The organism is Halorhodospira sp. 9622 (assembly GCF_022228025.1).
Taxonomy (GTDB): Bacteria; Pseudomonadota; Gammaproteobacteria; order Nitrococcales; family Halorhodospiraceae; genus Halorhodospira; species Halorhodospira halophila_A.
In genome coordinates, this window is the sequence record NZ_JAJNRE010000015.1 from 1 (window position 1) to 55,668 (window position 55,668).

Below are 55,668 nucleotides of genomic sequence, written 5' to 3' on the forward strand. Positions count from 1 at the left end.
CTCCTGCGGGTCGACCTCGCCCAGTTCCTTGAGCAGTGCCGGGTCGAGTTCCTCCAGCGCCTGCTCGACATCCCCCTCGCCCACCCCGGCTAAGGCGTCCATGACGGCCTGCAGCTTCTCGGAGAGCTCATCCAGGTCCGGCGCCACCCCCTCCAGCTCGGCCGGCAGTGCCTCGCCGTCCAGCGGCAAGGCCTCGCCGTCGAGCTTGCCGCCGAGGGCATCGAGCAGCCCCTTGAGGTCAGCCTCATCAAGGCCCGCCTCCTTGAGCGCGGGACTCGCCAGCAGCGCCTCAAGGAACCCGCCGGCCTCGCCCCCGCCGTTCAGGGCTGCGCCCTCCGGGCGCTTGCGCACCGAGGCGTCGAGGTCGAGCGTGGCGGGGTCGATCGGTGGCATGCGGCTTCCTCCAGCGATGGCGACGAACGCGTCCCCGGATCAGGTGCAAGATCCGAACCAGCACGGCGCCCCCGGGGCTACCCCCCCTGGCCGGGCAGATCCCCGCGCTGGATGGCCTGGTAGAGCATGCGCGCCACCTCGTCGGACTCCTGGCGCTCGCGCCGCTCGGCCGCCGCCTGCTCGGCCTCAGCGCGGCGCTCGACGACCTTCTCGATGGTGCGGTGCTCGCCCCAGCGGCGCAGCCACTCCTTGTGCAGCTGGGTGACGCGGCGCTGCTGCTGGGCGATCTGCTGGCGCTGCTGGACGATGGCCTCGTCGAGGCGCGTCAGGAAGGCGTTGAAATCGCGCAGGCGGGCCGCCTCGATGGCGTTGTCCTGGGTCAGCTGGCGGCGGTACTCCTGGCGCATCTCGAGGATCTCCTCCAGGCGCGCCTCGCCCTGGCGCAGCTCCCCCTCGGCCCGGGCCAGCTGGCTGGCGGCCTGCTCCTTGCGCTGGTCGGTCAGCCGCTCCACCGGGCGCAGTCGCTCGGCCCCCTTGCTCATCCGCTCACCTCACCGGTCAGTCGTCCCAGGGATGCCAGGGACTCGTCGAAATCCACCGCCTCGCTCACATCCTGCTGCAGGAAGGCGCGCAGCCGGGGCTGGTACTGAATGGCCTGGTCGACCAGCGGGTCCGAGCCGCGCTGGTAGGCGCCCACGCTGATCAGATCCTCGTTCTGGCGGTAGGCGGTATAAAGCTCCCGGAAGCGCTGCGCCGCCTTCTGGTGGGCGCCGTTGGTGATGGCCATCATGGCGCGGCTGATCGAGGCCTCGACGTCCACCGCCGGGTAGACGCCGGAGTCGGCCAGACTGCGCGAGAGCACCAGGTGGCCGTCGAGGATGGCCCGCGCCGAGTCGGCGATGGGCTCCTGCTGGTCGTCGCCCTCGACCAGCACGGTGTAGAAGGCGGTGATCGAGCCGCCCCCGTCGGCGCCGTTGCCGGCGCGCTCGACCAGCCGCGGCAGCAACCCGAAGACCGACGGCGGATAGCCCTTGGTGGTGGGCGGCTCGCCGATGGCCAGACCGATCTCCCGCTGCGCCTGGGCGTAGCGGGTCAGCGAGTCCATCAGCAGCAGGACGTTGTAGCCCTGGTCGCGGAAGTACTCGGCGATGCTGGTCGCGCGCATGGCGCCGTGGAGCCGGAAAAGCGGCGACGTGTCGGCCGGTGCGGCGACCACCACCGCCCGCGCCAGGCCGTGGCGGCCCAGGATCTCGGTGATGAACTCGCGCACCTCGCGCCCCCGCTCGCCGATCAGCCCCACCACCACGACATCGGCGGTGGTGTAGCGGGTCATCATGCCCAGCAGCACGCTCTTGCCCACCCCGGAGCCGGCGAACAGGCCCATGCGCTGGCCTCGGCCAACGGTGAACAGGGCATTGATCGAGCGCACCCCGACGTCCAGCGGCGCGGCGATGGGGGCGCGCTCGAGGGGGTTGATCGGCTCGGCCATGAGCGGTGTGCGCTCCCGGGCCTTAAGCGGACCGCCGCCGTCGATGGGCTGCCCGCCGCCGTCGATGACCCGGCCGAGCAGCTCCTCGCCCACCCGGGCCTGGGCGCCGCTGCCCCGGGGCACGACCCGGGCATTGGGCATGACGCCGCGCAGATCGCCGGTGGGCATGAGGTAGAGGCGGTCTCCGGCGAAACCCACCACCTCGGCCTCGACGCCGCCCTGGCCGTCCTCGATGGTGCAGCGCGCCCCGAGCGGCGCCCGACACCCCTCGGCCTCCAGGGTCAGGCCGACCATGCGCCGCAGCACGCCCTCCACCGGGGGGCGCACGGGCTCGATGTGCTCGACCCGGCGGCGCACGCGGGCGGTCCAGTCCTGGGCCAGACCAGCAACGGTGCTCATCGACCGCCCCCGTCATCGCCGGCCGGGGCCTCGGCACCCTCGCCACCGGCCTCACCCGCCGTATCGTCCTCCTCGGCGCCGGGGGCACGACCGCGATAGCTGCGCTGCACGGCCTCGCCCCCCTCGCCGGCGTGGGCGTCGCCGAGCAGCTGCTCGGCGACGGCGTCCAGGCGCCGCTCCACGGTGGCGTCCACCCGAGAGGTCTCGGTGGTGACGATGCACCCGCCAGGGGTGAGGTGGGCGTCGGCCACCACCGACCAGCCCTTGTCGCCGACCTCGGTGCCCAGCTGCTCGGTGATGAAGCCGTGCTCCTCCGGGTGGACCTGTATGGTCAGGCCGCGCTCCTGCGCCGGTAGCTCGCGCAGCGCCTGGCGCACTGCCGCCAGGGCGTGCTCCGGGTCGGTACGCAGCTCCTCCAGGGCCAGCCGCCGGGCCACGGAGAAGACCAGGTGCAGCAGCTCATCCTCGGCGTCCCGATCGAGCTGCTCCAGCGGCCGGCCCAGGGTATCGAGCAGGGCCCGCAGCCGGCGCACCAGCACCGCCCCGGCCCGCCGACCGTCGCTCTGCCCGGCCTGCAGGCCCTCGGGGTAGCCGGCGTGGAAGCCTTCGTGACGACCGGCCTCGTAGCCCTCCTGGTGGCCCTGGCGGCGAGCCGTGGCCCGGATCTCCTCGATCTCCTCGACCGTCGGCAGCGAGCGCCGTGCCTCGTCCTCCAGGCGCAGGCGCTCGGCCACTGCCTGGCGGCGGCGCTCGCGACGGCGGCGGCGCTTCTCGCGCTCGATACGCCGGGCCTGCTCCTGCTCGGCCTGGCGCTGACGGTCGATCTCGGGCTGGTCGAAGTCGGGCGTCTCCCACGCCTCGGCCGTCTCGGCGAACTCTCCAGGGATGATCCGCAGGCGTCGATCGCCACTGTCCATCCGCGCCCTCCCGGCTGCGACACGCCCCGGGGCTCAGCGGCACCGGGGGGTGGGGTTCAGACGTACTGGTCGGAGCTACTGACCAGGTTGATGGTGCCCTCGTCGGCCATGCGCTTGGCAACGGCGAGGACCTCCTTCTGTGCGGCCTCGACGTCGGACAGACGCGCCGGCCCCATGGCCTCCAGGTCCTCCTGGAGCATCTCGCCGGCACGGCGCGAGAGGTTGTTCATGAACTTGGCCTGCAGGTCCTCGCTGGCGCCCTTCAGGGCCAGGGTCAGCGAGCCGGTGTCGATCTCGCGCAGGACCTGTTGCATGGAGCGGTCGTCCATCTGCTTGAGGTCCTCGAAGACGAACATCAGCTCCTGGATGCGGTCGGCGAGCTCCTCGTCGAGCTCCTTGACGTTGTCCAGAATGGCGGTCTCGGTCTGCCCGTCCATGTTGTTGAGGATGTTCGCCGCCGACTGCAGGCCGCCGATGGTCGAGGACTTCAGGCGCTGCTGACCGGAGAACTGCTTCTCCATGATCTCGTCGAGCTCCTGCAGTGCGCGGGGCTGGATGCCCTCAAGGGTGGCCACGCGCATGACGATGTCGTGGCGAACGCGCTCGGGCATCTCGGCGAGCACCAACCCCGCCTGATCCGCCTCCAGGTAGGAGAGCACGATGGCGATGATCTGCGGGTGCTCGAGGCGGATCATCTCGGCGATGGTCCGCGGATCCAGCCACTTGAGCTGATCCAGCCCGCGGGTGGTGCCGCCCATGACGATGCGGTCGATGATCGAGCCGGCCTTCTCCTCGCCCAGGGCCTTGACCAGGGTGCTGCGGATGAAGTCCGTGGAGCCGATCCCCAGCGAGGTCTGCTCGGCGGCGGTCTGGATGAACTCGTCGAGGACCTCGTCGACCTGCTCGCGGCTGACGTTGCCGATCTGCGTCATGCCCAGGCCGAGCTTCTGTACCTCGCGCGGGCCGAGGTAGCGCATGATCTCGGCGGCAGCGTCCTCGCCGAGGGTGAGCATGAGGACCGCGGCGCGGTCGGTACCCTTCATCATCGCCATCAGCCCTTGCGCTTGTCGTCTTCATCGAGCCAGGCCTTGACGGCGTTGGCCGCCAGCTCCGGTTCGTTCTCGACGAGCTCGAGCACGGCCTGGAGCTTGGCCTCGTAGGGGCGCTCGCGCATGTCGCTGAGCTGCTCGCCGCTGATCCCCGCCAGGCGCATGGCGGCTTCGCTCTCCTGCCCACCGCCGGGACTCTCCAGGCTCTCGCCGGCCGGGCGCTCCAGCCCCTCGGTCTCGGCCCCGCCGCGCTCCTCGTCCATTTCGTCCTCGCCCCCGAGCATACGGTTGACGATCGGGCGGATGGCGACGATGTAGATCAACAATCCGATGGCAGCAAAGACCGCCAGCCGGATCAAGTCGCGCACCCACTCCTGCTCCCAGACCTCCTCGGGCGGATCCGGCGGCTCGACGATCTCGGCGAAGGGCACGGTGGCCACGCTCACGGCATCGCCGCGATCGGCGTCGAAGCCCACCGCATCCTGGACGAGATTCTCCAGGGTCTGGATTTCGTCGTCGGAGAGGGCCTCGCGGACCACCTCGCCGTCCTCGTTCTCGACGTAGCGGTGATCGACCAGAACCCCGACGGTCAGCCGATCGATCACGCCAATGGCCGGCTGCACCTCGCTCAGCGTCCGACCCACCTCCCAGTTGCGGGTCTCGTCAGAGCTGAACGGCGTGCCGCCCCCGCCCTCGGGCTCCTCCCCGTCGAGGGTCCCCGGGCCGGGCGGCTGATTGGTCAGCGCACCGGGGATGCCGATGGGCCACTGCCCGCCCCCGCCGCTGCGCTCACTCATCTGCTCGCTGCGGATGGCGCTGCGCTCCGGGTCGAAGAGCTCTTCGATCTGGCGGCGCTCGTCGAAGTTGAGCCGGGCGCTGACCTGGGCGCGGACGCGGTCCGGGCCGATGATCGGCTCGACCATGTCCTCGACGCGGCGCTGGATGCGTTCCTCGAGCCGGCGGGTGAGCTCGAACTGCTGCGCCGAACGGGTCGCCTCGGTGGGCTCATCCTCGGCGGTGAGCAGACGGCCGCGGTGGTCGACCACGCTGACATTGCCGTGCTCGAGATCGGAGACCGCGCTGGCCACCAGGTGGATGATCCCCTCCACCTGACGGTCGGGCAGCTGCCGGTCTTGGTCCAGCTCGAGGACCACCGACGCCTTGGCATCGCGGCGGTCGCGTACGAAGACCGACTCCTCGGGGTCGTCCAGGTGGACGCGAGCGCTGACCACGCCGCGCAGGGTCTCGATGGAGCGCGCCAGCTCCGTCTCCAGCGCGCGGTCGAAGCGGGCGTGCTCCATGAACTCGCTGACGCCGAACCCGGGGTCTTCCTCGAGCATCTCGTAGCCGAACCCGGTCCCGCGCGGCAGCCCCTCAGAGGCGAGGAAGATGCGCGCCCGGTGTACGGCGCCTTCCGCAACCTTGATATCCCCGGTGCGCTCGTCGAACTCGACGCGCACGCCCTGCTCCTCGAGGGCGTTGATGACCTCGGCGGCGTCGTCCGAGGAGAGGTCGGCGTAGAGCGTACGCAGCTCCGCGGGCTCCTGCGCCCAGAAGAAGATCGCCACGCCCAGCCCGGCCACCGCCAGCATCCCGGCGCCGAGACCGAGCTTGCGCAGCGGGTTGTCGCCGAGGACACGGGTCAGCTGCTCACGCCAGTCCTCAGGCACAAACCGGCCCACACCGGCAAAGCCACCCGCCTCGGCTCCGGCACCGCCCTGGCCGCCGCTGTCCAGCGGCGACGGCGGCGAGGAGCCGCTCGATTCGGTCATGGCCTGGCTATCCGCCATGGCGACCCCTCACGCGTTACACCTGCATGTTGGCGATTTCCTGGTAGGCCTCCAGGAGCTGGTTGCGGACCTCCTTCATAGCCTCGAAGGAGACATCGGCCTTCTGCACAGACATCATGACGTCGGTGAGCTGAACGTCCTCGCCATTCATGAACGCGTCGGTCATCCCCTTGGCGTCCACCTGCTGGTCATTGACCTGCTCCACCGCCTGGCGCAGGAGGTCCGAGAACTCCTCCACCGGCGGCGCGTCCTGCTCCGGCTGCTGCACCGGCTGCCCGCCGATGGCGCGCATCTCCGCGAGGGCCTGCTCGATACGAAAATCCGACATGGCGCGACCTCAGTTGCCGTAGGCGTAGAGCATCCCGGAGCGCTCGGGAATCTCGACGCCCTCCTGACGCATGCGCGCCAGCTTGTAGCGCAGGGTGCGGCTGCTGATCCCCAGCCGCGCCGCGGCCTCCTTGCGGTTGCCGCCGACCCGGTCGAGCGTCTCGAGGATACGGCGGTACTCGCGGCTCTTGAGATCCTCCTCGAGGGTCGCTGCCGCGCCCTGGCCGGCAGCGGCCTCCGGCCGCACCGCCGGGCCGGGGGTGCCCTCCGCCGCGGCGACCCCGGCGACCGGAGCGCTCGCGCCCGCCGACTCCCCGGTGCTCGGAGCGTCGGCACCAGCGCTGACGGTGACGGGCTCGAAACGGATCGCCTCGGCATCGATGGCGCTGCCCTCGGCGAGGATCAGCGCGCGCTGGACGACGTTCTCGAGCTCGCGGACATTGCCCGGCCATGGGTGCTGGATGAGCAGCCGTTCCGCCTCGGGGGTAAAGTCTGCGCCGCAGCCGCCGCCAAGCTGGGCGTACTTCTGGGCGAAGGAGCGAGCGAGCGGGATGATGTCCGCGGCGCGCTCGCGCAGGGGCGGCAGATGGATCGGGAAGACGTGCAGACGATAGAAGAGGTCCTCTCGGAAGCGCCCGTTGCGAACCGCCTCGCGCAGATCGCGGTTGCTGCTGGCGAGCACGCGGACGTCGAGCGGGATCGGCGTCTGCCCGCAGAGGCGCTCGATCTCCTTCTCCTGCAGGGCCCGGAGCAGCTTGGCCTGGAGCCCCGGCTCGATCTCCGAGACCTCGTCGAGCAGCAGCGTGCCGCCCTGCGCCTGCTCGAACTTGCCGGCGTGGGCCCGGTTGGCCCCGGTGAAAGCGCCCTTCTCGAAGCCGAAGAGCAGGGCCTCGAGCATGTTCTCGGGGATCGCCGCGCAGTTGACGGCGATGAAGGGGCCATCGGCACGGGGCGAGCGCTCGTGGATGTAGCGGGCGAAGATCTCCTTGCCGGTCCCGGACTCGCCGGTCAGCAGGACGGTGACGTCCTTGCCGGCGACCCGCTGGGCAAGCGCCATCAGCTGACGGCTGCTGCGATCCTCGGCCACCAGCTCGGGACCGGCGTCGGTGACCCGGGCCACGGCGGCAGCCAGCTCGCCGGCCGGGGCCTCCTCGGCGACGTAGTCCGCCGCCCCGTCGCGCATGGCGGCGACGGCGCCGCTGACCTCGGCGCGGGCGGAGATGACGATCACCGGCGGAGCCATAGGGTGCCGGGTAAGCACCCGCCAGTTGTCCCCGTCGCCGGCGTCCTCGAAGCAGACGACGGCAGTGATCCCGCCCTGCTCCAGAAGTTCGTGGGCGGAGCCGGTGTCTTCCGCCTCGGCGGTCACGAACCCGGCGTCGTCCAGGCGGCGCCGCTGCTCGCTGCGGCGGCCCGGCTCGCGGGCCACCACGAGCACGCGTTGCTGACCCATATGGATTGTCCCCCTCAGCGCAAATCCGCGCCGCGGTGGTACCCCGCGGCGGCCCCTTCTGAAGCAAGGGGCGTGCCAGGGGTGGGGTGGTGCGCTAAACGCCGGATTCCACGCGGCCGGCGAGGCGCTGCCGCCGCCGCGGGCGGCACCGGCAGTCAAAGTTCTGTCGACCGGCAAGGCCGGCAACCGCTTGCCGCTTGACGGTCGGTGCTTGCCGACCGGCGGCCCGAGTGTGCCGGCTCAGGCGGGGCGCTCGACGTCGAGCCGGCGCAGCTTCTCGACCAGCGTGGTACGACGCAGCCCGAGCAGCCGGGCAGCCCGACCGACGACCCCATTCGTGGCCTCCACCAGGGCCTGGCGGATCAGCTCCTGCTCCACCTCGGTCAGGTGGCCCTTGAGATCGATGCCCTCGGACCAGTCCACCGCCGGCAGCGGCACCCCGGCCTGTCCGTTGACGGGCTCCGGGGCGCCCGCAGGCGCGCCGCCATCCTCCAGCTCCTCGCGGGCCGCCTCCCGGATCTTCCGGGGCAAGTCTTCGACCCCCACATCGCCGTAGGGGCAAAGGATGGCCAGACGCTCGACCACGTTGGCCAGCTCACGCACGTTGCCCGGCCAGTGGTAGGCCGACAGGCAGGACATGGCTGCCGGGCTGACCCGCACCGAACCCCGCCCCTCGTCCTCGATGCGCCGGATGATCTCCTCGACGAGCACCGGGATATCCCCGGGGCGCTCGCGCAGGGCCGGGATCTCGATGGGGAAGACGTTGAGCCGGTAGAACAGATCCTCGCGGAAGCTGCCGTCCCGGATCCCCGTGTCGAGGTTGCGGTGGGTGGCGGCGATGACCCGAACGTCGGCGTGGATGGGCTTGTTGGAGCCGACCCGCTCGAACGTCCGCTCCTGGAGCACGCGCAGCAGCTTGACCTGCATGTGCATGCTCATGTCCCCGATCTCGTCGAGGAAGACCGTGCCGCCCTGGGCCATCTCGAAACGGCCCTGCCGGGCGCTGATGGCGCCGGTGAACGCGCCCTTCTCGTGCCCGAAGAGTTCGCTCTCGAGCAGGTCGGCGGGGATGGCCCCGCAGTTGATCGGCACAAAGGGTCTCGCCCGACGGGAGGAGCGCGCGTGGATGTTGCGCGCCACCACCTCCTTGCCGGTGCCCGACTCACCGAGGATCAGCACGCTGGCGTCGGTGTCGGCCACCTGCTCGATGAGGCTGGTAACCCGCTGCACACCGCGGCTCTCGCCGGCCAGACGCGGCGCCCGCCCGGCGGCACCGTGCTCGCGGTGGCGGACGTTGTGGCTCAGGGCCTGACGCAGGGCGGCGGTGAGCTGGCCCTGACGCAGCGGCAGATCGAGCACCCCGAGGACACCGTGCTGCGGATCACCGCCACGGCGCCGCGCATCGGCATCCGGCGCAATGAGAAAGACGGGCAGCTCGGGCCGGCTATCGACGAGCCGCTGCAGGCAGGCGCGCTCCTGTCCGTCGATGCCCACCAGCGCCGCGGCCAGCCCAGGGTGGCGGGTAGCGGCGCCGCCGGCATCGCCGGCCTCGGCGGGGATGGGTTCGTGTTCAAGGAATTGCAGCACCGTCTCGACACCCGACCGGCGCTCCGCGTCGCTGTCGACCACCAGGACCTGAACCAACGCTCCCCTCCGATGACGGATCGCCTGTCTGCGAGGGGGCGAGTTTACGCCGGGTTAACCAGGCCGTCAAAAAAACGACACAGGCGCCGGCAAGGTGTTTCCTAGCCGGAACAGCGCGAGTAGGCGTCGTGGACCTCGCGGTGGTGCTGCTCGTCGCGCGAGGCGGCGCCGAGGCGGTCGCGCTCGGCCTCCATCAGCGCCCGGACCGCGCGGTCGCACTCGAGCGATTGGGCCAGCGCGCGGCGGGCCAGGTCAGCGCCGGGGTGGTCCGGGTCTTCGGGCAACCCGCGGGCGTGCGCCTGGCGCAGTCCATTGCGCTCCATGACCCCGTCCCAGTCCCCGGCCTCTGCGCAACGGCGCATCTGCCGGGACAGCTCCAGCAGGCGTCGGGCCGAGGCGGCCACCGCCGCCCGCCCGTCGCCGCCTTTGGCGCTGCCGCCGCCCACGCGCCCCCCCCTACTCGCCGCGGGCGGCGGCCGCCTCGGCAGCGTCGCGGGTACGCACCTCCGGCGGGATGGCGTCCCAGGCGCTCTTGATCTCGCGCATCAGCGAGGCGACCTCATCAAGGTGCTGGACCTCGTTCTGGGCGTTCGCCTCCACCAGGCGGCGCTGCATGTAGGTGTAAAGCTCCTCGAGGTTGCCGGCGATCTCTGCACCACGCTCGTGGTCGAGCCCGGAACGCAGGCCGTCCAGGATGGAGATGGACTTGCTGATCAGTTCGCCCTTGAGGGCGATCTCTTGGCGCTCCATGGCGCCGCGGGCCTGGGCGACTCGGTCGAGGAACCCGTCCATGAGCAACTGCACCAACCGGTAAGGGTCGGCGTAGGCCGTGCTGGAGTAGGTCCCGACTTGTTGGTATTGGTTTATGCCGCGATGCATGCTCATATCCCGTTCCTACTCTTGGGGGTAGTTGGTTCACGCTCTATCCTTTTAGCGGCTGCTACCCATGATCCTTGAGGGCGGAACCTCCGTTCCGGAAGCTTCTGACCGCTTAATCCCGACTGTTCATGGCCGCCAGGCGCTGCTCGAGGAACTCCGAGGTCTGATTGAGTTCAGCGACCCGCGAGTCCATCCGCGAGAACTGGCTGCGCAGCTGCTCCTCGCGCCGCTCCATGCGCCGGTCGAGGCGCTCGCGATCGTCGGCGATACCGTCGAGGCGGCGCTCGACCCCCTCGGTGCGCATGTCGATCACGCTGTCGCGGCCGAGGGCGTTGTCGAGCACCCCCTCCAACCGCGACATCACCCCGCTTTCCGGGTCGGTCATCATGCGCGTGACCAGCTCCGAGTGCTCGCCAACCATCTGCTGCAGGCGCTCGCCATCGAGTTCCAGGGTGCCGTCCCGGTTGGTGCGCACACCGAGATCCCCCAACGATGAAATCGGCGCCCCGTCCAGGGCCTCCACTGGCTCGTTGAGGGACCGGCTCAGCTGCGAGAGGAGGTTGCGCAGGGTATGGTCCCCCTGCAGCGGGCCGGCCTTCTCGGTCTCGGGGTCGTAGTCCGAGAGCTGGTTGAGCTGCGCCCGGACCTGATTGAACGAGTCGACCAGACGCTGGATATTCTCTTCGGCCAGCCCGGTCTGCTGTTCGATGGAGACGCGACTGCGCCCCTCGTCCTTGAGGCTGATGGTGGCACCCTCGATGGCCCCCTCGATGCGGTTCTCGGAGCGGGTGACGCGCATACCGTCGATGGTCACCACGGCGTCGGTGGCCGGGCGGATCTCCTGAAAGGCACCGGCGGGCTCGCCGCTCTGGGGATCCGCCACGTTGTACTGCAGAGCAGAGAGATCGCCCTGATCCACCTCGGGATCCTGCTCGGCGCGGATCTGGGCAATGGCGTTGGCCTGGCCGGTCTGCTCGGTGGCCAGGGCCAGCCGCGGCCCGGCACCGTCATCAACCACCGAGGCGCGCACCCCTTCGGCCTGGGTGTTGATGGCGTCGCGGATACCGAGCAGGGTCGACGATTCCTCATCGATGGTGACCGCCTGCTCCGTGCCCTCGCCGTCGGTGATCACCAGACGGCCGGTGCCGATCGGATCAGCGCTGTCCTCAAACGCCCCGCTGGCGGTGGCGATGCGCTGGGTCCGCGCCAGCTGCTCCACCTCGACGTCGTACTGGCCGGGACGCGCCTCTTCACTGGCCGAAACCCCGGCCACGCTGCTATTGCTCGACTCCGCCTCAATGCCCGAATAGGCGCTGGGGTCGCCCAGCCCCTGCACGGCCTCCTGGAGCTCGCCAATGCTCCCGCGCATTTGCCCGATGGCCTCGAGCTTCTGCTGCAGTTCCTTCTCCCGCCGACCCAGGCGCTCCTCGGTCGGCGCCCGCTCGGCCTGGACCAGGTCCTGGACCATCTTGTTGGTGTCGATGCCGGAGCCGACGTCCATCTGGCTCGGCATGTTCGGCATCTGATCCAGCGGTGAGACCATATCGGGTCACCTTTCGAGGTATCGCTAGGGGGCCTGCTCGGTGGACCCTTCCGGCGGCGGATGCGTTCCGGCCACGCTCAGGCCTCCCCGTTGAAGAGCAGCCCCTGGACCTCGCGCATGCGCGCGGCGATGGCCAGCATCTCTTCCGGGGGGATCTGACGGACCACGTCGTCGGTGCCGCGGACGTAGACAGTGACCACCGTCTTGCCGGTGTTGTCGTCGACCCGGAACTCCAGGTCCCGGCCGACACGCTGCATGAATTGCTCCATGCGCTCCACCGCCCGGGCAAGCGCCTGGGGATCCTCCGCCTTGAAGTGATCCAGCGGCTCGAGCTCGGACAACGGCACGCGGGAGCGCTCTTCCGTCTCGGCGGCGGGGACCGGTGCTGCCGTGTCCTGCTCGGGGGCAAGGCGCCCCCCGTCCCCCTGCTCGGTTGGCCGCGACCAGTTGATGCTGCTGGTCACGGAACTCACCTTGTGCATTTCACTCATACAGCCTCCCGACCGGCCCTGCTACCAGGCCCCTGGGCCAGGTTCCGGAAGGCTCCCCGGAGGTCCCGGCCGTCGTTACTGCTGCAACAGCTGTGCCACTTGCTGCGGGATCTCGTTGGCCTGACCCAGCACCGAGGTCCCCGCCTGTTGCAGGATCTGCGTCCTTGTCATCTCGGCCGTCTCCTCGGCGAAGTCGGCATCCAGGATCCGCGAGCGGGATGCGCTCAGGTTCTCCGAGGAGATGTTCAGGTTGTTGATGGTGGCGTCAAACCGGCTCTGGATCGCGCCCAGATCGGCCCGGGTGTTGTTGATCTGCTGCAGGGCGAAGTCCACCGCCACGATGGTATCGGAAGCGGTCTCGCGGGTGCGCACATCAACCGGGTCGACCCCGCCGATGGTGTACGCCTCCGCCTGCAGGTCCTCGTAGTCGCCACCGTCCTGCCAGTTCTTCAGGCCGATCTGCCCCAGGGCTGTATCGTCGTCGCCATCCACCGGTTCGACCCGCAGCTCGCCGCCGATCTCGGTGGAGAGGGTAATGCCGCGCTCGACGATGAGCCCGGTGCTCTCCTCGTCGGCGCGATCCAGCCCCTGGCCGATCTCGATCCCGCCAACACCGATAGCACCTTCGGCGTCGTCCGAGAAGTACTCGAGCTCGAAGTCGCTGTTGGAGACGAAGGACCAGCCGTTCTCCCCGTTCTCCAACCGCACCCCGGTCTCCGAGGCCCGATCGTTAACCCGGGCGGCCAGTTCGCCGATGTCCGTGACGCTCTCGTCAAGCTCGATGGCGTGGTCGTTTATGCGCAGCTGACCGCGCTCGCCCCCGCTCAGGCCGCCAAACTGCACCTGCTGGGTCTCGGCCCGGTCGGCGCGCATGGCGGACACGCCGGTTTCGGCCTGGCGCTCGTTGATCTCGCGCGCCACGTCGTTGAGCCCGCGCGCATCGCCCAGGTCGATCTCGTGACCGTTGACCTGCAGCCCGCCCGGGAGCTCCACACCGGGACCACCGGCGGCCTGATGCACCGCCCGCCCCTCGGCCACATTGGCGCCCAGGTTCTCGGCGCGAACGTCCACGCCGCCGGCGTTGATGGTCTGGCCGCGGTTCGGCCCGACCTGGAAGACCAGCTCGCGCAGGGTGCCGTTGAGCACGTTCTGCTGGTTGAACTGGGTTGTCTCGGCAATCCGGCCGATCTCCTGCACGGCGGCCTGCACCTCGCGGTCGAGCGCGGCGCGATCCGACGGCGAGTTGGTGTCGTTCGCCGCCTGCACCGCCAGCTCGCGGACCCGCTGGAGCAGGTTGCTCATCTCTTCCATGGCGCCTTCCGCGGTCTGGGCGAACGAGATGCCGTCGTTCGCATTGCGGGCGGCCTGATCCATGCCGTTGATCTGGCCGGTGAAGCGCTCGCTGATCGCCAGCCCAGCCGCATCGTCCCGGGCGCTGTTGATGCGCAGCCCCGAGGAGAGCCGCTCCAGGGCCACCTCCTGATCGCCCCGGGAAGAATTCAAGTGCCGTTGCGCGTTCAGCGATGCAACGTTGGTGTTGATCACCTGTGCCATGACCCGTCTCCTCACGTCTGACGCCGTTACGGCGCCGTTTCGCTGACCCCAGCACGAGCGAACCTATCCGCTTGGGCTCGCGTCTCGCGCTCTTGCCCAAACGTATCGGCGCTCCCTGGCAAAGCTTTAACGGCTCCGTTGTCCACCAACGGTCACCGCCGGGGTCGGCCCGCGTGGGTTCAGGTCATGGCCGGGGTCTCACCTCCTTCTCTTTATCCGCGTCCGTTCACGGAAGAATCCCGAATCTGCTGCGGGTCATGGCACCGGTCTCGGGGTCAGCGAGCCGGTGGCGGAGCCCGGGGGGTCAGCCGGGCTCCGCCTCGGGTCTTACTGCAGCAGGGTTAGGACGTTCTGCGGGGCCTCGTTAGCCTGGGCCAGGACCGAGGTACCGGCCTGCTGCAGCACCTGGGCGCGGGTCATGGCGGCGGTCTCGGCCGCGAAGTCCGCATCCAGGATCCGGGAACGGGAAGCTTCCATGTTCTCGGAGACGTTCTGCAGGTTGCTGGTGGTGGCCTCGAAGCGGTTCTGCACCGCACCCAGGTCGGCCCGGGCGTCGTTGATCTGCCCCAGGGCGAAGTCCACCGTCCGGATGGCGTCATCGGCGTCGGTCCGGGTGGCCACGCTCAGCGCATCCGGCCCGCTGACCCGGTGACGGCTCATCTCCATGTCATCCTCACCCAGTCCGAGCGCATCACGGGCGTCCCCATCGCCACTGACATCCAGACGCGCGCCCAGGTCGGTGGAGAGCTGGATGCCGCGCTCGAAGCGCATCGCCGACTCACCATCCTCAAGGTCGAGACCCTCGAGCGGGCTATCGTCGCCCGGCTCGATGCGGAAATCCGACTCGGAGACGAAGCGGACCTCATTCTCACCGGCCATCTCGGCGCGCACACCGGTGTCGCCGGAGGCGGCGTTCACCTCGTCGACGAACTCGCCGACACCGGCCTCTTCACCAACGCTGATGGTGGTGCCGTTGATCTCCAGGCTGCCGCCACCTTCACTGAACTCGAACGCCTCGGTGGTGGCCCGGTCGGCGCGGAACGCCGTCACTCCGGTGGCTCGAGACTGCGCATTGATGGCGTCCATGGCGTCGGAGACGCTGCGCGAGCCACTGACGTCAACGTCGAGACCGTTGAGGGTGATCGAGCCTTCCAGGTCTAGATCGCTGTAGTTGCCATCCTCATCAAGGGCGCGCTGCACCGCCTGCCCCTGGGCAATCTCGGCACCGAGGTTGTGGCCGCGCACGTCCATACCACTGGTGTTGATGCTTTGGGCCCGGTTGGCGCCCACCTGGAAGACCAACTCGTCGAGCGACCCGTCCAGGATGTTCTGGTTGTTGAATTGGGTGTTGGCGGCGATCCGGTCGATCTCTTGCACCGCCTGCTGCACCTCGGCCTCCAGGGCCTGGCGATCCTCGGCGGTGTTGGTGTCGTTGGCCGACTGCACCGCCAGCTCACGAACCCGCTGCAGGAGGTTGCCCATCTCCTCCATGGCGCCCTCGGCGGTCTGGGCGTAGGAGATGCCGTCGTTGGCGTTGCGCTCCGCCTGGTTCATGCCGCCGATCTGCGAGGTGAAGCGCTCGCTGATCGCCAGGCCGGCGGCGTCGTCGGCGGCGGAGTTGATGCGCTGACCCGAGGAGAGCCGCTCCAGGGCCTGCTGCTGCTCGGCCTGGCTGCTGCTCAGATGCCGCTGACCGGTCAGGGACGCAATGTTGGTGTTGATGACCTGTGCCATTGCCTTTGCTCCTTATGCTCCGCTGTTTGGAAGGCCCCGGCGGCGAGCCATTGCCGCCTGCCGGTACCCAGTCTTTCGCCTTCACTTACCGTATCGGCGATCGGCGGCAAGGCTTTACCCCTTTGGCGGCAAAAATTTTCCATACGCGACAACCCGGTGACACAGAGCGGCAAGCAGGGGCCACATCCTCGTATCTGACTGTTTAGGCAGGGTATTCAGGGGCAGCATGTTGCCACGGCAGGCAACCGAGAGCACCACGGAGGGTGACCCGACGGCGGCGGGCGGCAAGCGCAGCGGCAAGAGCGGGTCGCGCCGCGACCCGTGAGGCGGGCAAAAAAGTGCCGGGGAGGATGCCCTCCCCGGCAATCAGGCGCCGATCGTTCGGCTGGAGGAAGCCGCCGAGGCGGCAGGCATGAGCACCCCTAAGCTGCGGGTGACCCGCGACGTGGGATCAGAAGTCGACGCGCATCCCCGCCCAGTAGGTCCGCGGCGCGCCGGGCCGTGCCCCCGCCGGGCGGTGGTGGGCGACGTAGGTCTCGTCGGCGAGGTTCTCGATGCTCCCGAGCAACCGCACGTTGTCCATCAGCTGATAGTGGGCGGAGAGATCGAACAGCCAGCGGGAGTCGATCTTCAGATCGTCGTAGTCCCGATCCGCCAGCGCGCGGGTCTCGGAGACGTAGTTGGCGTTCAGGTTGACGCGCCAGTCGGCCTGGCCCACGCCGGCACTGAGGTTGAGCTGGTGCTCGGGGATCTCCGGCAGGCGGTCACCCTTGCGGGCATTCTCCCACTGGTTCGACAGCTCGCCGTCATCGCTCTCCCGGAACTCGCTGTCGGTGAAGGTGTAGCTGACGCTGACCGGGAGCTGGACGGGCAGGTCCTGGCTCTGACCCAGATCGTGCATCCACAGCGCCTCCAAGCCCCAGATGTGCACGCCGCCAGCGCTGCGGACATCACCCTGCGGGCAGCTGGCACCCCCGGCAGCGGTGCATTCAATGTTGATGTTGGAGTAGTCGTTGAAGAAGCCGATGACCTCTGCCTGGGTGTGCGCGTTGCTGAACCGGAAACCGGCCTCGTAGTTGACGCTGAGCTCCTCATCGGCATCCTCGCTGGCTCCGGCCGGCGCGAAGCCGCGGTGGACCCCGCCAAGGACGCTCCACTGATCATCGATGGCGTAGGTGGCGCCGATGCCGGGCGTCCACACCCTGTAGGTGTTCGACCGCGTACCACCCGCATCTATGTTGGCGCTGGTGCGCCCCGGACCATCCCACTGCTTGCGATCCACATCGATGTTCTCGTAACGCACACCGGGAACCAGGGTCCACGGACCGCGCTCCATGGTGTTCTGCACGTGGAACGCATAGGCCTCGGCGGAGGTGACCCGATTGGTGGTCTCACCCGGGGTCTCCTGCTCGTCCAGCACCATGTAGCCATCTTCGGTCATCTCGAACGAGTCCTGCCACTGCTCACGGTCCTCCTCGTCCTCGTGGTAGCGGAAGCCCACCTCCATGTCGTGGTCCCAGCCGAAGGCCTGGAAGAGATGGCCGACCTGCACCTGGATGCCCTGGGCGTAATACTCGCGATTGTTGGCGCGGACGTTGCCGCGGGCGCCGTCCTCAATGCTAAGCCCCGCGTCATAGGCGGTGCCGAAGCCACCGAGGATCCAGGCCAGCTCATCCTCATGGTCACCGGGGTCGCGGAGGATGTCGGAGATGCCCTCAAAATCACTGTTTCCGTCACCACGTACCTCATGCAGCTTGTACCAGTTGCGCACGGTGTCGGTGCGGTAGAGCGTGGTGGTGACGTCGGTATCCACCGTGGGCTGGAAGTAGTGGCGGACCTGGTAGAGGCCGTTCTCGGTGTTGATCTCGTCGAGCTGCGAACCGGCGTAACGCCGGTGCGGGTTGTCGTCGAAGTCGTCGGGCAGCAGGCCTAGGTAGGTGTCGTGGATGGTCCGCCGGTCGCGGGCGTATTTGAACTCCACCTCCTGGTAGACCTCGGCGGCGGGGTCGCTGGCCCACATCCCCTTGGCGACAAAGTTGTTGCGGTCGAAGCCGGTGTTCGGCACCGGGTTGTTGGGCTTGTTGGACTGATCCCCGGAGAGCGGATGGTCGAGTTCCTTGAAGCCGTCGCTCTGCTCCGTGTAGCTCTCCAGCAGCCAGCCGAACTGCCCCTCGCGGCCGCCGATGTGGGCGTGGGCGCGCCGCCCGTTGTCCGAGCCCAGGCGCCCCTCCACCTTGCCGGAGCGCTCCTGGGGGATCGGCGTGGAGGTCATGTTCAGGGCGCCGCCGACGGTGTAGGGGCCGTGCTTGATGGCGCTCGAGCCCTTGCGCACCTCGACGTTGTCCATGCGCCCCATGGGCGGGAAGTAGTAGGCCGCCGGTGCGGCGTAGGGCGCCGGCGAAGCCGTCAGCACCCCGTCCTCCATAACCGTGATTCGACCGTTCCGCTCCGGGTTCACGCCGCGCATGCTGATGTGCGGGAACTGGCCGTAGCCCTCCTCCTCCGCGACATTGACCCCGGGAATCTGGCGCAGGATGCGGTGCGGATCGGTGTACCCCTGCCGATCGATATCCTCCCGGCTGAGCACCTGCGCCGAGCCGGCGGTATCCTGCACCCGGTCCGGGCCACCGGTGATCATGATGCGATCGAGCAGGCGGGTCTCCGCATCGCCGGATTCCGCGTGCGCCGCGCTCAGGGCGCCCCATGCCAGGACCGCAGCAGCCGCACCCCCCCAAGGCCTTACTGTCTGACTCATAATCCCCTCGTTCTGTTATCCGTGCCGATGTGCGCAATACGTATACTAGTGATAACGATTCGCGTTTCCAAGAGACGGCCATGCCGCCGGCAGGCCTTTCCCATCGGCGTTTTCGATAACCGGAACCCCAAGGGATTGACTTTGCGCAAACCCGGGCGGCCACGGCACCCCTCGGACCGGCACCAGCGCGGCACGCCGGCCCGGCCAGGCAACGCATTGGCGGGAGAGACTAGATGTAGTCGAACAGGGAGAGGTTCTGCACGCGGCCGAAGGTGGATTGGGCCGCCTCGAGCCCGGTGAGCTCCTGGTTGAAGCGGCCGGTGGCCTCGGCGTAATCCAGGTCGCGCTCGTCGGAGGTGGCCTGCTTGAGGTCGATGATCGCCGCCTCGTTGCTGGCCTTCTCGCTATCGAGGGTGGACAGGCGGGCGCCGATCTCCGCCCGCACCCGGAAGGTGTTCTCCATGGCCAGGTCCAGATCGCCCAGGGCGCGGTCGGCGGCGTTGCGGAAGTCGGGCCCCTCACCCTCCTTAAGGGCGCCGATGAGCTCATTGACGGTGGCGAAGATCGACTGGGATCGGCTACCGGTGACCGTGAACCGGTCGCCGTCCTCGAACCCCCCCTGGCCCGGATCGGGGTTGCCCTCGATCTTCACCCGGACGCCGTCGTCCACCTCGATCGTCGCTCCAGGCTCGTAGAGCGGAGCATCCTCCACAGCCGGTGGCCCGCCGTTCTCGCCGCCCACCCACTCCCAGGCGTTCTCATCCTCGGGGTTGTCGGTGCGCTGGATGGCATAACGGGTATTGCCGTCATCATCCTCGGCGAAGCGGATCCGGTACTGCTCGGCGCCCAGCCCCCGAACTTTGCCATCGACCACGCTGACCACACCGGTGCCGCGGTTCCCCTCGCCCTGGTAGGCCTGATACTGGCCGTTGCCATCGGGGACCTTCATGAAGGCATCGAAGCCGGAATGGTCCACGCCGATCTGCCGACCGGGCCCGATGCGCACCTGACGGCTGTTCTGATCACCGTGGTAGGTGACGTGCCCGTCGGTGCCCATGTTGAACGGCTGGGTGCGGGTGCGCGAGCCGGAGAAGAGATACTCCCCGTTGCCGTCGCGGCTGTTGCCGAGTTCCACCAGCTGCTTGTAGCGCTCCTCGATCTCCGCGGCGATGTAGCTGCGGGTGTCGGCGTCCTGGCTGCCGTTGGCCGCCTGGACGGTGAGTTCGCGGATGCGCTGGAGCTCGTTGCCGGCCTGCTCCAGGGCGGACTCGGACATGGACAGCCGGGTCCGCGCCAGATCGCCGTTGCGGTTGAACCGCTCCACCGACTCGGTGGCCCGTTTGAGATCCAGGGTGCGCGCAGCCGAGGTGGGATCATCCGACGGCCGCAGCACCCGGCGCCCGCTGGAGAGCTGGGTCTGCGTGTCGTTGATCTCGCTCTGCTGGCCGGTCATGTTCTGGACGGCCGTGTTCTGCATGTGGCTCGTGGATACGCGCACGGCTCACCCCCTTAGCGACGCACCGCGTTGAGCATCTCCTGGAAGACCTCGTCGGCACTGGTGATGATCTGGGCGGCGGCCTGGTAGGCCTGCTGATACTCCATCATGTTGGCCGCCTCCTCATCCAGGTTGACGCCGGAGAGCTCCTCCCACTGCTCCTTGGCCTGGTTGAGCAGGGCCTCCTGGGCATCGCGATTGGTCTGCACCCGCTGGCTGAAGCCGCCGAGCTCGCCGACCATGGCGCTGTAGGCCTCCTGGAAGGTGCTGTTGCCGTTGTCCATGACGGTCTCTTCCATCAGCTCGGCCATGCGCAAGGCGTTGGTGTTGTCGCCCACGCCCTCGTAGTTGCCATAGAGCCCGAAGCGATCCCCGTCATCCGGCACGCCGGAGATGCGCACCGAGACATCCAGCGCCGCCAGCGTCTCGGCCTGGGCGCTGCCGGCCGGCTCCACGTCCTCGGCCAGGTTCACCACCTGGCCGCGCTCGATGTCCTCGGGGTCGTAGTCGAAGGTGCCCGCCGTCTCGCCACCGATGGTCACGGTGAACGTGCCGTCATCGGCGTAGGTCATCTCGACTCCCTGCTGCAGGGCACCCCCCTCCTCCAGGGCTGCCATGACGCCTTCGGCCCGCCCGACATCCGGCGGACCGATCTGCGCGCGCCCGGTGTTCTCGGTCTGACCGTCGGCGCGCGGCGCCTCGCCGGTGACCACCGGTGCGGCCGCCGCCACCTGGGTCGGCCGCGCGAGCCGGCCCTCGATCCCCTGAGCCGCGTCTCGGGTGGGCTGGATCAGGAAGCGGTCGCCCTCCTCGACGGCGCCGTCGCCGGGCTCCGGCGGATAGAGGATCAGCCCGTCGAAGCGGTAGCCGCCGTCCGCGTCGGGCTGGATGTCGGCATTCGCGCCCTGGCCGAGGGTACGCACCTCGTTGGCGTCCTGGGTGACCACCTGCAACTGCCCGTCGACGAGGCGCGCCTGGTAGTTCTCGCGGCGCAGCTCACCGATACGCTCCTCGTCGACGATCACCCGCGGCTGACCCTCGCCGGCGTTGCCGCGGTGGGCGGAGACCCCGGCCTCTCGGGCGTAGTCGAAGAAGTCGTCACCGGCCTCGGGGTAACCGCTGTCGAACTGGATGCCGCTGCGGTGCTGCTCGTTCATGGCCCCGGCCAGGGAGGTGGCCACCCGGCCGATCTCATCGCGGGTCTCGTCCAGCACACCGTTGCGGAACTCCAGCAGCCCGCCCAGCGAACCACCCTGAACGGCGTCGGTGATCTGAACGGCGCGATCGCCCCGGCGGACAGCCAGCTCCGGGCGCTCCGGCTCGAAGGCGTTGCGCGTGACTTCCAGGGTGTTGGCGCGGTCGCCGGTGACCAGCGGCTGGCCATTGCCGATGCCCACGTTCAGCGACCGGTCGTCCTGCTCGGTCACCCGGACCGTGACGTGCTCGGAGAGCTCGCGGATCTTCTCGTCGCGCTGGTCGAGCAGGTCGTTGGGCGGGCGCTGCGGGTTGGTCCAGCGGCTGCGGATCTCGCCATTGAGCTCGGCGATGGACTCGGCCAGGCCGTTGACCTTGTCGGTCTCGGCCCGCACCCGCTTGTTGACGTCCTCTTCCAGGGTCAGCAGCCGGTTGTCCAGGGTCTGGAAGCGATCGGCCAGGGCCTGCCCCTGGGTGAGCAGCTGCTGCCGGGCAACGGTGTTCGAGGGGTCGTTGGCCACCTCCTCGACGGCGTCGAAGAACTGACGCAGCGCCGGGCTCAGCCCGGCGTCCTGGTCGGCAACCAGGTTGTCGATGCGCCCGGTCATCTCCGCGAGTCGATCCAGGCGCTCATATTCAGCGTGGTTGTTGCGCAGGGCGTCGACGCGGTGGTCCTCGGTCAGGCGCTGGATGGTCTGCACCTGCGTGCCGGTGCCGACGGCCCCGCGGGAGTGGTAGTGCGGGATGCTCGTATCCTGCTCCACCCGTTGGCGGCTGTAGCCGTCGGTGTTTACGTTGGAGATGTTGTGCGACGTGGTCGCCAGCCCGCGCTGGGATGCGCGCAGCCCGGAGATGCCCGTCTGCAACAGATCAACCATAGATTCCGCCTCGCTGGGGCCCGCAGGCCCACCCTGCCCTGTCTAACCTCTCGGCACGGAATCGGAAATCTTGAGGGTCTCACCGCCGATCCGCACCCCCTGCCCGTCGTCACCAAGCTCCATGATCCGCTGCAGCTTCTCCGCGTACTGCGGATCGGTGGCGTACCCAGCCCGCTGGAGGGCCTCGACATACCGCTCCGGATCGTCGCCGACCTCCAGAGCCTCACGGTAGCGCGGGTTGCGCTCGAGGAAGTCGGCGTAGTCGGCAAAGCTCTCGGCCACCGAGTCGTAAGCGCGGAAGTCGGCCATCTCGCGCTGCGGGATACCATCCCGGTACTCCAGGGTGGGCACGCGCACGGCATCGCCCTGCCAGTCCGCGGAGTGGGCCTTGATATTGAACAGATTGTTGGCGCTGCGCCCGTCCCCGTCGGCCACCATGTGCTGGCCCCACCCGGTCTCCAGAGCAGCCTGGGCCACCAGGGCCACCGCTGGCACCCCGAGGCGCTCGGCGGTCTCCCTGGCCGCCGGGGTGATGTCCTCGACGAAGTCCTGCGGGCTCGACCAGCCGGCCCCCTTGCCACCGAGGCCGCCACTGCGGCCTTGCGCGCCGTCGCCCGCGTCCGCCGCCGCGAGCTCCCCGGCATCGGGCTGCACCGGCACCGCCGAGTGGCGGTAGTCGGAGATCTCCTGCGGCAGCCCCTGCATCCGATCGGTCTCGAAGCCCGCATTCTCGCGCAGCTGTTCCTCAATCATCGGGGCCAGTCCCATGCCCTCCCCGTCGCGGGACATCTGCACCGCCATCTGCCGGTCGAAGAGGTCGCGGTACGTCTCCTCGGCATTGCCGCCGAAGATCTCGTCGCCCGGGGTGGCCTGGCGCATCTGACCGAGCATCATCTCGACGAAAACCGCCTCGAACTGCCGTGCCACCTCGGCGAGGTCCTCCTCGCTGGGGTTGCGCGACATCGAGCGCAGTTGCTGCAGCCCCTGAGGCTCGAGGGCGTTGCCAAGGGCGCCGCCGCCGGCGTTGTGCATGATCGCCTCCCTAGATGATGGTCAGCTCGGCACGCAGGGCACCGGCACGCTTGAGGGCCTCGAGGATCGCCACCAGGTCGCCGGGGGCGGCGCCCACGGCGTTGATGGCGTCGACGATCTCGTTGAGGTCGGCACCCGCCTCGAAGACGAAGGCCGGGTTCTCTCCCTCCAACTCATCCATATCCTCGTCGGGGACGACCAACGGCTCATCCATGCCGAACGGATCCTCGGCGATCTGCTCGGGCCCACCGGCCCCGATGGCCACGGTCATGTTGCCGTGGCTGACCGCTGCCGGGCGGACGCGGACATTGGAACCCATGACGATGGTCCCAGTACGGGCGTTGACGATGACCTCCGCCGGCGCCTCGCCGGGCTCAACGCGCAGCTCCTCGAGAAACGAGATGAAACTCACCCGCTGATCCGAATCCTGCGGCGCACGCACCCGCACCGAGCCGGCATCCTCGGCACGGGCGGTGTTCGGCCCGAGGTTGTGGTTGATCACCTCGGCGGTACGGCGGGCGGTGGTGAAATCCGGCTCGTGGAGGTTGAGCACCACCTCGTCGCGATCCTGGAAACCGGTCTCGATGCGCCGCTCGACCATCGCGCCGTTGGGGATGGAGCCGCCAAGCTGGTTGTCCACGGGGATCTCGGTGTCCTCGGCGCCGAAGCCGCCGATGACCACACGCCCCTGGGCCACCGCGTAGACCTCGCCGTCGGCGGCACGCAGCGGCGTCATCAGCAGCTCGCCGCCCTGCAGGCTGTCGGCATCGCCCAGCGACGAGACACTGACATCGATCTGCTGCCCGGGACGGGTGAAGGCCGGCAGCTCGGCGGTGATCATCACCGCCGCGGTGTTGTCCGCGTCCGGATCCACGTCGTGGGGGATGTTGACGCCCTGGCTGGCAAGCATGGAGCGCACGCTCTGCTCGGTGAACGGCGTGTCGTCGCCGGTCCCGTCCAGACCCACCACCAAGCCGTAGCCAACCAGCTGGTTGCTGCGCACCCCGGCCACCGAGGCGATGTCCTTGATCCGCTCGGCCGCTGAGACACTCGCCGCGAGCATCACCAGGAGCACCCCCGCGGCGACCTGGATCCAGCGTGTGTCGATCCTGCGCATTCTCATCACCTTGCGTCCTCCCGAGCGCGCCGTCCATCGCGGCGGCACCCGCCGTTCAGTAGCGCCTCATCAGAAAACGCGTCAGCCACCCCGGTTGGGCGGAGTCGCTGAGCGCCTCTTCGCCGGTGTAACCGACCTGCATGTTCGCCACCCGGTTGGACGAGACCTCGTTGTTGGCCCCCACGTCGTCGGTGCGCACGATCCCGGAGATGCGCAGCGTCTCCTGGCCCTGACTGACCCGTACGTTCTTCTCGCCGCGGATGACCAGGTGTCCGTTGGGGGTGGTGTCCACCACCACGGCATTGATCGTGCCGGTTAGGTTCGTCTCCTGGTCCGCGCTCCCGCCGCCCTCGAAGCTGGCCTCGCCCTCCTGCTCGAAGGCGAAGGGGCGGCCGAAGATCTCCAGGTCCTCGCCGCCGATCTGCGGCGCCGGGATATCCGCCTCCTGCTGGCGCGCCATCTCGGAGTTGATCGAGCGATCGCCGGCCGTCTCCTCCTCGATGACCACGGTGATCAGATCCCCGGTGCGCCGCGCGCTGCGGTCCTCGAACAGCCGCATGCTGCGCTGTTCATCAAAGACCGAGCCGGTCCGCTCGTCCGGGTCATCGGGGATGTCGACCCGCGGCGCGGTGATCGGCGACGGGTCCGGCGCCTCCTCGGGCATCGGGGTGCACGCCGCTGCCGCCACCCCGGCCACCACGGCCGCGGCACCGCCGCGTAGCCACCGATGCCAGCGCATCATCTCAGCCGTCCTCAGACGTTCTGGTTGAGGAACTGGAGCATCTCGTCGGTGGTCGAGATCGCCCGGGTGTTGGTCTCGAAGCCGCGCTGGTTCTCGATCATGTTCACCAGCTCCTCGGCGATGTTCACGTTGGAGGTCTCCAGGGCCCCCTGCATGACGTTGCCCAGGGCCCCCTCCCCCGGAGCACCCACCTCGGGGGCGCCGCTCGAGGCGGTCTCAAGGAACATGTTCTCGCCCACCGGCTCGAGGCCGGAGGGGTTGATGAAGTCGGCGAGCTCGATCTGGCCGATCTCCTCGGGCTCCTCGTCGCCGGGGATCTTGGCGCTGACCGTACCGTCGCTGCCGATGCTGATGGTCTCGGCCTCCTCGGGGACCTGGATGGCCGGCTCGAGCAGGTAACCGCCGGAGGTGACGATCTCACCGTTCTCGTTGAGCTGGAAGGCGCCGTCCCGAGTATAACCCACCTGCCCGTCGGGACGGAGGATCTGGAAGAAGCCCTTGCCCTCGATGGCGACATCAAGACTCCGCTCGGTCTGCTGCACATTGCCCTGGGAGTGGATCTTCTCCGTACCCATGACCCGCGAGCCGGTGCCGAGCATCAGCCCCGAGGGCAGCAGGTTGTCCTGGCTGGCTCGGGAGCCGGGCTGGCGGACGGTCTGATAGAACAGGTCCTCGAAGTTGGCCCGGTCCTTCTTGAAACCGTTGGTGTTCACGTTGGCCAGGTTGTTCGACGTCACCTGCATACTCTTCTGCTGGGCGTCGAGTCCGGTCTTGGCTACCCAGAGGGCGGGATCCATGGCGTCACCTCATTGTTGTTCGTTTGTCACGGCAGTGGACAGCTCGCGCCACCTCAGCCCGGGTGGTTGAGCAGCTGGGCGCTGGTCTGCTCGTTCTCCTCGGCGGCGGTCAGCATCTTGATGTGCGTCTCGAACTGCCGCGCGTGATCGATCATGTTCACCAACGATTCCGCCATGTTCACGTTGCTGCCCTCGAGCGCGCCGCCGCGGACCTTCACTTGCGCGTCGTCAGCGGCCGGTTCGCCCTCGGCGTGGCGGATCAGCCCGTCCTCGCCCTTGACCAGCTGCGTCGAGTCCGGATTGACCAGCCGCAGCCGGTCGAGCTCGATGGGCGCCCCGGCTCCGTCCTGCGGGGTGGCCGTGATCACCCCGTCGTCGGCGATGTCCACCTTGGTATCCGGCGGGATCGAGATGGGCCCGGCCTCGCCCATGACCAGGTGGCCATCGCCGGTGGTCAGCAGCCCCTCGGGCGTCGTCTGGAAATCGCCGCGCCGGGTGTACGCCTCGTCGCCGTCCGGGGCCTGGACTACGAACCAGCCCTCGTCCTGGATGGCCACATCCAGGTCGCGCCCGGTGGTCTCGATCGGCCCCGGGTTGAAATCGGTCCCGGCACGCAGCTCCTCGGCGTAGGCCCGGGTGGCGAAGCCGGGCCCGTAGACCGGCGCTTGGTAGAAGCTGTCCAGGTCGGCGCGGAAGCCCGGGGTGCTGGCGTTGGCCAGGTTCTGGTTGTTGTGGTGCTGCGCCTCCAGGGAGTGCTTCGCCCCGGTCATGGCCACATACAGTTGACGATCCATACGCCTCTACCCGTTCTGCCCCGCTGCGGCGGGAGGGGACACCCCGTTAGCGGATGTTGAGGATCTCCTGAGTCACCTGATCTTGGGTGCTGACCATCTGCGCATTGGCGGAGAAGTTGCGCTGCGCGGTGATCATGTTCACCAGCTGATCCGAGACCTCCACGTTGGACTGCTCCAGGGCGCCGTTCTCGATGCGGCCGAACTGGCCCTGACCGGCCACGCCGATCAGCGGATCCCCGGCATCGCGGGTCGCCTGCCAGGAGGTCTCGCCCACGGACTGCAGGTTCTCCTCCGACGGGAAGCTGGTCAGCGCCACCTGACCGACGGCCTGGGCCTCGCCGTTGCTGTAGCGGGCCAGGATGGTGCCATCGCCCTCGACGTTGATGTTCTCGAACTCGCCGGCGGTGTAGCCGTCCTGGGAGACGTTGGTGACGTTGAACGGCCGGGCGAACTGGGTCATCTCGCCGAAGTCGATGTCGATGTCCAGGTCGTCCACCTCGGCGAGCAGCGGGATATCCTCGAGGCTGGCGATCCGGCCTTCACCATCGTCCTCGGAATCGACCAGCGAACCGGAGGTGTCGAAGGTGAGAGTGTGCGGGCCGAAGAAATCCTCACCCTCGGCACCCACCGCGTCGTAGTCCACCCCGTCGATCTGGGTGTAGACATCCCACTCGTTGTTGCCGACCTTGCGGAAGTAGAAGGTCGCATCCCGGGCCGAGCCCTGGGAGTCATAAAGCGTGGTCGTCGTCGACTCGGTGAAGGTCTCGCTGTCGTCCGGATCGAAGGCCACGCCGTCGTCGATCACCTCGGCATCGGCGCTGAGGTTGGCGGCGATCTCGACGTTCTCGCTGGCACGCGCCGGGATCCCGTCGGTGGGCAGCTGGAGTTGGTCGCGACCGTCGCCGATGCGGCTGCCGTCCTCATCGGTCTGGAAGCCGGTCAGGCGCTTGCCGGTGTTGTTGACGATGTAGCCGTCGCGATCCACCTCGAACTGGCCCGCCCGGGTGTAGCTCACCTCGCCATCGTCCTCCATGCGGAAGAAGCCACGCCCCTCAATGCCCAGATCCAGGCTGCGCTCGGTGAAGTCGAAAGAGCCCTGGCTGAACATCTGGCCGACGTTGGCCAGCCGCGAACCCTGGCCGATGGCCAGCTGCGGGATGCCCATCGGCCCCATGGCGAAGAGATCGTTGAACTCCGCCCGCGACTCCTTGAAGCCCGTAGTGCCGGCATTGGCGAGGTTGTTGCTGGTGGTCTCCAGATCCTTGGAGGCGGAGTTGATCCCGGTTAGCGAGATGTTGAATGACATGGCTGATCTCCTCGATCCCCGCTGCTCTTGTTCGTCTTATCGGATGCGCTTGACGTCGGATAGCGACATCTCACCGAGCCCGGCCACGCTGAGCTCAGGCGGCCGGCCGTCCATCCCCACCGAGACACTGGTCACCGGCGCACCCACCAGGGTGGGCACCGGCTCGCGCTCATCACCGTCCTCGATGTAGGCGTTAACCTGGTACGTGCCCTGGGGCATGCGCTGGCCGTCATTGTCGGTACCGTCCCACGCGAAGGGGTGTTCGCCCTCTTCCATCTCACCAAGCTGCTCGCGATGGACCCGCTCCCCGGCCTCGTTCTCGATCTCGACGGTCAGGTTGGGCGCCGAGCGCTCGAGCTGGAGCAGCGCCTCCATCTCCCCATCCTCGGGCAGATAGGCCTCGCGGCTCTCGGTGACCACCTCACGGCCGACCAGCTGCGAGGCGCGCAGCGACTGGTCCGAGCGCATGTGCTCGAAGAACTCACTGAAGTCCGACTGCAGCTGCTCGATCCCCGAGGCCGTGGTGAACTGGGCGATCTGCCCCATCATCTGCTCGGTGTCCTGCGGGTCGGTCGGATCCTGGTTCTCGAGCTGAACCATCATGAGCTCCAGGAAGTCCTCGTGCCCGATGCTCTGCGGATCGCCGTCGTCCTTCTCCTCAGGGATGCTGCGCAGGTCCTCAGGCAGCGCCTCATAGCCGGACTTGGCGCCGGAACTGGCCGCGCCGGCGCCGGTATCGCCCGCTGCGCCGCCACCGGGCGCGGGCTTGTCCGCTGCCTTCTGGGCCGCCTGCACGCCCTCATCGAGGCCTTCGGCCGGCCCGCCGCCGGGCTTTCCGCCGCCACCGTCACCGGTACTCGGCGGCTTGGGCGCCTTCTGGCCGCCGCCGGCGGCCCCGCCCATCAGTTGGCTCGGATCGAGCATGGTCGCTCCTCCCGGATTTAGCGGCCGAGGCGCAGGGTCTCGAGCATGAGATCCCGCGAGGTGTTCATGACTTCGACGTTGTTCTGGAACGACCGCGAGGCGGAGATCATGTTGGTCATCTCCTCGACGGAGTTCACGTTGGAGCGGTAGACGTAGCCGTCGTCATCCGCCTGCGGATGGTGCGGCTTGTACAGCGGCTCAATCTCGGCGTCGCTCTCCACCACCCCCGGCATGAAGACCGGCACGCTGGGCGACGGGCTGGCCCAGGGGTCGCCGGCCGCCGGCACACCGGCGGGCTCGCCGCCAAAGAACTGACGCTGGAAGCTCACCGGGCTGACCCGATCCACCGGCCCGCCGGATTCGGCCCAGCCGGGGGTTTGCGCCGGCTGCGGCCCGCCACCCTGCGGATAGCCGCCCTGGGCCTGGTGGAGCGCCGCGGCGAAAACCGGCTGCCGGGCGCGGTACGCCTCCTCGGGGCTGGAGGCGACCGTCTCGGCATTGGCCAGGTTGCTGGCCACGGTGTTGAGGCGCAGCTGCTGGGCGTTCATCCCGGTGCCGGCGACGTCGATGGCGTGCATCAAGGACATGTTCGCTTACTCCCCTCGGATGGCGCCGGTGAGCTTCTGGATCCGGCCGTTGAGGAAGTCCACGGCGGCCTGGTAGTTCACGGCGTTCTCGGCGAACTTGGCCTGCTCGACGTGCATCTCGACGGTGTTGCCGTCGAGCGAGGCGGCGTGGGGCTCCCGGTATAAAGATTTCGGATCGCCTGCCGCCATGGTGGATGAAGGCGGCGGTTGCACGTGCTGCGCATGCGTCGCCTGCAACGGCTGCGGCTGCGGTTCGCTGGCCTGGCGCATGGCCTCGCGGAAATCCATATCACGCGCCTTGTAGCCGGGCGTGTCCGCGTTGGCGATGTTCGAGGCGAGCAGCTCGTGCCGCTCGCCGCGCAGGCGCATGGCCTGCTCGGGTACCGAGAAGGCCTGATCGAAGCCGATCCGCATGGCGGGCTCCCGTAGTGTTCGTTCACGGGACTTTATGCAGATCGCGTGCCAGGCACGCGGGGTTGGCGGATCAACGACTAAGCCGGAAGAAGGCGGCAACGGGCGGCAAGCGCTTGCCGCCCGGCGGCAGGGTCTGTCCGTCAGCCGCGGCGCCGGTAGACCACACCGCCATCGAGGCGGACCAGCTCGAACTCGTCGGAATGCCGGGCGAGGGACTCCGACGCCCCGACGATCAGGTACCCGCCCGGGCGGGTCACCTCGGCGATGCGCTGGACGATATCCCGCCGCGAGTCCCAGCCGAAGTAGATGAGCACGTTGCGGCAGTAAACGATGTCGAATCGACCCAGACCGGCGTAGCTCTCCAGCAGGTTGTGGACGCGGAAGCTGGTCCGCCGGCGCACGGCGGGCTTGACCTCCCAGGTGTTCTCGCCGACGGCATCGAAGAACCGCTGCTGGCGTTCCGGCGCCAGCCCGCGGCGCGCCACGTTGGCGGTATAACGCCCCCGCCGCGCCTCCTCGACCATCGCGGTGGAGATGTCGGTCCCGAGGATCTCGGCCTCCATACGCCCGCCGCTGTCGTTGTACTCGTCGACGGTCATGCTGATCGAGTACGCCTCCTGCCCGGAGGAGCAGGCCGCGGACCAGATGCGCACCGGCCAGACGCGGCGGCGCTCCATCTCGGGGAGCAGGTGCCGACGCAGGACGTCGAAGGGGAAGCGGTCGCGGAACCACTGGGTCTCGTTGGTGGTCATCGCCTCGATAACCCGCCCCTTGAGATCGGCGGTGGGGCGCTGCTCGAGCCGCTGGACAAGGGTGGCCAGATCCGGGATGCGCTCGGCCTCGAGCAGCGGCCCGAGCCGGCTGGCCACCAGGTACTGCTTGCTCGGCCCAAGGACGATCCCGCAGGCGCGCTCCAGGAACCGTGCGAACGCCTGGTACTCCTCTTCACCCACGGAAAGCGCGGCCAAACCGTCCTCCTTGCATGCTCATCCCCCTCGCTCGGCCAGCCGGGCGCCGACCCGCTCGGCCAACTCCCGGGAGTGGAACTTGGCCAGGAACTCGTCGGCCCCCACGCGACGCACCATCTCGGTGTTGAAGACACCGCTGAGCGAGGAGTGGAGCAGGACGTGGACCCCGGCAAGCCCCGGATCCTGCCGGATCGATCGGGTCAGGGTGTAGCCGTCGAGCACCGGCATCTCGATGTCCGAGACCACCATCAGCAGATCGTCGAGCCCGGAGGGATCCTGATCCTTCCAGGTGCGCAGCTGCTCCAGCGCCTCGCGGCCGTTGTTCTTGGTGACCACGCGCACACCGATCTCCTCGAGCGTGCGCTTGATCTGCCCCCGGGCGACCGCCGAGTCGTCCACCACCAGGACCTTGTAAGCCTCGGAGCCCTCGGCGTGATCCACGCCACCGCCCTCGGTGACCTCCGGATCGGCGCCGCCGGCACGCTGAACCTCGGCGAGGACCTTCTCGACGTCGACGATCTGGATCATCTGCCCGTCGTAGCGCGCCACGGCGGTCAGGTAGCTGCCGGCGCTGCCCCCGCTCGGCGGCGGCAGCACGTCCTGCCAGTTGATGTTGACGATCCGGTCCACCCCGCCGACCAGGAACCCCTGGACCTGACGGTTGTACTCGGTGACGATGATGTAGTTGCCTTCTTCCTTGGTGATGGCGCCGTTGCCGGTGGCGTAGCTCAGATCGAGCACCGAGAGGGTGTGGCCGCGGACGTAGGCGATGCCGAGGGAGGCCGGATGGGCATGCGGCACGTAACTGAGCTCCGGGGCCGGTATGACCTCGCGGACCTTGAACACGTTGATCCCGTAGCGCTGCCGCCCCTCGAAACGGAACAGCAGCAGCTCCATGCGGTTATGGCCAGCCAGCTGGGTCCGCTGGTCGACGGAGCTCATGATTCCGGCCATCGCTGACGGCTCCCTTATCGGCGTACGTCCCGGGGGCTGGCCCCCGCCCGTTGGCGTCATGTTAATCCGGTAGCCGGATCAGGGAAAGCGGCCGACGCCGCGGCACACCCTTTGCATATTTCTCCGGAGGATCACCAACCGAATGGAGGTTGCGCGCGGACCGATGAGCAGACCCGCCGGCGCCACCCCCGCCCGCAGGGTCGGGCGCAGTGCGCGACCGTCGCCCGCCTGGCGCCTGGCCGTCGTATTGTTGGCGCTGACGGTCCTGGCCCCGGCGGCGGCGCAGGCCAGCACCCAGTCGCCGGAGGCCATCCGTGAGACGGCGGAGGTGTTCCTGCGCGAGGCGCTGGCCGGCGAGTACGACGAGGTGGAGGTCGAGGCCCGCGGGGTGGACGGCCGGTTGAAACTGCGTGCGTGTGACGGCGAGCTGGAGGGGTTCATCCCCCGCGGGCGCAGCCCCCACCAAGCCGGTACCGTGGGGGTGCGCTGCAGCGGAGAGGCACCCTGGACCGTTTACGTGCGCATGGAAACCACCTTGAAGACGGAGATGGTGGTGGCCGCACGCAGCTTGCGCCGCGGACAGCGGCTCGCGGCGGCGGATCTGCGCACCGCTACGCGGGATGCGCGCCGGGTCCGCGGCGAGTTCTACCGCGACGCCGGCGATCTGGTCGGCCAGGAGGTACGCCGGAGCCTGCGCGAGGGGGTGGCCGTGACCGGCAACCACGTGCAGCCCCCGACGCTGGTCGAGCGCAACGACCGGGTCACCATCGCCGCCGGCCGGGGCGATGCCATCCAGATCAGCAGCCGTGGCCGCGCCCTGGAGCACGGCCAGAAAGGCGACCGGATCCGGGTGGAGAACCTGGACTCCGGACGGGAGATCCAGGCACGGGTCGTCGGCGAGGGCCAGGTCCGGGTCGGCGATTAGGCCGCAGGCGGCGGGAGTTGCCGTCAGTGGCAACCTGGGTCACAGTAACCGGAACCAGGACTCAAGTTCCTGCCCGGGCCGCCGATAGATACGGATAGCACGGGTCCATGCAGGCCAGGGAGCGGCGCTGCAGCCCGCATAGGAAAGGTTTTGAGGAGAGCCCGATGTCCAATCCGATCGAAGGAGGGGGTCCGCGCCCCGTCGGACCCGCGACCGCCCAGCCGGGCAAGGGCCCGAAGAGCGGCGGCGCCGACGAGGCGTCGAACGCCCCGCCCCGGGGCGCAGGCGGCGCCGACGAGGCCGAGACCTCGGAACGACTGCAGACGGTCCGCGAACGCATCGACCAAACCCCGGAAGTCGACCGGGATCGGGTCGAAGCCATCAAGGAGCGGATCGCCAACGGCGACTACCCGGTGGACGCCGAGAAAGTCGCCAAGAAGTTCGCTGAGCTTGAGGCGCTGGTCGAGTCGTGATGACGCCGGCGGAGCACGGCCGCTCTGACCGCTTTCCGCGCCAGACGCTGGACGCGGAGCTGGCGCAGCGCCTGGCCGTGCGCGTCGAGCGCTGCCAGGCGCGCGCCGGGGAACTCGCCGCCACCCTCGAGGCCGAGGCCCGGCAACTGATCGACCGGGACCTGAACGGCTTCGACGAGCTCCTGCGCCGCAAGGGCGCCCAGGTCGAGGCCCTGGAAGAGGCCGAGCAGCAGCTGCGGCGGGTTCTCACCGAAGCCGGCTATCCGCCGGGGACCGCTGGCGTGCGGGCGGTGTTGCGTACTGCACCGGAGTCGCTGCGCTCCGCCTGGGGCGAGCTGGAGCAGTTGCTGCGCACCATCCAGGCCCGCAACGAGGCCAACGGCCGCCTCATCCACCGCAACCTCGACCATACCCGGCGCCTGCTCGACCTGGCCACCGGCGCCCACGAGCGGGCCGATGAACTCACCTACGGCACCCACGGCGGCTACACCGCCAGCGACCGCTCCCGGCGCATCACGCGCGCCTGACAATACCCGCTCCGGCAACCTCCGAACCGGGCCGCGGCCCGCGTGCTATCTTCAGGGGATGGAACGACGGAGGCAGCCATGACCGAGATCGACCCTGCCACGGCCAGCCACGAAGCGATCCGCTCCCACCACGCCGAGCACGCTGCCGAGCAGCGTCGCCAGGAGGCCCTGCGCCCGGAACGGGACGGGGAGACAACGGGGACGGAACGGATCCGGGAGGAGCGCACCGAGGCGGCCGGCAACCGGGATGCGGAGTCGGTGCGCGCCAGCGACCCGGTGGCGGTCAACGCCTCGGGGCCGGATTCGGCCACCGGCGAGGTGCCACGAGATCGGGAGGAAGCCCGCGCCCTGGCCGAGGAGACCCGGGAACGGATCCTGGACAATCCGGAGCGGGCGGCGGAGTCCGTGCGCGATACCGCCCACGAGCCCGCCGCCAGCCGGATGAGCCGGGCAATCGAAGCCCTTAGTTGATCTTCTCCTTGATGCGCGCCGCCTTGCCGCTGAGCTCGCGCAGGTGGTAGAGCTTGGCCTGGCGCACGTCGCCGCGGCGCTTGACCTTGATGCTCTCGATCTGCGGGCTGTAGGTCTGGAAGACCCGCTCGACGCCCTCGCCGTGCGAGGTCTTGCGCAGGGTGAACGAGGAGTTCAGGCCGCGCTTGCGCTTGGCGATGACGACACCCTCGAAGGGCTGGACGCGCTCGCGACCGCCCTCACGCACCCACACCTGCACCAGCACGGTGTCGCCCGGGGCGAACTCCGGCACCGTGTGCTTGCACGCCTCGATCTGCTCGCGCTCCAGTTCGTCGATGACGTTCATGACGATTCCCCTCGGTTCTACGTTTCTTCGTGATCGTTGCCGGCCCGCGCCCCTGCGCGGTGCTCGACGATGAATTCATCCAGCAAGCGGCGCTGCCGCTCGTCCAGCTCCCGCCCGGCGAGCAGATCCGGGCGACGCAGCCACGTCCGCCCCAGGGCCTGCTTGAGCCGCCAGGTATCCACCGCCCCGTGATCCCCGGAGCGCAGCACCTCCGGCACCCCCTGCCCTTCGTAGACCTCCGGGCGGGTGTAGTGCGGATGGTCGAGCAGCCCGGTGGCGAAGGAGTCCTCGGCCGCCGAGTCCTCGTGCCCGAGCGCCCCCGGGACCAGCCGCGTAGTGGCGTCGATGGCGACCATGGCGGCGAGCTCGCCGCCGCTGAGTACGTAGTCGCCGATGGACAGCTCCTCGTCCACCTCGGCCTCGAGCAGCCGCTCGTCGATGCCCTCGTAGCGGCCACAGAGGTAGATCACCCGCTCGCGGGCCGCCAGGCGCGCCACCCCGTCCTGATCCAGCCGCGCCCCCTGGGGGCTGAGGTGAATCACCCGGGCCGGGCGCGGATCCGCTGCCCGAGCCGCTTGGATGACCCGGCGCAGCGGCTCCACCTTCATCACCATGCCGGGACCACCGCCGTAGGGCCGGTCGTCCACGGTGGCGTGCCGATCGGTTGCGTAGTCCCGCGGGTTCCACGCAGCCAGCTCGATCAGGCCCCGCTCGGCCGCCCGGCCGACCACCCCGAACCGGGCCACCTGCTCGACCATCTCCGGGAAGACGGTGACGACGTCGATGCGCCTAGAATTCGGGGTCCCAGTCAACCTCGATGACGCCTTCCTGCTGATCGACCCGCTGAACGACGTGGTCGAGGGTAAACGGGATCAGCCGCTCTCGCTCGCCGCGCACGACCATGACGTCGTTGGCGCCGGTCTCGAACAGGTGGCTGACAGCCCCCAGCTCGACGCCGTCGACGGTGCGCACCGCCAGCCCCTGCAGATCGACCCAGTAGTATTCGCCGGGATCCGGCTCCGGCAGCAGCTCCCGCGCTACCGCGATGTCGCTGCCAACCCACTGCCGCGCTTCGTCGCGATCATCGATGCCGGCGACCCGGGCGATCAGGCCTTTGCCCTGCTCCTGCCCCGCCTCGAGCCGAACAGCCCGCCAGCCGTCGGCGGTGGCCAGCTCCCAGTCGGCGTAAGCGAACAGGTTGGTTTTCGGCTGGGTGTAGGAGTAGACCTTGACCCACCCCGCCACACCGAACAGCCCGACGATCCGGCCGACGACGACCCGCCTGGGCTCACGATCCGGCATGGACCGCGGACCGGCTTACTGAGCCGGTTGCTCGGCGCGCTCGGCCTGCCGGATCAGCTGAGCCGCACGCTCCGTCGGCTGCGCACCCTTGGCGATCCACGCCTTCGAGCGCTCGACGTCCAGCTTCAGCGGCGCCTCCTGCCCCGAGGCCACGGGGTTGAAGTAGCCCAGGCGCTCGATGAAGGCGCCGTCCCGCGGCTTTTTCGCCTCGGTAACTACGATGTGGTAGAAGGGCCGCTTCTTCGCGCCCGCCCTTGCCAGTCGAATGGTAACCATATGCGCCCTTGCGATTCCCGTTACGTTGAGTCATCGGCCCCGCGGCGGGGCTTCTGATACGTACTTGAGTAAACCGGGCATTGTACTCGCTTTGTCACTGAAGGGAAGGGTCTGCACGGAGAAAAGCGCCTCGCTCAGTCGGCGCCGTCCTCCGGATCGGCGTTGCTGAAACGCCTCAGCAACCGATCCCGGTAGCCCTGCTCGGCGACGTACAGGGCATCGGCGTCGTGGCCGCTGCGCTCGAGCCGGGCGCGCAGCAGCGACAGCCGCCGCTCGGCCTGGCTGCGCTGCTCCGCCGCCTCGGCGGAGGCATCGGCGTAGAGGGCGTCGATGAGGTCCTCGAGGCTGCGGATCTCCTGGCGCTCGGCCAACTCCGGTGGGATGCAGTTGGCGTTCTTGAGCACCCGGTAGGCGGTGCGCAGATGCTCGGGGATCATGGAGTCGTCATCGAGCTCCAGCGGCTGCCCGGCGCCGGGCAGGTCCTGGAGCTCGCCCTGCTCCACGGCCTCTTCCAGTCGGCGTTCGGCAATCCGGTCGATGAGGCTCATAACACGCCCTCCCAGAAGGCCTTCACATCCTCGACACGGCGGGTCAGCGGCATCGCCGGCAGGCTGTTGCGGAACAGTCGGCCGTAGGGTTTGCCGAGCAGGCGCGGGTCCGCAATCATCAGCACGCCGCGGTCGGCGTCGTCGCGGATCAGGCGCCCGGCCCCCTGTTTCAGGGCGATGACCGCCTCGGGTAAGAGGATATCGCGAAACGCCACCCCGCCGGCATCCTCTACCGCGCGCTGCCGGGCGGCGGTCACCGGATCTCCCGGGGCGGCGAACGGCAGGCGGTCGATGATCACCGCCGAGAGCGCCGCCCCGCGGATGTCCACCCCCTGCCAGAAGCTCGCCGTACCCAGCAGGACGGCGTCGCCGGCTTGGGCGAAGGCCTCCAGCAGCCGCCCCTGCGGGGCATCGCCCTGGACCAGCAGCGGTCGCCTCAGGGCCGTCTCCAGCTGCTCGCGGGCCAGGCGCAGCGCCCGATGACTGGTGAACAGCAGGAAAACCCCGCCCGGCGTGCAGTCGATCACCTCGCGGGCCCGCGCCACCACCGCCTGATCGTACCCCGCCTGGTTGGGCAACGGGAGCCCGCTGGGGCAGTAGAGCAGGGACTGGCCGGCGTAGTCGAACGGACTGGGCAGCTGCTCGGTGCGCACCGTATCGGCCAGCCCGAGGCGGCCCCGGAACGCAGCGAAGGAGCTACCCACCGCCAGCGTGGCCGAGAGCAGAACCCAGGCATCGGCCTCCCGCTCCATGTGCCGGCGAAAACTGCCGCCCACATCCAGGGGTGTCCGGTGCAGGGCGAAACCCCGCCCGCGGGTCTCGTACCACTGGACCTCGCCCTCCGCGGGGGCGAGGAAGCAGCCGAGGGCCTCCTCCAGCTCACCGGCGCGCCGGTGGCACGCCTCCAGCTCGGGGCCACGCTCGGCCACCAGAGCGAGGGCTTGCTGCAGGCCAGCCGCTGCCCCGCGCAGGGCTTCGGCCGCCTCGGCGCCCCCCGATTCGGCCACCGTGTACCAGGCATCCCGCTGCTCCCCCCCTTCCAGGGCCAGGCGCAGCCCGGCGACCGCCGCCTCCAGGGTATCGATGGCCGCGCGCAAATCCGGCATGTCGCCCGCTTCGCGCCGGTCGGCGATACGCACATCGCGAACCAGATCGCGGATCGCCCGCGCCGAGACCGAGTGACCGAAGAAACGCGCGGCCGTGTCCGGGAGCAGGTGGGCCTCGTCGAGGATCACCGCTTCCGCCTCGGGCAGCACGGCCCCGTAGCCGGCATCCTTCACCGCCCAGTCGGCCAGCAGCAGGTGGTGGTTGACCACCAGCACGTCGGCCTCGTGGGCACGCCGGCGAGCCTCGTAGAAGAAGCACGTGTCGTAGGCCGGGCAACCCTGACCGAGACAGCGCTCGGGCGTGGCGGTGATGCGCTCGGCCACCCCCTCGACGCCCTGCGGCGCCTCGGCCAGGTCGCCGCTGTCCGTCGCCCGCGCCCACTCCGCCGCCGTCTGGATGGCCGCGACCTCGTCGGGGGCGGTGAACGGCCCTTCCTCCACGGCCCGCTGCAGCCGGTAACGGCACAGGTAGTTGGCCCGCCCCTTGAGCAGGGCGGTGCGCATCGGCTGCGGGGATGCGCCCTGCAGCGCCGCCCGCACCCGGGGCAGATCGCGGTGGTAGAGCTGATCCTGCAGGGTCCGGGTGCCGGTGGAGATGATCACCCGGCGGCCGTCGAGGAGCGTGGGCACCAGGTAGGCGTAGGTCTTGCCGATACCGGTGCCCGCCTCGGCCACCAGCACCTCGCCGTCGGCTAGCGTGTCGGCCACCGCGGCGCCAAGCTGCAGCTGCCCCGGGCGCGCGGCGAACCCTTCGATGGCCCGGCTGACCGCCCCGCCGACATCGAGTTCGGCGACCACGGCCCGGGCGAAGGCTCCCCCGGGCGGCCTAGAATCGGCCAAGGCCACCGTCTCCGGTATCACCGAAACTTCGCGCCGAGGAGGCCGCGTCCCGGGCGCCGCCCCGGTCACCGCGCTCCATGCGCGCCGCCGCCACCAGCCACCACGCCTCGCGCATCACGGCGAGGTCGTCGCCGCCGGTGTCTACGGCGCGCAGGGCCAGCTCCTCGGCCCGCTGGTGGTGCCCCTGCTGGTAGCGCACCGCCGCCAGGTTCTGCCACAGCACCGCCCGCTCCGGCGCCTGGTCCAGGGCCTGCTCCAGGTGCTGTACCGCCCGGTCGTAGTCGCGCCTCTCGTAGGCCTCCCGCGCCTGCTGCGCCAGCGCCGCGATCTCATCGGCACCGCCCCGGGTCTCCTGCCGGGCGTCGGACTGTGGCTGTGACCACCAGCCCCCCTGTTCCTGCTCCGGCTCCTGCTGCGGCTGCGGCTGCGACCACCAGCCACCCTGCTCCTGCTGTGCCTCATCCCGGTCGTCCTGCCGGGGCGCTTCGGCCTGCGTGCGCGCGTCGCCACCGCCATCGGCAATGCCGTCATCAGGAGGCACATAGCAGGCCAGCGGCGCCAGGCAGACCAGTGCCGGCAGCGCGGAGAGCTTCCGCCATCGCATCATTCGGGGGCCTCGTTACAGAACCGGGCTTTGCTGCCGCCAAGGGTACCAGAGCCGGGCGGAACCCGGCGCGACGCTTTACGGCCGGACAGCCGCCACGCTATAAGGGGCACGCGCGGGCACCGCGGCCCGTTGGCGGGATCCGCAGCCGCACGGCACCCACAGCCAGGAAAGAACGCATGGCCACGCCCCCGGAACACGCACACCCCGACGCCCGCGCGGTCACCCGCTCGCGCCAGGAGGTCGCCGAGCAGGTGGCCGAGCGCAGTTCGGCGATCGGCATTGAGGCGGTGCAGATCACCGAGGTCCTCAACGCCCTGGCCGCCGCCTTCGAGCGGCAGAATGAGTCGTTCAGCGACCTGCGCACCAACGCCCGCAGCATGGCCCGCAGCAACGAGGTGGTCCACCAGGCCGTCGACCGCGCCCAGCAGGTGGCCACCGAGGCCGGCAGCAACGTGGAGCACTCACGGGCCCGGATCCAGAAGGCGCTGGAGGAGATCCGCGAGCTGGCCGAGTCGGTGACGCGGGTGGAACGCCAGCTCGGTGCCCTCAACGAGGCGCTGCAGGGCGTTTCGAAGGTCTCCAGCGAGATCGCCACCATCGCCAAGCAGACCAACCTGCTCGCGCTCAACGCCACCATCGAGGCCAACCGGGCCGGCGAGGTCGGCCGCGGCTTCGCCGTGGTGGCCGAGCACGTCAAGGCGCTGGCCAAGCAGACCGCCGACGCCACCGATGACATCCACACCATCCTCGACGAGCTGACCCACATCATCGACCGCCTGGTCCAGAAAGGCGGCGAAAGCACGCTGCAGGCCGAGGCGGTGCGCGACGGCACCGAGGCGATCCAGGAGATCATGGAGACCGCCGGCAGCGCCATGGCCGATATCGACACCGACTCGGGCCGCGTCCGCGAGTCGGTGCATACCATCGACCACTACTGCCGGCGCACCGTCGAGGGGCTCGAAGAGCTGGCCGACACCGTGCGCCGGGCCACCGACACGCTGCAGGCCGCCGACCAGCGCGCCGAGAAGATCAGTCGCCACGCCCACGAGCTGATCCGGCGCACCGCCGTCGACGGGGTGGAGACCCGGGACACGCGGCTGATCCGGCGGATCCGCCGGATCGCCGCCGAACTGGGCGAGACGCTGCCGGCCGAGGCCGGCGCCGAGCAGATCGCCGCCCAGGCGCGCTCCGCCCTCGAGCAGCTCGTCGAGGGAGAAACCGGCGTACGCGCCGCCCTGATCTGCGACGCCGAGGGGCACTGCCTGGCGGCCACCGTGCCGCCGGGCGGCGCGACCGGCCTGCGCGATGCTCTGCAGGGACAGCGGCTCGACGACCGCCCCACCCGCTCGGCCCTGCGCAGCCGCGAGCCGTACCTGCTGCAGACCTACCGGCTGCAGTACGGCGGCGCGGGGCCGGTGGTCCAGGAGATCAGCGCACCGGTGCAGGCCGGGGGGCAGGTCCGGGGCTGCCTGCGGGTGATCTACGGCGGCGAGTGAACGATAGCGACGGAGCAGCGGGTATGGCGTTCATCGATTTCTTGAGGGGCCGTGGCTTCCTACCGGGGCGCTCCGGCGCTCCCCGGGCGGATACCGGACGGGACGCCCGGGAGCACGCCCTGGCGCAGGCCATCCGCGGCGTCTCGGAGGAGACCAGCCAGCTGGGCCTGGAGGTCTCCGACGTGCACGGCAACGTGGACGACACCGCCGCGCAGATGGAGCGCGAGGCGCGGTTGTTCCAGGAGCTGCGCGAGTCGTGCCAGCGCCTGTCCGAGGCGAACAAGGTCGTCGACGCGGCGGCCCGTAACGCCCAGCACGTCTCCGGTGCAGCGCGGGCCGACATGCGCCGCTCCGAAGACCGCATCCGCGATGCTCTGCAGCGGATCGCCGGGCTGAGCACCTCGGTGCGCGAGATCGAGAGCGACCTGGAGCATCTCAACGAGGCGATGCAGCGGGTCACCAAGGTGGCGCGGGGGATCGGCGCCATCGCCAAGCAGACCAACCTGCTCGCCCTCAATGCGTCCATCGAGGCAGCCCGTGCCGGCGATGCCGGCCAGGGGTTCGCCGTGGTGGCCGAGCAGGTCAAGTCCCTGGCCGCCCAGACCAGCGAGGCCACCGGGGACATGGACCGCACCCTGCAGAACCTCACCGAGCAGACCCAGGAGCTGATCGCCATCGGCCACCACAGCACGCGCCGGGCGCAGCGGGTGGAGCAGACCACGGGGCAGATGCAGAGCCTGTTCGAGCAGCTCGAGCAGTCCATGGCGTCGGTGGATGCCGAATCGGCGCGGATCGCCGAGGCGGTCCAGGAGATCGACACGCAGAGCGAGCACACCATCGAGCGCTTCGACCACAACACCGCCGAGCTGGAGGCCTCCCACTCTGACCTCGAGCGCGGCCGGGCCCAGATCGACCGCTTCCTCGCTTTCACCGAGGAGCTGATGAACCTGGCCAACGCCTCGGACGTCGAGACCGAGGACACCCCATACATCGTCCGGGTCATGGAGGTCGCGCGGCAGGTGTCGGAGCGCTTCGAGGCGGCCATCCGCGAAGGCGAGATCAGCGAGGCGGACCTCTTCGACCGCGACTACCGCGAGGTCCCGGGGACCGACCCACAGCAGTATGAGACGCGGTTCGTGGCCTTCACCGATCGGGTCCTGCCCGAGCTCCAGGAGCCGCCACTGGAGGATGCGCACATCTCCGGGTGTTTCGTCATCGACAACCGGGGCTACATCCCCACCCACAATCGCCACGTCTCGCACCCGCAGCGTCCCGGCGACCCACAGTGGAACGCCCGCCACGCCCGGCAGCGGCGTATCTGGGAGGACCGCACCGCACAGTCGGCGGCGCGCAACGAGAAACCCTTCCTGCTGCAGACCTACCGGCGGGACATGGGCGGCGGCCGCTTCGAGTTGATCCGCGACGTCTCCGCCCCGATCCAGGTCCGGGGCAAACACTGGGGGGCGGTGCGGATGCTCTACGAGCCATAGCCGCCACCGGCCGGGGCGCCGGCGCCACCGCCCCGGCCGCGTCGGTCAGCCGAACAGGCGGCGGACCTTCTCCAGGGCCACCACCAGGCTCTCCACCTCGTCGTGGGTGTTGTAGACGCCGAACGACGCCCGTGCCGTGGCCGGCACGCCGTAGCGCTCCATCAGCGGCTGGGCGCAGTGGTGACCGGCGCGGATGGCGATCCCCTGCTCGTCGAGGAGCATGGCCACGTCGTTGGGGTGCGTCCCCTCCATGATGAAGGAGACGGCCCCGGCCCGACGCTGCGGCCGGCCGATGAGCTGCACCCCCGGCACCGCGGCGATGGCCTCGGCCGCGTGGCCGACCAGTTCTTCCTCCCGAGCGGCGATCCGTTCGCGGCCGATGGCCTCGATATAGCGCAGTGCCTCGCCCAGGCCGATGGCGCCGGCGATATTCGGCGTCCCCGCCTCGAAGCGCGCCGGCGGCTCGGCGTACTCGGTGCCCTCGAAGGAGACGTGGCGGATCATGTCGCCCCCGCCCTGATACGGCACCATCCCGGCCAGGTGCTCATAGCGGCCCCACAGGACGCCGATGCCGGTAGGCCCGTAGGCCTTGTGGCCCGAGAAGGCGTAGAAGTCGACCCCCAGCTCCTGGACGTCCACCGGCAGATGGGGAGCGGCCTGCGCCCCGTCCAGGAGCACGGGCACCCCTTCGGCCCGGGCCATGGCGGCGATCTCCGCCACCGGGTTGACGGTACCGAGGGCGTTGGAGACGTGGACCACGCTGACCAGCCGGGTGCGCTCATGGATCATGCCGCGCACCGTTTCCAGATCCACGTCGCCGTTGTCGTCGATGGGCACCACCCGCAGGGTGGCACCGGTCCGCTCGCAGACCAGCTGCCAGGGAACGATGTTCGAGTGGTGCTCCATGTGGGTGACGAGGATCTCATCCCCCGGCCCGACCCGGGGCGCGACGAAGCTGTGCGCCACCAGATTGATCGCCTCGGTGACCCCGCGCAGGAAGATGACCTCCCGCTCGCTGGGGGCGTTGAGGAAGCGCTGGGCCTCGGTCCGCGCCCCCTCGAAGGCCGTGGTCGCCTCCTGGGAGAGGGTGTGCACCCCGCGATGGACGTTGGCGTAGTAGTGCTGATAGCAGCCGAGTTCGGCATCGATCACCGACTGCGGCTTCTGCGCACTGGCGGCGCTGTCGAGGTAGATCAGCGGCCGTCCGTTGACCTCGCGGCGGAGCACGGGGAAGTCGGCGCGCAGCCGGTCCACATCCACCGCCCCCGGGCGGGTCGCCTCCTCGACCATGCTCATGCCTCAAAACCCTCCAGTTGCTCGCCGCCCGGCAGGAACCGGCGCAGGAGCGCACGCTCGTACGCGGCGGCCTGCGGGCAACGCACGGTCTCCACCACCTCGGCGACGAAGGCGTAGGTCAGCAGGCTCTTGGCCACGACGGGATCGATGCCGCGGGCGCGCATGTAGAACAGCGCCTGCTCATCGAGCTCGCCCACCGTGGAGCCGTGGGTGCAGCGCACGTCGTCGGCGAAGATCTCCAGGCGCGGATTGGAGTGGGCCAGCGCCCGCGGGCTGAGGATCAGGTTGCGGTTCTCCTGCTCGGCGTCGGTCTTCTGCGCCCCCGGATGGACCTTGATCAGGCCGTCGAAGACGGTCTCCGAGCGCCCGTCGAGCACGCCCTTGAAGACCTGGCGACTGCGCGTGTGCTCGGCGTCGTGGTGGACCCAGGTGTGGTGGTCGACGAAGCGCTGGCCGTCGCTGAGGTGGATGCCGGTGAGATCCCCCTCGCCGTTATCGCCTTGTACGGTCGCCTCGATGTCCACACGCACCTTGTCGCCGCCCCAGACAAAGGAGTGGGCGCCGACCCGGGCATCGCGGGCAGCGGTGCCGCTGACCGCCCCCAGCTGGCAGCCGGCGTCGCCCTCCTCGCTGATCCGGGTCAGATCCACCTGGGCGCCGGCATCGGCGATGAGCTCGGTGACCGGACAGCTGAGGTAGGCCGCCTGCGGATCACCGCTATGGTACTCCACCACACGCAGGTGGCTGGCCTCCTCGCCGTGGACGATCACACGCGGGTAGACGGCGTGGCCGGCAGTGGCAGCGCTGGTGTAGCAGACGATAAGCAGCGGCGCCTCGACCATCGCCCCGCGGGCCACCTGCACGGCCACTCCCTCGCCCATCAAAGCGGTGTTCAGGGCGATGAACGGGCTGTTGGCCGGGTCGGCGTGGGCGGCCAGATGCGTCTGCAGCCAGGCGGGTTCCTCGGCCAGCGCCTCGCTCAGGGGGCGCACCGAGACCCCGGCGGGCAGCTTGGCGTAATCCGAACGCGCCGGATCCAGCTGCCCATCAACGAAGACCAGCCGGGGCCCATCGCCGGGCGGGAGAAGTTGATCAAGCCGCCCGGTCAGGCCGTCGTCTACCTCGCCCGGGCCCTGCGGCGGGCGAAAGTCGCTGCGCAGCACCGGGGTCAGGTCGATGTGCTTCCACGCCTCCCAGCGCCGGGTCGGGAAGCCGTGGGCGTCGAAGGTGGCCATGGCCGCGCGACGACGCTCGGCCAGCCAGGCCGGCCCCGGGTCGGCGAGGTCGTCGAAGACCGCGCGCGGGTGACTCTTGAGCTCTTCCACCGCTCCCATGTCAGGCAGCCTCCTCGTCCTCGAACAGGGCGTAGCCGGTGCGCTCCAGCTCCTCGGCCAGCTCCTTGCCGCCGGAGCGCACGATGCGCCCGTTGACCATGACGTGCACGTAGTCCGGCACGATGTAGCTGAGCAGGCGCTGGTAGTGGGTGATGATCAAAAACGAGCGCTGCGGGTCGCGCATGCTGTTCACGCCGTCGGCCACAGCGCGCAGGGCGTCGATGTCCAGCCCGGAATCGGTCTCGTCGAGGATACACAGCCGCGGCTCGAGCATGGCCATGTGGAAGATCTCGTTGCGCTTCTTCTCGCCGCCGGAGAAGCCGGCGTTGACCGGTCGGTTGAGAAGCGACTCGTCAAGCTTGACCCATTGCGCCCGCTCGCGGGCCATCTTGAGGAAGCTGACCGGGTCGATCTCGCCCTCACCCCGGGCCTCACGGGCGGCGTTGACCGCCGCCTTGAGGAAGTAGCTGTTGCTCACCCCGGGGATCTCCACCGGGTACTGGAAGCCGAGAAAGACCCCGGCCCGGGCCCGCTCCTCGGGCTCCATCTCGAACAGATCCTGCCCCTCGAAGGTCACCGCGCCGTCGGTGACCTCGTAGCTCTCATCGCCGGCGAGCACCTTGGACAGGGTGCTCTTGCCCGAACCGTTGGGCCCCATGATGGCGTGCACCTCGCCGGGGCCCATCTCGAAGTCGATGCCCTTGAGGATCTCCGTCGTCTCGACGCTGGCGTGGAGGTTGTTGATCTTCAGCATGGTCCGCTTCTCCTGGGAATCTGTCTTATCCGACGCTGTCCTCGAGGGTGACCTCGAGCAGCTTCTGCGCCTCGACGGCGAACTCCATGGGCAGCTCCTGGAAGACCTCCTTGCAGAAGCCGTTGACGATCATGGAGACCGCGTCCTCCTCGCTGATGCCACGCTGCTTGCAGTAGAAGATCTGGTCATCGCCGATCTTCGAGGTGGTGGCCTCGTGCTCGAGCTGCGCGGTGGGGTTCTGGATGTCGATGTACGGGAACGTGTGGGCGCCGCAGTGGGAACTCATGAGCATGGAGTCGCACTGCGAGTAGTTGCGGGCATTGCCCGCCGTCGGCAGCACCTTGACCAGGCCACGATAGCTCTGCTGGCCGTAGTCCGCCGAGATCCCCTTGGAGATGATGTGGCTGCGGGTGTTGTTGCCGATGTGGATCATCTTGGTGCCGGTATCCGCCTGCTGACGGCCACGGGTCACCGCCACCGAGTAGAACTCGCCGATGGAGTCGTCGCCCTTGAGCACGCAGCTCGGATACTTCCAGGTGATCGCCGAACCGGTCTCCACCTGGGTCCAGGAGATCTTCGAGCGCTTACCGGCGCACAGGCCGCGCTTGGTCACGAAGTTGTAGACGCCGCCGACGCCGTTCTCGTCGCCGGGGTACCAGTTCTGAACCGTGGAGTACTTGATCTGCGCATCGTCGTGGGCGTAAAGCTCGACCACGGCGGCGTGCAGCTGGTTCTCGTCACGCTGCGGCGCGGTGCAGCCCTCCAGGTAGGAGACCGAACTGCCTTTCTCGGCAATGATCAGGGTCCGCTCGAACTGCCCGGTATGCCCGGCGTTGATGCGGAAGTAGGTGGACAGCTCCATGGGGCACTCCACGCCCTCGGGGATGTAGACGAAAGAGCCGTCCGAGAAGACCGCCGAGTTCAACGCGGCAAAGAAGTTGTCCTTGCGCGGCACGACGCTGCCGATGTACTGCCGCACCAGCTCCGGATACTCGTGCAGCGCTTCGGAGATCGAGCAGAAGATGACCCCGTGCTTGGCCAGCTCGTCCTTGAAAGTGGTGGTCACGGAGACGGAGTCGAAGACCGCATCCACCGCCACGTTGGAGCGCCGGGCGCCCTCGGCAGGCTCGCCCTCCTCCTGCACGCCCGCGAGCATCTTTTGCTCGTGCAGCGGAATGCCGAGCTTCTCGTAGGTCTCGAGCAGCTTCGGGTCGACCTCGTCGAGGCTCTTCGGCCCCTGCTTGGGGGCGGCGTAGTAGGAGATGGCCTGGAAGTCGATGGGCGGGAACTGCACGTTCTGCCACTGCGGCACGGCCATCTCCAGCCAGCCGCGGTAGGCTTCGAGCCGCCACTCGAGCATCCACTCCGGCTCGCCCTTCTTCTCGGAGATGAACCGGATGGTCTCCTCGTTGAGCCCCGGTGGTGCAAACTCCTGCTCGATATCGGTGAAGAAGCCGGCCTCGTAGCCCCGGCTGGTGAACCGTTCAATGGTTTCGTTGCTGCTCGACATGTCGCCCAAGCCTCCGGCTGCTCAGTGGCCAATAACCTGTTGACGGGGGTAGATCCCCACCGGCGCGCTGGCCGGCTCGCCCATCTCCGCCAGACTCACCGCCGCCAGGGCCTGCCGGACCACGGAGCTGATCCGCGACCAGGTGGCGCTGGCATTGCAGTCCTCGACGTGCGTGCAAGTATCGGTCCCGCTCTCGACGCACTCGGTGAAGGCGATCGGCCCCTCGAGGGCCTCGATGACCTCGGCCACCGAGATCTGCTCGGGGGGCCGGGCCAGGCCGTAGCCGCCCTTGGCGCCGCGGTAGGAGCACAGCAGCCCGGCATGCACCAGCTGCTTCATGACCTTGCTAACCATCGGTTGCGGCAGGCCGTGGGCGCCCGCCAGCTGCGCGGCGTTGACCCGTTCTCCCGGCCGGCGTGCCATGGCCGAGAGGATGACAACGCCGTAATCGGTCTCGCGGTTGATTCGGAGCATGATCTCTGACTTCGCTCAATCCGTACTCAAAGGGTACATATTCCCGAACCCGAAGGGAAGACTCTTTAGAAGTCTTATAGTTCTAGGCGTGCGCCCCTCCTGGATCCCCGCGGCGGCGCCGATCCATGGCAGGATGGGGGCGACTTGCCCGATCAGGAGAGCAGCTGTTGAATCCCCGGCCGCACAAACCGCGACTGCGCACAACCTACCGGCTGATCATCGAGGAGCGTGACAACGGCTGGGAGGTAGTCTTCTACAACGAACAGGGCGGCGTGCAGCACATCGGCAACTCGCAGACCGAGATCGCGGCGCTGCGCTCGGCCTACTTCATCGCCCGTTACTACCACTACGAGCACGACGTGCTCATGCGCACCCGGCACGGCGACAAACGCCTGGATATCGAGACCCTGATGCAGAACCGCCGTCCGAGCTGAACCGCAGGCCCGCTCAGGAAGCGGCGGCCGTGGCGTCGCCGCCGCCGAGGGCCTGCTCCTCGATACGGCGGATCTCGTCCCGCACCTGCGCGGCCGCCTCGAACTCGAGATCCCTGGCGTGCTCATGCATCCGCTTCTCCAGCTCACGGATCCGCCGTACCGCCTCCGCCGGCGACAGCCCGGCGTACGCGCCGGCCTCTTCGGCCACTCCGGCCGCCCGTTGCGGCGCGCCCGGCGCCGGCACCCCGCCGCGCTCCATGATGTCGGGCACCTCTTTGCGGATGCCCTGCGGGGTGATGCCGTGGGCCTCGTTGTGGGCGATCTGCTTGGCCCGCCGACGCTCGGTCTCGTCGATGGCGCGGCGCATGGAGTCGGTCACCTGATCGGCGTAGAGGATCGCGCGGCCGCTGATGTTGCGAGCCGCCCGGCCGATGGTCTGAATCAGTGAACGGGTCGAGCGCAGGAACCCCTCCTTGTCGGCATCGAGGATCGCCACCAGCGAGACCTCGGGGATATCGAGCCCCTCGCGCAGCAGGTTGATGCCGACCAGGCAGTCGAAATGACCCAGGCGCAGGTCACGGATAATCTCGGTGCGCTCAACGGTGTCCACGTCGGAGTGCAGATAGCGCACGCGGATCCCGTTCTCCTCCAGGTACTCGGTCAGGTCCTCGGCCATGCGCTTGGTCAGCGTGGTGACCAGCACGCGCTCGTCCCGCTCGGCGCGGGCGCGGATCTCGCCATAGACATCATCGACCTGCGCGGTGGCCGGGCGCACCTCCACCTCCGGATCGACCAGCCCGGTGGGGCGAACCACCTGCTCGACCACCTGCCCGGCGTGCTCCTCCTCGAACGGGCCGGGCGTTGCCGAGACGAAGACCGTCTGCGGCGCCAGGCGCCGGAACTCCTCGAACTTCAGCGGCCGATTATCCAGCGCCGAGGGCAGGCGGAAGCCGTAGTCGACCAGCGTCTGCTTGCGCGAACGGTCGCCCTTGTACATGCCGCCGATCTGCGGAACGGTGACGTGGCACTCATCGATGAACAGCACCGCCTCCGGCGGGATGTAATCGAACAGGGTCGGCGGCGGCTCACCGGCCGCCCGCCCGGAGAGGTAGCGCGAGTAGTTCTCGATGCCATTGCAATAGCCGAGCTCGAGCATCATCTCCATGTCGAAGCGGGTCCGCTCCTCGAGCCGCTGCGCCTCCACCAGCTTGTCGGCGGCGCGCAGCTCGCTGAGGCGCTCGCGCAGCTCCTCCTTGATCTGCTCGACGGCCCGGTGCAGCTGCTCCTTCGGGGTCACGTAGTGGGTCTTCGGATAGATGGTCACCCGCGGCACCCGGCGCAGCAGCTCGCCGGTGAGCGGGTCGAACCAGCTGATCTCCTCGATTTCATCGTCGAAGAGCTGCACCCGCACCGCCTCCTCCGGGGACTCGGCCGGGAAGATGTCGATCACCTCGCCGCGGGCGCGGTAGGTCCCGCGGGTGAGTTCGGTGTCGTTGCGGGTGTACTGCAGCTCGGCGAGCCGGCGCAGGATCGCCCGCTGGTCGATGCGCTCGCCGCGGACCAGGTGCAGGAGCATCGACATGTACGCCTGCGGGTCACCGAGGCCGTAGATGGACGATACCGAGGCGACGATGACCGTATCCTGGTGCTCGAGGAGCGCCTTGGTGGCGGACAGGCGCATCTGCTCGATGTGCTCGTTCACCGAGGCATCCTTCTCGATGAAGGTATCCGACGACGGCACGTACGCCTCGGGCTGGTAGTAGTCGTAGTAGGAGACGAAGTACTCGACCCGGTTCTCCGGCAGGAACTCGCGCATCTCGCCATAGAGCTGGGCGGCCAGGGTCTTGTTGGGAGCGAGCAGGATCGCCGGGCGCTGCAGCCGCTCAATGACGTTGGCGATGGTGAACGTCTTGCCGGAACCGGTGACCCCGAGCAAGGTCTGATCCGAGAGCCCCGACTCGATCCCCTCGACGAGCTCCTCGATGGCCTGGGGCTGATCACCCGCCGGCTGAAACCGGGCATTGAGCTTGAAACGTTCCGTCATCGAACCCCCGCATTCATCTTGGGCGCACCCTGACCCGGCGCCCTGCACAAAGCGTCTACCCGCTCGACCAACGACACCACCTGCCGGACCCTGCCCACTGAACCCCGAAGCCTCAACCCCGCCCCACGCGCACTGAACCGTGAACACCCGACCCGAAAACCCTTATCATACGCACCGAGCCCAACTTTCAACGCGGAGCCAGACCATGGACCTTCAGCTTGCCGATCGCGTCCAGCGCATCAAGCCATCGCCGACGCTCGCCGTCACCGCCCGCGCCGCCGAGCTGCGCGCCGCCGGCCACGACGTCATCGGCCTCGGCGCCGGCGAACCGGACTTCGACACCCCCCCGCACATCATCGAGGCCGCCGTCCGGGCCGCCCAACAGGGGCAGACCCGCTACACCGCCGTGGACGGTACTGCCGAGCTCAAGCAGGCGGTCATCGACAAGCTCGAGCGCGACAACCGCCTGAACTACGAGCCCAGCCAGATCCTCGTCTCCAGCGGTGCCAAGCAGTCCCTGTTCAACGCCATGGCGGCGGTGCTCAACGAGGGCGACGAAGTGGTCATCCCAGCGCCCTACTGGGTCTCGTACCCGGACATGGCCCTGGTCTTCGGTGCTCAGCCGGTGTTCGTGGCCGCCGGTGCCGAGAGCCGCTTCAAGATCACCCCCGAGCAGCTCGAGCAGGCCCTGACCCGCAAGACCCGCATGGTCATCCTCAACAGCCCGTCCAACCCCACCGGCACCGCCTACACCCGTGACGAACTGGCGGCGCTGGGCGCCGTGCTCGAGCAGCACCCCCAGGTGGTGGTGGTCAGCGATGACATCTACGAGCACATCCTCTGGCGCGATGAACCCTTCACCAACATCGCCATGGCCGCCCCGCAGCTGGTCGACCGGACCATCGTGGTCAACGGCGTCTCCAAGGCGTACGCCATGACCGGGTGGCGGATCGGCTACGCGGCCGGCCCAGCCCCGCTGATCGGCGCCATGAAGAAGGTGCAGTCGCAGAGCACCTCCAACCCGGCTTCCATCTCCCAGGCCGGCGCGCTGGCCGCGCTCAACGGCGATCAGGGCTGCATCCAGCCCATGCTCGAGCAGTTCAAGGCCCGCCACGACTTCGTCGTCGAGCGGCTGAACGCCATGCCGGGGGTCAGCTGCACACCCTGCGACGGCACCTTCTACTGCTTCCCGCACATGGAGGAGGCGATGAACCGGGTCGGCGCCAAGGACGATGTGGCCTTCGCCGAGCAGCTGATCAACGACGCCGGCGTCGCCCTGGTCCCGGGTTCCGCCTTCGGTCTCCCCGGGTACGCGCGCATCTCCTATGCTACAAGTATGGAGAACCTGGAGCGCGCCATGGACCGGCTGCAGCAGGCCCTGGGCGGCTGATCGGCACCGCTCCTCGCCCCCGCGATGGCCCCGGGCGATCGCGGGGGCGGCAGGACGGGCACGGAAAACCCCATAGAGGCTTGACCAACGCAGTGGAGGATCGGCAGAATACGCAGCGCATCGTGAGGTGACACCACGCTTCCCCGGTAGCTCAGCGGTAGAGCAAGTGACTGTTAATCACTGGGTCGGCGGTTCGAATCCGTCCCGGGGAGCCATCCACCACCCCTTCCTGTCGGCCACCCGACTCCGCGGGCGCAAGGTGATAACCCTGTATCACCGGGAGGCCGGGCGACCCCTCACCGGTATGAGAGGCCGCCACCCCCAAGTCCGGATCTCAGCAGCATTCCCGCTCGATGGCGGAGAGCATGCTCAGACCCGCATCATCGCCGCGCTGAACGAATAACTCCCGGATCACGTTAATCTGCGCGTGGACCATCAGGCGCGTATCCGGCTCTGAACCATCCCGGCCGCCCAGCTCACGCTCCAGATACCGCCGCACTCGGCTATTCTCCGGCTCCTCTGCGATGTGGCGGTCAACGCACTGGAGCAGGCGCTGGATGGCCCGCTCACAATCCAGACCGGGGCTGAGCTCAGACATCGCCGTACTCGATCACCAGGTCCTCGTCACGCACCACCATCTGGCACATCAGACGCCAGTTGGTGGGCAGATCATCGACGCGCATGCGATCGATCTCCGCTTGGGTGACCTTGCCCAGCTCGAGCAGGACCCGCTCCTCGCGGTCCGTCAGTGGACCCGCCATTGTCCCTTTTGCGACACCGTAATGGACATAAACCAGACAACTGCCACACTCGCCGTCCTGGCAATCGAAAGAGATCGGGATGTGGTTCCGGCGGGCCAGTTTCAGGACCGGCTCCGTATGACTGCCTGCCACCGCCTCTACGGTTTGCTCCCCGTGGTCTGGATGCCGAAAGGTCACGCTGGGCATAGCTCCACTCCTGCCTTGCCAAATGGGTTATGGATCGATCGAAGCACCACCCATCCAGCAACTTTCGGGCCATGGCGCGACCGCCCTCCACGGGCCCAGAGGTCATGCGGCAGAGGCGAACCTATTCCAGGGTGAAGCCGACCTTGATCGTCACCTGCCAGTGACTCACTCGCCCGTCCTCGATATGGCCTCGGGTATCCACCACCTGGAACCAGCGCAGGTGGCGAAGGCTCTCGCCGGCACGTGCGATGGCGTTGTTGACGGCCTCCTCGATCCCGTCGGGCGACGAACCAGTCAGTTCGACGATCTTGTAGACGTGGTCACTCATCCGTGATGCTCCTGATGACTGGGAAGTGGACAGCGGCCGATGCCCGGCTCCGCTCTGGCGGGGCCGGGCATGCCCTTTCACCCCGGCCCGGACCGGGGTGAAACCGCGGTTACGCCTCCAGGTCGTATCGGTCGGCGTTCATGACCTTGGTCCAGGCCGCGACGAAATCGTGGACGAACTTCTCCTGGTTGTCGTCCTGGGCATAAACCTCGGCGTAGGAGCGCAGGATCGAGTTGGAGCCGAAGACCAGGTCCACCCGGGTCGCCGTCCACTTCACTGCATCGCTGCTGCGCTCACGGATCTCGTAGCGGTTCTTGCCCACCGGCTTCCAGGTGTAGGCCATGTCGGTGAGGTTGACGAAGAAGTCGTTCGTCAGCTGCCCCTCGCGATCGGTGAGCACGCCATCCTTCGCACCGCCGTGGTTGGTGCCGAGCACCCGCATGCCGCCGACGAGGACAGTCATCTCCGGCGCCGTCAGACCCATCAGCTGCGTGCGGTCGAGCATCATCTCCTCGGGCTGGACCGCGTAGTCCTTCTTGAGCCAGTTGCGGTAACCGTCGGCGAGCGGCTCGAGGTACTGGAAGGAGTCGACATCGGTCATCTCCTGGCTGGCATCGCCGCGCCCCGGGGCGAAGGGCACCGTGATCTCGTGGCCGGCCGCCCGGGCCGCCTGCTCAATGCCCACGTTGCCAGCGAGTACGATGGTATCGGCCACGCTGGCCCCGGTCTCGGCAGCGATGCCCTCAAGAACGCCAAGCACCTTCGCCAGACGCTGGGGCTCGTTGCCCTCCCAGTCCTTCTGCGGGGCAAGCCGGATACGGGCGCCGTTGGCACCACCCCGGTAGTCGGAGCCGCGGAAGGTCCGGGCGCTGTCCCAGGCGGTGGCGACCATCTCGCCGATGCTCAGGCCGCTATCGGCGATCTTCGCCTTGACCTCATTCACATCGTAGTCTGTCCGGCCGGCCGGCACGGGGTCCTGCCAGATCAGATCCTCGGTCGGTGCCTCCGGTCCGATGTAGCGCGTCCGCGGCCCCAGATCCCGATGGGTGAGCTTGAACCAGGCCCGGGCGAAGACCTCGTCGAAGTAGGCGGGGTCGTTGTAAAAGCGCTCGGAGATCTTGCGATACGCCGGATCCATCTTCATGGCCATGTCCGCATCGGTCATGATCGGGTTCAGGCGGATCGACGGATCCTCGACGTCGACCGGCTTGTCCTCCTCCTTGATGTCCACCGGCTCCCACTGCCACGCGCCGGCGGGGCTCTTGGTCAACTCCCACTCGTAGTTGAGCAGCAGGTGGAAGTAGCCGTTATCCCAGCGCGTGGGATAGGTCGTCCAGGCGCCCTCGATCCCGCTGGAGACCGTGTCGCGCCCGATGCCCCGGGAGACCTTGTTGTTCCAGCCAAGGCCCTGTTCGTCGACATCGGCGGACTCCGGGTCCGGACCGAGATGCTCCACATTGCCGTTGCCGTGACACTTGCCCACCGTGTGCCCGCCGGCGGTCAGGGCGACGGTCTCCTCGTCGTTCATGGCCATGCGCTCGAAGGTGATGCGCACGTCTTCGGCGGTCCGCAGCGGATCCGGGTTGCCGTCCACGCCCTCGGGGTTGACGTAGATCAGGCCCATCATCACCGCCGCCAGCGGGTTCTCCAGCGACTCACGGTCGTCACCATAGCGGCTGTCCTCGGCATCACTCGGCGCCAGCCACTCCTTCTCCGAGCCCCAGTAGATGTCCTTCTCCGGGTGCCAGATATCCTCGCGCCCGAGGGAGAAGCCGTAGGTCTTCAGGCCCATGGACTCGTAGGCCACGTTGCCGGCAAGGATGATCAGGTCGGCCCAGCTGAGCCGGTTGCCGTACTTCTTCTTGATCGGCCAGAGCAGACGCCGCGCCTTGTCCAGGTTGACGTTGTCCGGCCAGCTGTTGATGGGGGCAAACCGCTGGTTGCCGGTGCCGCCGCCGCCCCGGCCGTCCGCCACCCGATAGGTGCCGGCGGCGTGCCAGGCCATGCGGATCATCAGCCCGCCGTAATGGCCCCAGTCCGCCGGCCACCACTCCTGACTGTCGGTCATGAGTTGGTGGAGATCCCGCTTGACCGCGTCGAGATCGAGCTTCTTGACCTCCTCACGATAGTTGAAGCCCGGGCCCATCGGATCGGGTTTGTGGTCGTGCTGGTGCAGGATGTCGAGGTTCAGGGCGTTGGGCCACATGTCCATGTTGGACTCGCCCACCTGGGTCATCGCGCCGTGCATCACCGGGCAGCCGCCGGTCTTCTGCTGATCGGTCATTGTTATCTCCGTTGCTTCCTGCGGATTGCCGTTTTGAACGATTCCATTTTGCGCTTGTGCGCAGTCTCACTCAAGACGGCTCCCTGATCGAATGTAGCAATCACAGTGTTCCTGTCACCCGCTGGGGCTACCCGGCGGATCAACGCACCGCTTGCAATGACATCCATCATCGCGATAATGCCGGCTTCCTTGGCAACCCTGGAGTCCGCATGAGCGACGCCAACGAGAACGGTGCGCGGGAGCCGGAGATCCCGCTTCCGAGCGTGACCACGGCCCTGCTCCCCATCGCCTTCACCATGGGCCTGATGGTCTTTCAGATCCTCGCCTTCGATGACTTCGTCCCCCACGTACCACTGGCCCTGGGCATCGCCTTCACCGGCCTGCTCGGCTGGTACCACGGCATCCGCTGGTGGCGGATGGAGAACGGCCTCTACCACGTCGTCCATATCGGTCTTCAGTCGGTGGCCATCCTGATCACAGTGGGCATGATCATCGGCACCTGGATCCTCTCGGGGACCGTGCCGCTGCTGATCTACTACGGCCTGCTGCTGATCACCCCGGAACTGTTCCTGCTCGCCGCCATGATCCTCACCGCCGTGGTCTCCATGGCCGTGGGCACCTCCTGGGGCACGGTCGGCACCGTGGGTCTGGCCCTGGTGGGCGTCGGCGAGGGGCTGGGCATTCCCATGGCCCTGACCGGCGGCGCCATCGTCTCGGGCGCCTTCTTCGGCGATAAGATGTCGCCGCTGTCCGACACCACCAATCTCGCCCCGGCCGTCACTGGCACCAACCTGTTCAGCCACATCCGCAACATGATGGCCACCTCCGTGCCGGCGCTGATTGTTGC

Annotated in this window: 55 protein-coding genes, 1 tRNA gene and 1 pseudogene (1 of these 57 only partly in view); 10 read left to right on the forward strand and 47 right to left on the reverse strand. The window is 68.7% G+C overall.

Annotation, left to right across the window (positions count from 1 at the left end; translation table 11 throughout):
- The 29 genes from LRG07_RS09320 to LRG07_RS09460 all read right to left on the reverse strand — a co-directional run.
- Positions 1-393: hypothetical protein (locus tag LRG07_RS09320; RefSeq protein WP_238642224.1), on the reverse strand; the 393-nt coding region annotated here is incomplete at its 3' end.
- A 77-nt stretch (positions 394-470) separates the two neighbouring features.
- On the reverse strand, positions 471-935 hold the full coding sequence (gene fliJ / locus LRG07_RS09325) for a flagellar export protein FliJ (RefSeq protein WP_201168510.1): 465 nt from the start codon (positions 933-935) through the stop codon (positions 471-473).
- The gene (gene fliI, locus LRG07_RS09330; protein WP_201168512.1) at positions 932-2,281 is read right to left on the reverse strand and encodes a flagellar protein export ATPase FliI; all 1,350 of its coding nucleotides are present in this window, start codon (positions 2,279-2,281) and stop codon (positions 932-934) included. Before fliI ends, fliJ begins: the two co-directional genes overlap by 4 nt.
- Positions 2,278-3,198 (reverse strand): flagellar assembly protein FliH, encoded by a 921-nt coding sequence (locus LRG07_RS09335; RefSeq protein ID WP_201168515.1) that lies wholly within the window; start codon positions 3,196-3,198, stop codon positions 2,278-2,280. Before LRG07_RS09335 ends, fliI begins: the two co-directional genes overlap by 4 nt.
- A gap of 56 nt (positions 3,199-3,254) precedes the next feature.
- Positions 3,255-4,244 (reverse strand): flagellar motor switch protein FliG, encoded by a 990-nt coding sequence (gene fliG / locus LRG07_RS09340; RefSeq protein WP_201168699.1) that lies wholly within the window; start codon positions 4,242-4,244, stop codon positions 3,255-3,257.
- Positions 4,245-4,249: 5 nt separating this feature from the next.
- A complete protein-coding gene (gene fliF / locus LRG07_RS09345) occupies positions 4,250-6,037 on the reverse strand; it encodes a flagellar basal-body MS-ring/collar protein FliF (protein WP_238642225.1) in 1,788 nt (595 codons plus the stop codon).
- 16 nt (positions 6,038-6,053) lie between these two features.
- Entirely contained in the window at positions 6,054-6,365 is a 312-nt protein-coding gene (gene fliE, locus LRG07_RS09350) for a flagellar hook-basal body complex protein FliE (RefSeq protein WP_238633541.1), read from the reverse strand.
- 9 nt (positions 6,366-6,374) lie between these two features.
- Positions 6,375-7,817 (reverse strand): sigma-54 dependent transcriptional regulator, encoded by a 1,443-nt coding sequence (locus LRG07_RS09355; RefSeq protein ID WP_238642226.1) that lies wholly within the window; start codon positions 7,815-7,817, stop codon positions 6,375-6,377.
- A gap of 240 nt (positions 7,818-8,057) precedes the next feature.
- The gene (locus LRG07_RS09360) at positions 8,058-9,461 is read right to left on the reverse strand and encodes a sigma-54 dependent transcriptional regulator (protein WP_238642227.1); all 1,404 of its coding nucleotides are present in this window, start codon (positions 9,459-9,461) and stop codon (positions 8,058-8,060) included.
- 101 nt (positions 9,462-9,562) lie between these two features.
- Complete coding sequence (locus tag LRG07_RS09365; protein WP_238633543.1) at positions 9,563-9,907, reverse strand: flagellar protein FliT; 345 nt, start codon at positions 9,905-9,907, stop codon at positions 9,563-9,565.
- Positions 9,908-9,917: 10 nt separating this feature from the next.
- Complete coding sequence (gene fliS / locus LRG07_RS09370; RefSeq protein WP_238634977.1) at positions 9,918-10,340, reverse strand: flagellar export chaperone FliS; 423 nt, start codon at positions 10,338-10,340, stop codon at positions 9,918-9,920.
- Positions 10,341-10,452: 112 nt separating this feature from the next.
- Positions 10,453-11,883: a flagellar filament capping protein FliD gene (fliD, locus tag LRG07_RS09375; RefSeq protein ID WP_238642228.1), complete on the reverse strand. Its 1,431-nt coding sequence runs from the start codon at positions 11,881-11,883 to the stop codon at positions 10,453-10,455.
- Positions 11,884-11,960: 77 nt separating this feature from the next.
- Positions 11,961-12,374 (reverse strand): flagellar protein FlaG, encoded by a 414-nt coding sequence (locus LRG07_RS09380; RefSeq protein ID WP_201168534.1) that lies wholly within the window; start codon positions 12,372-12,374, stop codon positions 11,961-11,963.
- A 75-nt stretch (positions 12,375-12,449) separates the two neighbouring features.
- Complete coding sequence (locus LRG07_RS09385) at positions 12,450-13,928, reverse strand: flagellin (protein WP_238642229.1); 1,479 nt, start codon at positions 13,926-13,928, stop codon at positions 12,450-12,452.
- A 327-nt stretch (positions 13,929-14,255) separates the two neighbouring features.
- The gene (locus LRG07_RS09390) at positions 14,256-15,662 is read right to left on the reverse strand and encodes a flagellin (RefSeq protein WP_238642230.1); all 1,407 of its coding nucleotides are present in this window, start codon (positions 15,660-15,662) and stop codon (positions 14,256-14,258) included.
- A 451-nt stretch (positions 15,663-16,113) separates the two neighbouring features.
- Positions 16,114-18,417: a TonB-dependent receptor domain-containing protein gene (locus LRG07_RS09395; RefSeq protein WP_238642231.1), complete on the reverse strand. Its 2,304-nt coding sequence runs from the start codon at positions 18,415-18,417 to the stop codon at positions 16,114-16,116.
- 229 nt (positions 18,418-18,646) lie between these two features.
- A complete protein-coding gene (flgL, locus tag LRG07_RS09400) occupies positions 18,647-19,915 on the reverse strand; it encodes a flagellar hook-associated protein FlgL (protein WP_238642232.1) in 1,269 nt (422 codons plus the stop codon).
- Between the two features lie 11 nt (positions 19,916-19,926).
- Complete coding sequence (gene flgK / locus LRG07_RS09405) at positions 19,927-21,984, reverse strand: flagellar hook-associated protein FlgK (protein WP_238642233.1); 2,058 nt, start codon at positions 21,982-21,984, stop codon at positions 19,927-19,929.
- Positions 21,985-22,026: 42 nt separating this feature from the next.
- Positions 22,027-23,016: a flagellar assembly peptidoglycan hydrolase FlgJ gene (gene flgJ, locus LRG07_RS09410; protein WP_238642234.1), complete on the reverse strand. Its 990-nt coding sequence runs from the start codon at positions 23,014-23,016 to the stop codon at positions 22,027-22,029.
- A gap of 10 nt (positions 23,017-23,026) precedes the next feature.
- Positions 23,027-24,133 (reverse strand): flagellar basal body P-ring protein FlgI, encoded by a 1,107-nt coding sequence (locus LRG07_RS09415; protein ID WP_238642241.1) that lies wholly within the window; start codon positions 24,131-24,133, stop codon positions 23,027-23,029.
- A 55-nt stretch (positions 24,134-24,188) separates the two neighbouring features.
- Positions 24,189-24,875 (reverse strand): flagellar basal body L-ring protein FlgH, encoded by a 687-nt coding sequence (locus tag LRG07_RS09420; RefSeq protein WP_238642235.1) that lies wholly within the window; start codon positions 24,873-24,875, stop codon positions 24,189-24,191.
- An 11-nt stretch (positions 24,876-24,886) separates the two neighbouring features.
- The gene (gene flgG, locus LRG07_RS09425; protein WP_201168553.1) at positions 24,887-25,672 is read right to left on the reverse strand and encodes a flagellar basal-body rod protein FlgG; all 786 of its coding nucleotides are present in this window, start codon (positions 25,670-25,672) and stop codon (positions 24,887-24,889) included.
- Positions 25,673-25,725: 53 nt separating this feature from the next.
- Positions 25,726-26,466 (reverse strand): flagellar basal-body rod protein FlgF, encoded by a 741-nt coding sequence (gene flgF, locus LRG07_RS09430; protein ID WP_201242462.1) that lies wholly within the window; start codon positions 26,464-26,466, stop codon positions 25,726-25,728.
- A 46-nt stretch (positions 26,467-26,512) separates the two neighbouring features.
- Positions 26,513-27,772 (reverse strand): flagellar hook protein FlgE, encoded by a 1,260-nt coding sequence (gene flgE, locus LRG07_RS09435; RefSeq protein ID WP_238642236.1) that lies wholly within the window; start codon positions 27,770-27,772, stop codon positions 26,513-26,515.
- A gap of 36 nt (positions 27,773-27,808) precedes the next feature.
- On the reverse strand, positions 27,809-28,696 hold the full coding sequence (locus LRG07_RS09440) for a flagellar hook assembly protein FlgD (RefSeq protein ID WP_201242460.1): 888 nt from the start codon (positions 28,694-28,696) through the stop codon (positions 27,809-27,811).
- A 17-nt stretch (positions 28,697-28,713) separates the two neighbouring features.
- Positions 28,714-29,283, reverse strand: a complete 570-nt coding sequence (flgC, locus tag LRG07_RS09445) for a flagellar basal body rod protein FlgC (RefSeq protein WP_201168563.1) — start codon at positions 29,281-29,283, stop codon at positions 28,714-28,716.
- 6 nt (positions 29,284-29,289) lie between these two features.
- On the reverse strand, positions 29,290-29,697 hold the full coding sequence (gene flgB / locus LRG07_RS09450) for a flagellar basal body rod protein FlgB (protein WP_201242459.1): 408 nt from the start codon (positions 29,695-29,697) through the stop codon (positions 29,290-29,292).
- A 140-nt stretch (positions 29,698-29,837) separates the two neighbouring features.
- A complete protein-coding gene (locus LRG07_RS09455) occupies positions 29,838-30,665 on the reverse strand; it encodes a protein-glutamate O-methyltransferase CheR (RefSeq protein WP_238633555.1) in 828 nt (275 codons plus the stop codon).
- Between the two features lie 18 nt (positions 30,666-30,683).
- Positions 30,684-31,619: a chemotaxis protein CheV gene (locus LRG07_RS09460; protein WP_201168568.1), complete on the reverse strand. Its 936-nt coding sequence runs from the start codon at positions 31,617-31,619 to the stop codon at positions 30,684-30,686.
- 163 nt (positions 31,620-31,782) lie between these two features.
- Between LRG07_RS09460 and flgA the strand changes: the two genes are divergently transcribed.
- From flgA to LRG07_RS09480, 4 genes are all read left to right on the forward strand, one after another.
- Positions 31,783-32,544: a flagellar basal body P-ring formation chaperone FlgA gene (flgA, locus tag LRG07_RS09465; RefSeq protein ID WP_201168570.1), complete on the forward strand. Its 762-nt coding sequence runs from the start codon at positions 31,783-31,785 to the stop codon at positions 32,542-32,544.
- A gap of 164 nt (positions 32,545-32,708) precedes the next feature.
- On the forward strand, positions 32,709-33,017 hold the full coding sequence (gene flgM / locus LRG07_RS09470) for a flagellar biosynthesis anti-sigma factor FlgM (protein WP_201168572.1): 309 nt from the start codon (positions 32,709-32,711) through the stop codon (positions 33,015-33,017).
- Positions 33,017-33,544: a flagella synthesis protein FlgN gene (locus tag LRG07_RS09475; RefSeq protein WP_238634965.1), complete on the forward strand. Its 528-nt coding sequence runs from the start codon at positions 33,017-33,019 to the stop codon at positions 33,542-33,544. Before flgM ends, LRG07_RS09475 begins: the two co-directional genes overlap by 1 nt.
- Positions 33,545-33,622: 78 nt before the next feature.
- Positions 33,623-34,015, forward strand: coding sequence for a hypothetical protein (locus tag LRG07_RS09480; protein ID WP_201168576.1), 393 nt, complete (start codon positions 33,623-33,625; stop codon positions 34,013-34,015).
- On the opposite strand, the gene rplS is transcribed toward LRG07_RS09480, so the two are convergent.
- From rplS to LRG07_RS09515, 7 genes are all read right to left on the reverse strand, one after another.
- Complete coding sequence (gene rplS / locus LRG07_RS09485) at positions 34,008-34,361, reverse strand: 50S ribosomal protein L19 (RefSeq protein ID WP_201168579.1); 354 nt, start codon at positions 34,359-34,361, stop codon at positions 34,008-34,010. The genes LRG07_RS09480 and rplS overlap by 8 nt on opposite strands.
- A 17-nt stretch (positions 34,362-34,378) precedes the next feature.
- Positions 34,379-35,173 carry a tRNA (guanosine(37)-N1)-methyltransferase TrmD gene (gene trmD, locus LRG07_RS09490; protein ID WP_201168582.1) on the reverse strand — a complete coding sequence of 265 codons (795 nt, stop codon included), beginning with the start codon at positions 35,171-35,173 and terminating at the stop codon, positions 34,379-34,381.
- Positions 35,151-35,663, reverse strand: coding sequence for a ribosome maturation factor RimM (gene rimM / locus LRG07_RS09495; RefSeq protein WP_201168584.1), 513 nt, complete (start codon positions 35,661-35,663; stop codon positions 35,151-35,153). The genes trmD and rimM overlap by 23 nt, the downstream gene beginning before the upstream one ends.
- 15 nt (positions 35,664-35,678) lie before the next feature.
- Positions 35,679-35,939 carry a 30S ribosomal protein S16 gene (gene rpsP, locus LRG07_RS09500; RefSeq protein ID WP_201168587.1) on the reverse strand — a complete coding sequence of 87 codons (261 nt, stop codon included), beginning with the start codon at positions 35,937-35,939 and terminating at the stop codon, positions 35,679-35,681.
- Positions 35,940-36,073: 134 nt separating this feature from the next.
- Positions 36,074-36,487: a DnaJ family domain-containing protein gene (locus LRG07_RS09505; protein ID WP_201168590.1), complete on the reverse strand. Its 414-nt coding sequence runs from the start codon at positions 36,485-36,487 to the stop codon at positions 36,074-36,076.
- Positions 36,484-38,433, reverse strand: coding sequence for an ATP-dependent DNA helicase (locus tag LRG07_RS09510; RefSeq protein WP_238634966.1), 1,950 nt, complete (start codon positions 38,431-38,433; stop codon positions 36,484-36,486). Before LRG07_RS09510 ends, LRG07_RS09505 begins: the two co-directional genes overlap by 4 nt.
- A complete protein-coding gene (locus LRG07_RS09515) occupies positions 38,420-39,040 on the reverse strand; it encodes a tetratricopeptide repeat protein (protein WP_201168593.1) in 621 nt (206 codons plus the stop codon). Before LRG07_RS09515 ends, LRG07_RS09510 begins: the two co-directional genes overlap by 14 nt.
- 176 nt (positions 39,041-39,216) lie before the next feature.
- Here LRG07_RS09515 and LRG07_RS09520 point away from each other — a divergent pair, with 176 nt between their 5' ends.
- Together LRG07_RS09520 and LRG07_RS09525 are read left to right on the forward strand one after the other, a co-directional pair.
- Positions 39,217-40,536 carry a methyl-accepting chemotaxis protein gene (locus LRG07_RS09520; RefSeq protein ID WP_238633563.1) on the forward strand — a complete coding sequence of 440 codons (1,320 nt, stop codon included), beginning with the start codon at positions 39,217-39,219 and terminating at the stop codon, positions 40,534-40,536.
- A 23-nt stretch (positions 40,537-40,559) separates the two neighbouring features.
- Entirely contained in the window at positions 40,560-42,026 is a 1,467-nt protein-coding gene (locus LRG07_RS09525; RefSeq protein ID WP_238633564.1) for a methyl-accepting chemotaxis protein, read from the forward strand.
- 45 nt (positions 42,027-42,071) lie between these two features.
- Here the strand turns inward: LRG07_RS09525 and LRG07_RS09530 are convergent, their stop codons facing one another.
- From LRG07_RS09530 to LRG07_RS09550, 5 genes are read right to left on the reverse strand one after another with little or no spacing between them, the layout of a single operon-like run.
- A complete protein-coding gene (locus tag LRG07_RS09530; protein WP_201168602.1) occupies positions 42,072-43,322 on the reverse strand; it encodes an aminotransferase class V-fold PLP-dependent enzyme in 1,251 nt (416 codons plus the stop codon).
- Complete coding sequence (gene sufD / locus LRG07_RS09535) at positions 43,319-44,656, reverse strand: Fe-S cluster assembly protein SufD (protein ID WP_201168605.1); 1,338 nt, start codon at positions 44,654-44,656, stop codon at positions 43,319-43,321. Before sufD ends, LRG07_RS09530 begins: the two co-directional genes overlap by 4 nt.
- 1 nt (position 44,657) lies before the next feature.
- Positions 44,658-45,410, reverse strand: coding sequence for a Fe-S cluster assembly ATPase SufC (gene sufC, locus LRG07_RS09540; protein WP_201168608.1), 753 nt, complete (start codon positions 45,408-45,410; stop codon positions 44,658-44,660).
- 25 nt (positions 45,411-45,435) lie between these two features.
- Positions 45,436-46,920 carry a Fe-S cluster assembly protein SufB gene (gene sufB / locus LRG07_RS09545; RefSeq protein ID WP_201168609.1) on the reverse strand — a complete coding sequence of 495 codons (1,485 nt, stop codon included), beginning with the start codon at positions 46,918-46,920 and terminating at the stop codon, positions 45,436-45,438.
- 21 nt (positions 46,921-46,941) lie between these two features.
- A complete protein-coding gene (locus tag LRG07_RS09550) occupies positions 46,942-47,394 on the reverse strand; it encodes an SUF system Fe-S cluster assembly regulator (RefSeq protein WP_238642237.1) in 453 nt (150 codons plus the stop codon).
- Positions 47,395-47,561: 167 nt separating this feature from the next.
- On the opposite strand from LRG07_RS09550, the gene LRG07_RS09555 reads away from it, so the two are divergent.
- The gene (locus LRG07_RS09555) at positions 47,562-47,828 is read left to right on the forward strand and encodes a hypothetical protein (protein ID WP_201168611.1); all 267 of its coding nucleotides are present in this window, start codon (positions 47,562-47,564) and stop codon (positions 47,826-47,828) included.
- A gap of 13 nt (positions 47,829-47,841) precedes the next feature.
- Here LRG07_RS09555 and uvrB read toward each other — a convergent pair whose 3' ends face one another.
- Complete coding sequence (uvrB, locus tag LRG07_RS09560; RefSeq protein WP_201168612.1) at positions 47,842-49,872, reverse strand: excinuclease ABC subunit UvrB; 2,031 nt, start codon at positions 49,870-49,872, stop codon at positions 47,842-47,844.
- A 205-nt stretch (positions 49,873-50,077) separates the two neighbouring features.
- On the opposite strand from uvrB, the gene LRG07_RS09565 reads away from it, so the two are divergent.
- Positions 50,078-51,262 (forward strand): pyridoxal phosphate-dependent aminotransferase, encoded by a 1,185-nt coding sequence (locus LRG07_RS09565; RefSeq protein WP_201168613.1) that lies wholly within the window; start codon positions 50,078-50,080, stop codon positions 51,260-51,262.
- Between the two features lie 140 nt (positions 51,263-51,402).
- Positions 51,403-51,477: transfer RNA gene (locus LRG07_RS09570), tRNA-Asn, on the forward strand.
- A 119-nt stretch (positions 51,478-51,596) separates the two neighbouring features.
- Here the strand turns inward: LRG07_RS09570 and cowN are convergent.
- From cowN to katG, 5 genes and pseudogenes are all read right to left on the reverse strand, one after another.
- The gene (gene cowN / locus LRG07_RS09575; RefSeq protein WP_201168614.1) at positions 51,597-51,860 is read right to left on the reverse strand and encodes a N(2)-fixation sustaining protein CowN; all 264 of its coding nucleotides are present in this window, start codon (positions 51,858-51,860) and stop codon (positions 51,597-51,599) included.
- Entirely contained in the window at positions 51,853-52,023 is a 171-nt protein-coding gene (locus LRG07_RS14075; RefSeq protein WP_338018482.1) for a hypothetical protein, read from the reverse strand. Before LRG07_RS14075 ends, cowN begins: the two co-directional genes overlap by 8 nt.
- A 27-nt stretch (positions 52,024-52,050) precedes the next feature.
- Positions 52,051-52,209 (reverse strand): annotated as a pseudogene (locus LRG07_RS14080) (2Fe-2S iron-sulfur cluster-binding protein); the annotation flags it as partial.
- Positions 52,210-52,330: 121 nt separating this feature from the next.
- On the reverse strand, positions 52,331-52,537 hold the full coding sequence (locus LRG07_RS09585) for a dodecin (RefSeq protein WP_201168617.1): 207 nt from the start codon (positions 52,535-52,537) through the stop codon (positions 52,331-52,333).
- Between the two features lie 109 nt (positions 52,538-52,646).
- Positions 52,647-54,821, reverse strand: a complete 2,175-nt coding sequence (katG, locus tag LRG07_RS09590; protein WP_201168620.1) for a catalase/peroxidase HPI — start codon at positions 54,819-54,821, stop codon at positions 52,647-52,649.
- Positions 54,822-55,030: 209 nt separating this feature from the next.
- On the opposite strand from katG, the gene nhaC reads away from it, so the two are divergent.
- Positions 55,031-55,668, forward strand: the 5' portion of a protein-coding gene (gene nhaC / locus LRG07_RS09595) for a Na+/H+ antiporter NhaC (protein ID WP_238642238.1). Its footprint extends 895 nt past the window's final position; the window shows 638 of its 1,533 coding nt (coding positions 1-638); its start codon is at positions 55,031-55,033; its stop codon lies beyond the right edge, outside the window.

What these genes read in the sequence shown, in the direction of transcription:
- fliJ (WP_201168510.1), bottom strand. Translation starts at nt 935, where the DNA reads ATGAGCAAGGGGGCCGAGCGACTGCGCCCGGTGGAGCGGCTGACCGAC.
- fliI (WP_201168512.1), bottom strand. Translation starts at nt 2,281, where the DNA reads ATGAGCACCGTTGCTGGTCTGGCCCAGGACTGGACCGCCCGCGTGCGC.
- LRG07_RS09335 (WP_201168515.1), bottom strand. Translation starts at nt 3,198, where the DNA reads ATGGACAGTGGCGATCGACGCCTGCGGATCATCCCTGGAGAGTTCGCC.
- fliG (WP_201168699.1), bottom strand. Translation starts at nt 4,244, where the DNA reads ATGATGAAGGGTACCGACCGCGCCGCGGTCCTCATGCTCACCCTCGGC.
- fliF (WP_238642225.1), bottom strand. Translation starts at nt 6,037, where the DNA reads ATGGCGGATAGCCAGGCCATGACCGAATCGAGCGGCTCCTCGCCGCCG.
- fliE (WP_238633541.1), bottom strand. Translation starts at nt 6,365, where the DNA reads ATGTCGGATTTTCGTATCGAGCAGGCCCTCGCGGAGATGCGCGCCATC.
- LRG07_RS09355 (WP_238642226.1), bottom strand. Translation starts at nt 7,817, where the DNA reads ATGGGTCAGCAACGCGTGCTCGTGGTGGCCCGCGAGCCGGGCCGCCGC.
- fliS (WP_238634977.1), bottom strand. Translation starts at nt 10,340, where the DNA reads ATGCATCGCGGCATAAACCAATACCAACAAGTCGGGACCTACTCCAGC.
- fliD (WP_238642228.1), bottom strand. Translation starts at nt 11,883, where the DNA reads ATGGTCTCACCGCTGGATCAGATGCCGAACATGCCGAGCCAGATGGAC.
- LRG07_RS09380 (WP_201168534.1), bottom strand. Translation starts at nt 12,374, where the DNA reads ATGAGTGAAATGCACAAGGTGAGTTCCGTGACCAGCAGCATCAACTGG.
- LRG07_RS09385 (WP_238642229.1), bottom strand. Translation starts at nt 13,928, where the DNA reads ATGGCACAGGTGATCAACACCAACGTTGCATCGCTGAACGCGCAACGG.
- LRG07_RS09390 (WP_238642230.1), bottom strand. Translation starts at nt 15,662, where the DNA reads ATGGCACAGGTCATCAACACCAACATTGCGTCCCTGACCGGTCAGCGG.
- LRG07_RS09395 (WP_238642231.1), bottom strand. Translation starts at nt 18,417, where the DNA reads ATGAGTCAGACAGTAAGGCCTTGGGGGGGTGCGGCTGCTGCGGTCCTG.
- flgK (WP_238642233.1), bottom strand. Translation starts at nt 21,984, where the DNA reads ATGGTTGATCTGTTGCAGACGGGCATCTCCGGGCTGCGCGCATCCCAG.
- flgJ (WP_238642234.1), bottom strand. Translation starts at nt 23,016, where the DNA reads ATGCACAACGCCGGCGGCGGCGCCCTTGGCAACGCCCTCGAGCCTCAG.
- LRG07_RS09415 (WP_238642241.1), bottom strand. Translation starts at nt 24,133, where the DNA reads ATGCGCAGGATCGACACACGCTGGATCCAGGTCGCCGCGGGGGTGCTC.
- LRG07_RS09420 (WP_238642235.1), bottom strand. Translation starts at nt 24,875, where the DNA reads ATGATGCGCTGGCATCGGTGGCTACGCGGCGGTGCCGCGGCCGTGGTG.
- flgG (WP_201168553.1), bottom strand. Translation starts at nt 25,672, where the DNA reads ATGGATCCCGCCCTCTGGGTAGCCAAGACCGGACTCGACGCCCAGCAG.
- flgF (WP_201242462.1), bottom strand. Translation starts at nt 26,466, where the DNA reads ATGGATCGTCAACTGTATGTGGCCATGACCGGGGCGAAGCACTCCCTG.
- flgE (WP_238642236.1), bottom strand. Translation starts at nt 27,772, where the DNA reads ATGTCATTCAACATCTCGCTAACCGGGATCAACTCCGCCTCCAAGGAT.
- LRG07_RS09440 (WP_201242460.1), bottom strand. Translation starts at nt 28,696, where the DNA reads ATGCTCGATCCGAGCCAACTGATGGGCGGGGCCGCCGGCGGCGGCCAG.
- flgC (WP_201168563.1), bottom strand. Translation starts at nt 29,283, where the DNA reads ATGTCCTTGATGCACGCCATCGACGTCGCCGGCACCGGGATGAACGCC.
- flgB (WP_201242459.1), bottom strand. Translation starts at nt 29,697, where the DNA reads ATGCGGATCGGCTTCGATCAGGCCTTCTCGGTACCCGAGCAGGCCATG.
- LRG07_RS09460 (WP_201168568.1), bottom strand. Translation starts at nt 31,619, where the DNA reads ATGGCCGGAATCATGAGCTCCGTCGACCAGCGGACCCAGCTGGCTGGC.
- flgA (WP_201168570.1), top strand. Translation starts at nt 31,783, where the DNA reads ATGAGCAGACCCGCCGGCGCCACCCCCGCCCGCAGGGTCGGGCGCAGT.
- flgM (WP_201168572.1), top strand. Translation starts at nt 32,709, where the DNA reads ATGTCCAATCCGATCGAAGGAGGGGGTCCGCGCCCCGTCGGACCCGCG.
- LRG07_RS09475 (WP_238634965.1), top strand. Translation starts at nt 33,017, where the DNA reads ATGACGCCGGCGGAGCACGGCCGCTCTGACCGCTTTCCGCGCCAGACG.
- LRG07_RS09480 (WP_201168576.1), top strand. Translation starts at nt 33,623, where the DNA reads ATGACCGAGATCGACCCTGCCACGGCCAGCCACGAAGCGATCCGCTCC.
- rplS (WP_201168579.1), bottom strand. Translation starts at nt 34,361, where the DNA reads ATGAACGTCATCGACGAACTGGAGCGCGAGCAGATCGAGGCGTGCAAG.
- rimM (WP_201168584.1), bottom strand. Translation starts at nt 35,663, where the DNA reads ATGCCGGATCGTGAGCCCAGGCGGGTCGTCGTCGGCCGGATCGTCGGG.
- rpsP (WP_201168587.1), bottom strand. Translation starts at nt 35,939, where the DNA reads ATGGTTACCATTCGACTGGCAAGGGCGGGCGCGAAGAAGCGGCCCTTC.
- LRG07_RS09505 (WP_201168590.1), bottom strand. Translation starts at nt 36,487, where the DNA reads ATGAGCCTCATCGACCGGATTGCCGAACGCCGACTGGAAGAGGCCGTG.
- LRG07_RS09515 (WP_201168593.1), bottom strand. Translation starts at nt 39,040, where the DNA reads ATGATGCGATGGCGGAAGCTCTCCGCGCTGCCGGCACTGGTCTGCCTG.
- LRG07_RS09520 (WP_238633563.1), top strand. Translation starts at nt 39,217, where the DNA reads ATGGCCACGCCCCCGGAACACGCACACCCCGACGCCCGCGCGGTCACC.
- LRG07_RS09525 (WP_238633564.1), top strand. Translation starts at nt 40,560, where the DNA reads ATGGCGTTCATCGATTTCTTGAGGGGCCGTGGCTTCCTACCGGGGCGC.
- LRG07_RS09530 (WP_201168602.1), bottom strand. Translation starts at nt 43,322, where the DNA reads ATGAGCATGGTCGAGGAGGCGACCCGCCCGGGGGCGGTGGATGTGGAC.
- sufD (WP_201168605.1), bottom strand. Translation starts at nt 44,656, where the DNA reads ATGGGAGCGGTGGAAGAGCTCAAGAGTCACCCGCGCGCGGTCTTCGAC.
- sufC (WP_201168608.1), bottom strand. Translation starts at nt 45,410, where the DNA reads ATGCTGAAGATCAACAACCTCCACGCCAGCGTCGAGACGACGGAGATC.
- sufB (WP_201168609.1), bottom strand. Translation starts at nt 46,920, where the DNA reads ATGTCGAGCAGCAACGAAACCATTGAACGGTTCACCAGCCGGGGCTAC.
- LRG07_RS09550 (WP_238642237.1), bottom strand. Translation starts at nt 47,394, where the DNA reads ATGCTCCGAATCAACCGCGAGACCGATTACGGCGTTGTCATCCTCTCG.
- uvrB (WP_201168612.1), bottom strand. Translation starts at nt 49,872, where the DNA reads ATGACGGAACGTTTCAAGCTCAATGCCCGGTTTCAGCCGGCGGGTGAT.
- LRG07_RS09565 (WP_201168613.1), top strand. Translation starts at nt 50,078, where the DNA reads ATGGACCTTCAGCTTGCCGATCGCGTCCAGCGCATCAAGCCATCGCCG.
- cowN (WP_201168614.1), bottom strand. Translation starts at nt 51,860, where the DNA reads ATGTCTGAGCTCAGCCCCGGTCTGGATTGTGAGCGGGCCATCCAGCGC.
- LRG07_RS14075 (WP_338018482.1), bottom strand. Translation starts at nt 52,023, where the DNA reads ATGGCGGGTCCACTGACGGACCGCGAGGAGCGGGTCCTGCTCGAGCTG.
- LRG07_RS09585 (WP_201168617.1), bottom strand. Translation starts at nt 52,537, where the DNA reads ATGAGTGACCACGTCTACAAGATCGTCGAACTGACTGGTTCGTCGCCC.
- katG (WP_201168620.1), bottom strand. Translation starts at nt 54,821, where the DNA reads ATGACCGATCAGCAGAAGACCGGCGGCTGCCCGGTGATGCACGGCGCG.